Source organism: Streptomyces sp. NPDC006602, assembly GCF_042870385.1.
Lineage (GTDB): Bacteria > Actinomycetota > Actinomycetes > Streptomycetales > Streptomycetaceae > Streptomyces.
Window position 1 is genome coordinate 1 of record NZ_JBIAHG010000049.1, and the last position, 40,560, is coordinate 40,560.

A 40,560-nucleotide genomic window follows, 5' to 3' on the forward strand; every position below is an offset into this window, starting at 1 on the left:
CCCCCCCCCCCCCCCCCCCCCCCCCCCCCCCCCCCCCCCCCCCCCCCCCCCCCCCCCCCCCCCCCCCCCCCCCCCCCCCCCCCCCCCCCCGACCCACCCCCACCCGCAGGCGAAACCCGCACCCCACCGAAGCTGTCAGCCCCGTCTCGTACTCTTGGGCGCGTGCAGGAACTCCACGATGCCCCCCTCGCCCCGTTGACCACCTTCCGGCTGGGCGGTCCCGCGACCCGCCTGGTCATCGCGACGACCGACGCCGAGGTGATCGCCGCCGTCCGTGAGGCCGACGACAGCGGCACGCCCCTGCTGGTCATCGGGGGCGGATCGAACCTGGTCATCGGAGACAAGGGCTTCGCGGGCACCGCGCTGGTCATCGCCACGAAGGGCTTCGCCCTCGACGGCACCAGGCTGGAGCTGGCCGCCGGCGAGGTGTGGACCGACGCCGTAGCCCGCACCGTGGCGGCTGGGCTCGCCGGCATCGAGTGCCTGGCCGGCATCCCCGGCTCCGTGGGCGCGACGCCCATCCAGAACGTGGGGGCGTACGGCCAGGAGGTCTCCTCGACGATCACCGAGGTGATCGCCTACGACCGGACCACCCGCGAGACGGTCACGATCCCGAACGCGGACTGCGCCTTCTCGTACCGCCACAGCCGCTTCAAGGCCGCCCCTGAGCGTTACGTCGTCCTGCGCGTCCGCTTCGAGCTGGAGGACGCCGACGGACTGTCCGGTCCGGTCAAGTACGCCGAGACGGCCCGCGCCCTCGGTGTGGAACCCGGCGACCGCGTTCCCCTCGCGGACGCCCGCGAGACCGTCCTGAAGCTGCGCTCCGGCAAGGGCATGGTCCTGGACCCCGATGACCACGACACCTGGTCGGCCGGGTCCTTCTTCACGAACCCGATCCTCACCCAGGAGGAGTTCGAAGCCTTCCACGCGCGCGTGCGCGAGCGCCTGGGCGACGGAGTGCAGCCACCCGCGTACCCGGCGGGGGAGGGCCGCACCAAGACCTCCGCCGCCTGGCTGATCGACAAGGCGGGCTTCACCAAGGGCTACGGCACCGGCCCGGCCCGCATCTCCACCAAGCACACCCTCGCCCTCACCAACCGGGGCACGGCGACCACCGAGGATCTCCTCACGCTGGCCCGCGAGGTGGTCACCGGCGTCCGGGACGCCTTCGGGATCACCCTGGTCAACGAACCAGTGACGGTCGGCGTCAGTTTGTAAGGGCCACGCCCCCTAGGCTGCCAGCCACGCGTCCACCCCCGCCAACAGCTTCCCCTTCGTGTCCGCAGGCGCCGCCGAGCCACGAATGGACTGACGGGCCAGTTCCGCCAGCTCCTCGTCCGTGAAGGCGTGGTGCCGACGAGCGATCTCGTACTGGGCGGCAAGACGAGAGCCGAAGAGCAGAGGATCGTCGGCACCCAGCGCCATCGGCACACCCGCCTCGAACAACGTCCGCAACGGCACGTCCTCAGGCTTCTCGTAGACGCCCAGGGCGACATTGGACGCCGGGCACACCTCACAGGTCACGCCCCGCTCCGCGAGACGCTTCAACAGGCGCGGATCCTCCGCCGCCCGAACACCGTGACCGAGCCGGTTCGCGTGCAGGTCGTCCAGACAGTCCCGCACCGAATACGGTCCCGTCAGCTCGCCCCCGTGCGGCGCCGACAGCAGACCGCCCTCCCGCGCGATGGCGAAGGCACGGTCGAAGTCCCTCGCCATGCCCCGGCGTTCGTCGTTGGACAGCCCGAAGCCGACCACCCCCCGGTCGGCGTACCGCACCGCGAGGCGGGCCAGCGTACGCGCGTCCAGCGGGTGCTTCATACGGTTCGCGGCGACCAGGACGCGCATGCCCAGCCCGGTCTCCCGCGAGGTGGTCTCGACGGCGTCCAGGATGACCTCGAGGGCCGGGATCAGTCCGCCCAACTTCGGGGCGTACGACGTCGGGTCGACCTGGATCTCCAGCCAACCCGAGCCGTCCTTGACGTCCTCCTCCGCGGCCTCCCGCACCAGGCGCCGGATGTCCTCGGGCTCTCTGAGGCACGAGCGGGCCGCGTCGTACAGGCGCTGGAAGCGGAACCAGCCCCGCTCGTCCGTCGCCCGCAGTTTGGGCGGCTCCCCGCTGGTCAGGGCCTCGCTCAGCGCCTCGGGCAGGCGCACGCCGTACTTGTCGGCCAGTTCCAGCACGGTACTGGGCCGCATCGAACCGGTGAAGTGCAGGTGCAGATGGGCTTTCGGCAGCTCAGAGACATCACGTACACGCTCCATCCCAGGATCCTGCCGTACGTCCCTGCCGTCCCGGTAGCGCTTTCCCCTTTAGTGGTCTTGCTCGCACAAACAAACAGGGCGGGCACCTCCGGAAATCCGGAGGTGCCCGCCCTGCGACGAACTCGGTAACTCAGTCCCGAGCCTCGGCCAGCAGCTTCTGGATCCGCGAGACGCCCTCGACGAGGTCCTCGTCACCCAGGGCGTACGACAGCCGCAGATAGCCCGGCGTGCCAAAGGCCTCGCCCGGCACGACCGCGACCTCGACCTCCTCCAGGATCAGCGCGGCCAGCTCGACCGTGTCCTGCGGGCGCCTGCCGCGGATCTCCTTGCCGAGCAGGCCCTTCACCGACGGGTAGGCGTAGAAGGCGCCCTCGGGCTCGGGGCAGACCACGCCGTCGATCTCGTTGAGCATCCGCACGATCGTCCTGCGACGGCGGTCGAATGCCTCCCGCATCGCCGCGACGGCGTCCAGTCCACCCGACACCGCGGCCAGCGCCGCGACCTGCGCCACGTTCGACACGTTCGACGTGGCGTGCGACTGGAGGTTCGTCGCCGCCTTCACGACGTCCTTCGGGCCGATGATCCAGCCGACCCGCCAGCCCGTCATGGCGTACGTCTTCGCAACACCGTTGACGACAATGCACTTGTCGCGCAGCTCCGGCAGGATCGCCGGCAGCGACGTGAACGTCGCGTCGCCGTAGACCAGGTGCTCGTAGATCTCGTCCGTCATCACCCACAGGCCGTGCTCGACGGCCCAGCGGCCGATCGCCTCGGCGTCCTCGGCGCTGTAGACCGCGCCGGTCGGGTTGGAAGGGGACACGAAGAGGACGACCTTCGTCCTCTCGGTGCGGGCCGCCTCCAACTGCTCCACACTGACGCGGTAGCCGGTCGTCTCGTCCGCGACGACGTCGACCGGGACACCGCCGGCCAGCCGGATCGACTCCGGGTACGTCGTCCAGTACGGCGCCGGGACGATGACCTCGTCGCCCGGGTCGAGGATCGCGGCGAAGGCCTCGTAGATGGCCTGCTTGCCACCGTTGGTGACGAGGATCTGCGACGGGTCGACCTCGTAGTTCGAGTCGCGCAGTGTCTTCGCGGCGATCGCGGCCTTCAGCTCGGGCAGACCACCGGCCGGCGTGTATCGGTGGTACTTCGGGTTCTTGCAGGCCTCGATGGCCGCCTCGACGATGTAGTCCGGGGTCGGGAAGTCGGGCTCACCGGCGCCGAAGCCGATCACCGGCCGCCCGGCGGCCTTCAGGGCCTTGGCCTTGGCGTCCACGGCGAGAGTGGCGGACTCGGAGATCGCGCCGACTCGGGCGGAGACCCGGCGCTCGGTGGGAGGGGTTGCAGGGCTCATGGGGCCCATCGTTTCAGACCGGAAACGACCCCGGCACGCGGGTTTCACAGACTGAACATGTGCGGGCAAACCCCTGAACACCCGTCCGGATCACAGCCACGGCCAGGGTGATCAGCAGCCGATCTTCCGCCGTTCTTCCGTCGGCAGGGCCCCCACGGGCACTTTCTGTTCGACGAGGGGCCACAGAACACGTACACTCTCACCTCGTTGGGCTTCAGCAGCCTGCGCTCAGCCGGTGCACACCGAGCACTCGGTCGGATGCGGTACGTTGGGGAACACGCAAAGGGTCGTAGCTCAATTGGTAGAGCACTGGTCTCCAAAACCAGCGGTTGGGGGTTCAAGTCCCTCCGGCCCTGCTACACACTCCTTCGCCAGGATGTGTGCGCATGTACGTACAGCAATGCACCGCCGTGCGGCTCAGACCGGGCGCGGCACGGCCACGACCCGGAATCAGGTGAGGACGAGTGACGGACGCCGTGGGCTCCATCGACATGCCTGATGCCGAGGACGAGGCGCCGGAGTCCAAGAAGAAGACTCGTAAGGGCGGCAAGCGTGCCAAGAAGGGCCCGCTGAAGCGCCTCGCTCTCTTCTATCGTCAGATTGTCGCTGAGCTTCGCAAGGTCGTATGGCCTACGCGCAACCAGCTGACGACGTACACGACCGTTGTGATCGTCTTCGTCGTCATCATGATCGGCCTGGTCACCGTGATTGACTATGGGCTCGACCACGCCGCCAAGTACGTCTTTGGCTGAGCCAAGAGCGAAGGGCGCCGTCACCGGCGCCCCTTTCGCGTGTTCCACCCCCATGTATCCAGGAAGAAGCAGCCACCGTGTCTGACCCGAACCTGAACGAGGCCGTCGAGCCGGACGAGTCCGTGGAAGACGAACTCGACATCGTCGAGGGCGCGGACGAGGATCTGGACGAGGTCGAGGCTGCCGACGCCGACGCTGGTGAGCCCGCCGAGGAAGCCGCCGTACACGTCGAGGACGAGGACGAGACCGTCACGGACGAGTCCGCCGCCGAAGAGTCCTCCGACGAGGCCGTCGCCGAAGAGGAAGAGGACGTCGAGGAGGAGCCGGCCGAGCCGGTCGACCCCGTCGCCGCCCTGCGCGAGGAACTGCGCACCCTCCCCGGCGAGTGGTACGTCATCCACACGTACGCCGGTTACGAGAACCGCGTGAAGACCAACCTCGAGCAGCGAGCCGTCTCGCTGAACGTCGAGGACTTCATCTTCCAGGCCGAGGTGCCGCAGGAAGAGGTCGCGCAGATCAAGAACGGCGAGCGCAAGACCATCCGCCAGAACAAGCTTCCCGGCTATGTGCTGGTGCGCATGGACCTGACGAACGAGTCCTGGGGTGTCGTCCGCAACACACCCGGCGTCACCGGCTTCGTGGGCAACGCCTACGACCCGTACCCGCTGACCCTGGACGAGATCGTCAAGATGCTCGCCCCCGAGGCCGAGGAGAAGGCGGCCCGCGAGGCCGCCGAGGCCGAGGGCAAGCCGGCTCCGCAGCGCAAGGTCGAGGTCCAGGTGCTGGACTTCGAGGTCGGCGACTCGGTCACCGTCACCGACGGCCCGTTCGCCACGCTGCAGGCGACCATCAACGAGATCAACCCCGACTCGAAGAAGGTCAAGGGCCTCGTCGAGATCTTCGGCCGCGAGACGCCGGTCGAGCTCTCCTTCGACCAGATCCAGAAGAACTAACGCCTTCGGCGACAAAGCCACCGTTCAGGTCAGACGGCTTACGCAGCCTGTCTGACCTGCTCGGTTTTTAGCCGCGCAGAGATACCCGTTAGGGTTGTGCGGTTGCCCTCGGGCATCAGGAAACTGACAGAAAAGACAGAGGACCCGGAATGCCTCCCAAGAAGAAGAAGGTCACGGGGCTCATCAAGCTCCAGATCCAGGCCGGTGCCGCCAACCCGGCTCCGCCGGTCGGCCCCGCGCTGGGTCAGCACGGCGTCAACATCATGGAGTTCTGCAAGGCGTACAACGCCGCGACCGAGTCGCAGCGTGGCTGGGTGATCCCGGTGGAGATCACGGTCTACGAGGACCGCTCCTTCACCTTCATCACCAAGACGCCGCCGGCCGCCAAGATGATCCTCAAGGCCGCGGGCATCGAGAAGGGCTCCGGCGAGCCGCACAAGACCAAGGTCGCCAAGATCACCCAGGCGCAGGTCCGCGAGATCGCCACGACCAAGCTTCCCGACCTCAACGCCAACGACCTGGACGCCGCCGCGAAGATCATCGCCGGTACCGCGCGTTCCATGGGCGTCACGGTCGAGGGCTGAGCCCCCATCTCCCAGCAGTAGTGGCAGGGCCTGCTCGGCCCGCACCACGACTCCTCAAGAACACTCAGGAGCAGTAGTGAGCAAGCGCAGCAAGTCTCTCCGCGCTGCGGACGCCAAGATCGACCGGGACAAGTTCTACGCCCCGCTCGAGGCCGTCCGTCTCGCCAAGGAGACCTCCACCAGCAAGTTCGACGGCACCGTCGAGGTCGCCTTCCGTCTGGGTGTCGACCCGCGCAAGGCCGACCAGATGGTCCGTGGCACCGTGAACCTCCCGCACGGCACCGGTAAGACCGCCCGGGTCCTGGTCTTCGCGACCGGTGACCGTGCCGAGGCCGCACTCGCCGCGGGCGCCGACATCGTCGGCTCCGACGAGCTGATCGACGAGGTGTCGAAGGGCCGTCTGGACTTCGATGCCGTCGTCGCCACCCCGGACCTCATGGGCAAGGTCGGCCGCCTCGGCCGCGTGCTCGGTCCCCGTGGTCTCATGCCGAACCCCAAGACCGGCACCGTCACGCCGGACGTGGTCAAGGCCGTCAACGAGATCAAGGGCGGCAAGATCGAGTTCCGCGTCGACAAGCACTCGAACCTGCACTTCATCATCGGCAAGGTGTCCTTCGACGACACCAAGCTGGTGGAGAACTACGGCGCGGCCCTGGACGAGATCCTTCGTCTGAAGCCGTCCGCCGCCAAGGGTCGCTACATCAAGAAGGCCGCGATCAGCACCACGATCGGCCCCGGCGTTCCGCTCGACCCGAACCGCACTCGCAACCTCCTCGTCGAGGAGGACCCGGCTGCTGTCTGATCAGGCCGAGCCTGCCGGATCGCCCAGTCGGCGACGGGCCCCGCACCTTCACGGTGCGGGGCCCGTTCCTGTGTGAGGGGGTCGTGCCCTGGGTTAGCGTGCGCACAGGGCAACGGCACAGGGGGACCGTATGAAGTGCAGGACGGGGCGTCGCGGCGCCTGCTCGGTCGCGGTGGCGGCCGCGCTGACGGTGCTGACCGCCTGCACCTCCTCGAAGCCGGAGAGGGACCGCGCGGCGACCTCCGCGTTCCTCCCGGCCCTGCGCCTGGCCGAGCGGTCCACCGACCGGGCCGAGTCGGCCAGGGTGCGCTCCACGACGGTCATGGGCACCCAGCTGTCCGTGGCGGCCGAGGGAGCCCTCGACTGGGGCAGCGTGCTCACCGGCACCCTGACCATCACCTACACGGGCGGCACGACGGCCGACACGATGCGGGGCCTCGGCATCACGTCGATGGAGGCCCGCTATCTGTCCGACGCCTACTACGCGCGGATGGGCGACCCGTTCGCCGAGAAGGCCGGCGGCAAGCACTGGCTCAAGTACGTCTACGAGGATCTCGAGGCCCTCGGCGGCGGTGGCGCGAACTTCGCGGACCAGATACGCAACACCACGCCGAACCAGTCGGTGAAGCTGCTCCTCGACTCCCAGGACGTGCGCAAGGTCGGTATGGAGAGGGTGAGCGGACAGGCCACCACGCACTACTCCGGCACGGTCGAGGTGAGCGACGTCGCCGACGCGGAGCTGAGACAGCAGCTCGAAGGGGCCGGGGTGACCAGGCAGACCGTCGACATCTGGGTCGACGACCAGGACCTGCTTGTCAAGAAGGTGGAGAAGGGCCGGATGGCCACCGGCGAGCTCACCCAGACCGCGTACTACAGCGACTACGGCGTGCGGGTCTCCGTACGGAAGCCTCCGGCCGGCGACACCGAGGACTTCAAGGAGCTCCTGAAGAAGCAGGGCGGGGCCGCAGGCACCCCCTGAACTCGGGATCCCGGGGACATTGATGACGCTGCGAGCCGAGCCCCGTACGACCGGATTTGCTCGACGGCGATCCGGTCGCGTACTCTCCTGAAGAAGCCAAAGACCGCTGGTCGTTGCCGTGTGCTCGTAAGAGGGTGCGGTGGCCGAAGGATCCGCTGAACTGCGGACGACCCGCGCAGGTGAATGTGGATGTGCTCCCGGACTTCGCTGCTCGCGTTGCGAATGTCGGTCGAGCTACGCCCCGTGCGCCTGCGCCGGGGCGTTTCGTTTGTCCCAGCCCCTTCTGAGCGGTCGTCATCACCCGGAAGGAGGCCGACGCTCTATGGCAAGGCCCGACAAGGCTGCCGCGGTGGCCGAGCTCGCGGAGCAGTTCCGCAGCTCGAACGCCGCCGTGCTGACCGAGTACCGGGGTCTCACCGTGGCGCAGCTCAAGACGCTGCGTCGTTCGCTCGGTGAGAACGCCCAGTACGCCGTGGTGAAGAACACGCTGACCAAGATTGCGGCCAACGAGGCCGGGATCTCGACGCTCGACGACCTGTTCAACGGTCCGACGGCAGTTGCCTTCGTCACCGGTGACCCGGTGGAGTCGGCGAAGGGTCTTCGTGACTTCGCCAAGGACAACCCGAACCTCGTCATCAAGGGCGGTGTCCTTGACGGCAAGGCGCTGTCCGCCGACGAGATCAAGAAGCTTGCGGACCTCGAGTCCCGCGAGGTTCTGCTCTCCAAGCTGGCGGGTGCCTTCAAGGGCAAGCAGTCTCAGGCTGCGCAGCTCTTCCAGGCGCTTCCGTCGAAGCTCGTCCGCACCGTGGACGCTCTTCGCGCCAAGCAGGACGAGCAGGGCGGTGCCGAGTAATTCGGCTCGCGAAATGACCGCCGCCTGAAGGCACGCCTGAAGCAGCGGTCGTAGCGGGCCGAACGTACGCCCGCCAGACATGTACATCCCGGCACCAGCCGAAAAAGTGGAAGGATCGCCCATCATGGCGAAGCTCAGCCAGGAAGACCTGCTCGCGCAGTTCGAGGAGATGACCCTCATCGAGCTCTCCGAGTTCGTGAAGGCCTTCGAGGAGAAGTTCGACGTCACCGCCGCCGCCGCGGTCGCCGTTGCCGGCCCCGCCGCCCCCGGCGCCCCGGTCGAGGCCGCTGAGGAGCAGGACGAGTTCGACGTCATCCTCACCGGCGCCGGCGAGAAGAAGATCCAGGTCATCAAGGTCGTGCGTGAGCTGACCTCCCTGGGCCTCAAGGAGGCCAAGGACCTCGTGGACGGCGCCCCGAAGCCCGTTCTCGAGAAGGTCGCCAAGGAGGCCGCGGAGAAGGCCGCCGAGTCCCTCAAGGGCGCCGGCGCCTCCGTCGAGGTCAAGTGACCCACGGAGTCCTCGGACTCACCTGCTAGCTGACACAGCGCCTCTGAGAGGGCTGTAACGCTGACGCACCGAAGAGCGATCATCCATCTGGGTGGTCGCTCTTCGGCGTTCGGGGAGCCGGGCGGCGGCTGCCTTGCACCGGTGTTCGTGCGGAGTATGGTGATCTTCGTCGTGCCTCCGAGCGCCCCCGGTGCAGGCAGCACGTGACGAGCGCGGCACCCGGTTCGGGCAAGGAGGGCCTTGACGAACCGCACGCAGCGCGCAATTCTCAGGACGCGTCGTCACAAGGATCCGAATCCGAGGCATGGATCGGCGACGAAGAGGGCAGTATCAACGTGCGTTGAGGACGTGGGCTTGCCGAAGGTGTTGAGAACAACGAGGGTCTTCAAAAACCCGGACTGGACATCAGTGTGCCAAATGGCTACACTGACCCTTTGCGCTGCCTGTTAGCTGCCTCCTGCCCGTCACCAGGGGCATACCCTCGCTTGAGCACCGACGATCAGACCGAATCTGACCTGGCCCCATTGAGCCGGAGAAGGAACCGTCTGTCTCTGTGTCCGGGAGAGGGACCGGTACGCGCGTAGTGAGTCCGAGCCCTCGGAAGGACCCCCTCTTGGCCGCCTCGCGCACTGCCTCGACCGCGAATACGAACAACGGCGCCAGCACCGCCCCGCTGCGCATCTCCTTTGCAAAGATCAAGGAGCCCCTCGAGGTTCCGAACCTTCTTGCGCTGCAAACCGAGAGCTTCGACTGGCTGCTCGGCAACGACGCGTGGAAGGCTCGTGTCGAGGCGGCTCTGGAGTCCGGTCAGGACGTCCCCACCAAGTCCGGTCTGGAGGAGATCTTCGAGGAGATCTCTCCGATCGAGGACTTCTCCGGGTCGATGTCGCTGACGTTCCGCGACCACCGTTTCGAGCCGCCTAAGAACAGCATCGACGAGTGCAAGGACCGCGACTTCACGTACGCGGCCCCGCTCTTCGTCACCGCCGAGTTCACCAACAACGAGACCGGCGAGATCAAGTCCCAGACCGTCTTCATGGGCGACTTCCCGCTCATGACCGGCAAGGGCACCTTCGTCATCAACGGCACCGAGCGTGTCGTGGTGTCGCAGCTGGTCCGCTCGCCCGGCGTCTACTTCGACTCCTCGATCGACAAGACGTCCGACAAGGACATCTTCTCCGCCAAGATCATCCCGTCCCGGGGTGCCTGGCTGGAGATGGAGATCGACAAGCGCGACATGGTCGGTGTGCGCATCGACCGCAAGCGCAAGCAGTCCGTCACCGTCCTGCTCAAGGCTCTCGGCTGGACCACCGAGCAGATCCTCGAGGAGTTCGGCGAGTACGAGTCCATGCGCGCCACCCTGGAGAAGGACCACACCCAGGGCCAGGACGACGCGCTGCTGGACATCTACCGCAAGCTGCGTCCGGGCGAGCCCCCGACGCGTGAGGCCGCGCAGACCCTGCTCGAGAACCTCTACTTCAACCCCAAGCGCTACGACCTGGCCAAGGTCGGCCGCTACAAGGTCAACAAGAAGCTGGGTGGGGACGCTCCGCTGAACGCGGGTGTCCTGACCGTCGAGGACGTCATCTCGACGATCAAGTACCTGGTGAAGCTGCACGCCGGCGAGACCGAGACGGCCGCTGACAACGGCACGACGATCGTCGTCGAGACCGACGACATCGACCACTTCGGCAACCGTCGTCTGCGTAGCGTCGGCGAGCTCATCCAGAACCAGGTCCGTACGGGTCTGGCGCGTATGGAGCGAGTCGTCCGCGAGCGCATGACGACTCAGGACGTCGAGGCGATCACGCCGCAGACCCTGATCAACATCCGGCCGGTCGTCGCCTCCATCAAGGAGTTCTTCGGCACCAGCCAGCTGTCGCAGTTCATGGACCAGAACAACCCGCTGTCGGGTCTCACCCACAAGCGCCGTCTGTCGGCGCTCGGCCCGGGTGGTCTCTCCCGTGAGCGGGCCGGCTTCGAGGTCCGTGACGTGCACCCGTCCCACTACGGCCGCATGTGCCCGATCGAGACCCCTGAAGGCCCGAACATCGGTCTGATCGGCTCGCTCGCCTCCTACGGCCGCGTCAACGCGTTCGGTTTCGTGGAGACGCCGTACCGCAAGGTCACCGGCGGTGTCGTCACCGACGACGTCGACTACCTCACGGCCGACGAAGAGGACCGATTCGTCATCGCGCAGGCCAACGCCACGCTCAATGACGACATGCGCTTCACCGAGAACCGCGTCCTGGTCCGCCGCCGTGGCGGCGAGGTCGACTACGTCCCCGGTGACGACGTGGACTACATGGACGTCTCGCCGCGCCAGATGGTGTCGGTCGCGACCGCCATGATCCCGTTCCTCGAGCACGACGACGCCAACCGTGCCCTCATGGGCGCGAACATGATGCGTCAGGCCGTGCCGCTCATCAAGTCCGAGTCCCCGCTCGTCGGCACCGGCATGGAGTACCGCTCCGCGGTCGACGCCGGCGACGTGGTCAAGGCCGAGAAGGCGGGTGTGGTCCAGGAGGTCTCCGCGGACTACATCACCACCGCCAACGACGACGGCACGTACATCACGTACCGCCTGGCCAAGTTCGCCCGCTCCAACCAGGGCACCTCGGTCAACCAGAAGGTCATCGTCAACGAGGGCGACCGGATCATCGACGGCCAGGTCCTGGCCGACGGTCCGGCCACCGAGAACGGCGAGATGGCGCTGGGCAAGAACCTGCTCGTGGCGTTCATGCCGTGGGAGGGTCACAACTACGAGGACGCGATCATCCTGTCGCAGCGCCTCGTGCAGGACGACGTCCTCTCCTCGATCCACATCGAGGAGCACGAGGTCGACGCCCGTGACACCAAGCTCGGCCCCGAGGAGATCACCCGGGACATCCCGAACGTCTCCGAGGAGGTCCTCGCCGACCTCGACGAGCGCGGCATCATCCGCATCGGTGCCGAGGTCGTCGCCGGCGACATCCTGGTCGGCAAGGTCACGCCCAAGGGTGAGACCGAGCTGACCCCTGAGGAGCGCCTGCTCCGCGCGATCTTCGGTGAGAAGGCGCGCGAGGTGCGCGACACCTCGCTGAAGGTGCCGCACGGCGAGATCGGCAAGGTCATCGGCGTCCGCGTCTTCGACCGTGAAGAGGGCGACGAGCTGCCGCCGGGTGTGAACCAGCTGGTTCGCGTCTACGTGGCGCAGAAGCGCAAGATCACGGACGGTGACAAGCTCGCCGGCCGACACGGCAACAAGGGTGTCATCTCCAAGATCCTGCCCATCGAGGACATGCCGTTCCTCGAGGACGGGACGCCGGTCGACATCATCCTGAACCCGCTGGGTGTGCCGTCCCGAATGAACCCGGGACAGGTGCTGGAGATCCACCTCGGCTGGCTCGCCAGCCGCGGCTGGGACGTCTCCGGCCTCGCGGAGGACTGGGCGCAGCGGCTCCAGGTGATCGGCGCCGACCAGGTCGACCCCGGCACGAACGTCGCGACCCCGGTGTTCGACGGCGCCCGCGAGGACGAACTGACCGGTCTGCTCCAGCACACCATCCCGAACCGTGACGGGGACCGTCTGGTCCTCCCGTCCGGCAAGGCGAGGATGTTCGACGGCCGCTCCGGCGAGCCGTTCCCGGAGCCGATCTCGGTCGGCTACATGTACATCCTCAAGCTCCACCACCTGGTCGACGACAAGCTGCACGCCCGGTCGACCGGTCCGTACTCGATGATCACCCAGCAGCCGCTGGGTGGTAAGGCCCAGTTCGGTGGCCAGCGCTTCGGTGAGATGGAGGTGTGGGCGCTGGAGGCTTATGGCGCCGCGTACGCCCTCCAGGAGCTGCTGACCATCAAGTCCGACGACGTCACCGGCCGTGTGAAGGTCTACGAGGCCATCGTCAAGGGCGAGAACATTCCCGAGCCCGGCATCCCCGAGTCCTTCAAGGTGCTCATCAAGGAGATGCAGTCCCTGTGCCTCAACGTGGAGGTGCTGTCCTCGGACGGCATGTCCATCGAGATGCGCGACACCGATGAGGACGTCTTCCGCGCTGCGGAGGAGCTTGGCATCGACCTGTCCCGGCGTGAGCCGAGCAGCGTCGAAGAGGTCTGACGGGAGTTCGGAGGCCTTCACCATGAAGGCCTCCGGCCCCAGGACCCCCGTATCAGACCCCATGACTTACAACCCTGAGAGGGATTGACGCATAGTGCTCGACGTCAACTTCTTCGACGAGCTCCGGATCGGTCTGGCCACCGCTGACGACATCCGTCAGTGGAGCCACGGCGAGGTCAAGAAGCCCGAGACCATCAACTACCGCACGCTCAAGCCCGAGAAGGACGGACTCTTCTGCGAGAAGATCTTCGGTCCGACCCGGGACTGGGAGTGCTACTGCGGCAAGTACAAGCGCGTCCGCTTCAAGGGCATCATCTGTGAGCGCTGTGGCGTGGAGGTCACGCGCGCCAAGGTGCGTCGTGAGCGGATGGGCCACATCGAGCTCGCCGCGCCCGTCACGCACATCTGGTACTTCAAGGGTGTTCCGTCGCGCCTCGGCTACCTGCTCGACCTCGCCCCGAAGGACCTGGAGAAGGTCATCTACTTCGCGGCGTACATGATCACGTTCGTCGACGAGGAGCGCCGCACCCGCGACCTGCCCTCCCTGGAGGCGCACGTCTCCGTCGAGCGGCAGCAGATCGAGAACCGCCGGGACGCCGACCTGGAGGCCCGCGCCAAGAAGCTCGAGACCGACCTGGCCGAGCTCGAGGCCGAGGGTGCCAAGGCCGACGTGCGCCGCAAGGTGCGCGAAGGTGCCGAGCGGGAGATGAAGCAGCTGCGTGACCGTGCGCAGCGCGAGATCGACCGTCTCGACGAGGTGTGGACCCGGTTCAAGAACCTCAAGGTCCAGGACCTCGAGGGTGACGAGCTGCTCTACCGCGAGCTGCGTGACCGCTTCGGCACGTACTTCGACGGTTCGATGGGTGCCGCGGCGCTGCAGAAGCGCCTGGAGTCCTTCGACCTGGACGAAGAGGCCGAGCGGCTTCGCGAGATCATCCGTACCGGCAAGGGCCAGAAGAAGACCCGTGCCCTGAAGCGGCTGAAGGTCGTGTCTGCCTTCCTGCAGACCTCCAACAGCCCCAAGGGCATGGTCCTCGACTGCGTCCCGGTCATTCCGCCGGACCTTCGCCCGATGGTGCAGCTGGACGGTGGCCGCTTCGCGACCTCCGACCTGAACGACCTGTACCGCCGTGTGATCAACCGCAACAACCGCCTGAAGCGGCTTCTCGACCTCGGCGCGCCCGAGATCATCGTGAACAACGAGAAGCGCATGCTTCAGGAGGCCGTCGACGCGCTCTTCGACAACGGCCGTCGTGGTCGCCCGGTCACGGGCCCCGGCAACCGTCCGCTGAAGTCGCTGTCCGACATGCTCAAGGGCAAGCAGGGCCGCTTCCGTCAGAACCTGCTCGGCAAGCGAGTCGACTACTCCGCGCGTTCCGTGATCGTCGTCGGTCCGCAGCTGAAGCTGCACCAGTGCGGTCTGCCGAAGGCGATGGCGCTGGAACTCTTCAAGCCGTTCGTGATGAAGCGCCTGGTCGACCTGAACCACGCGCAGAACATCAAGAGCGCCAAGCGGATGGTCGAGCGCGGCCGCACGGTCGTGTACGACGTCCTCGAAGAGGTCATCGCCGAGCACCCGGTTCTGCTGAACCGTGCGCCCACCCTGCACCGCCTCGGCATCCAGGCCTTCGAGCCGCAGCTGGTCGAGGGCAAGGCCATCCAGATCCACCCGCTCGTCTGCACCGCGTTCAACGCGGACTTCGACGGTGACCAGATGGCCGTGCACCTTCCGCTGTCCGCGGAGGCGCAGGCCGAGGCCCGCATCCTGATGCTGTCCTCGAACAACATCCTCAAGCCCGCCGACGGCCGTCCGGTGACGATGCCGACCCAGGACATGGTCCTCGGTCTGTTCTTCCTCACCACCGACGGCGAACTGCGTGACACCAAGGGCGAGGGCCGGTCCTTCGGCTCCACGGCCGAGGCGATCATGGCGTTCGACGCCGGCGAGCTCGCGCTCCAGTCGCCGATCGACATCCGCTTCCCGGTGGGCACCATCCCGCCGCGTGGCTGGACGCCGCCGGTGCGCGAGGAGGGCGAGCCCGAGTGGCAGCAGGGTGACTCGTTCCGGCTGCGGACGACCCTGGGCCGCGCGCTCTTCAACGAGCTGCTGCCCGAGGACTACCCGTTCGTCGACTACTCGGTGGGCAAGAAGCAGCTCTCCGAGATCGTCAACGACCTCGCCGAGCGCTACCCCAAGGTCATCGTGGCGGCGACGCTCGACAACCTGAAGGCGGCCGGCTTCTTCTGGGCGACCCGTTCCGGTGTCACCGTGGCCATCTCCGACGTCGTCGTTCCCGAGGCGAAGAAGGAGATCGTCAAGGGCTACGAGGCGCTGGACGAGAAGGTCCAGAAGCAGTACGAGCGCGGTCTGATCACCAAGGAAGAGCGCACGCAGGAGCTCATCGCGATCTGGACCAAGGCGACCAACGAGGTCGCCGAGGCGATGAACGCGAACTTCCCCAAGACGAACCCCATCTTCATGATGGTTGACTCGGGTGCCCGAGGAAACATGATGCAGATGCGGCAGATCGCCGGTATGCGCGGTCTGGTGTCGAACGCGAAGAACGAGACCATCCCGCGTCCGATCAAGGCGTCCTTCCGTGAGGGCCTGTCCGTGCTGGAGTACTTCATCTCCACGCACGGTGCCCGTAAGGGTCTGGCGGACACCGCCCTGCGTACCGCCGACTCGGGTTACCTGACCCGTCGTCTGGTGGACGTCTCGCAGGACGTCATCATCCGCGAGGAGGACTGCGGCACCGAGCGCGGTCTGAAGCTGCGGATCGCCAACCGCGACGCCGATGGTGTGCTGCGCAAGACGGAAGACGTCGAGACCAGCGTCTACGCCCGCATGCTCGCCGAGGACGTCGTCATCGACGGCAAGGTGATCGCGCCGGCCAACGTCGACCTCGGCGATGTCCTCATCGACCAGTTGGTGCGCCACGGTGTCGAGGAGGTCAAGACCCGTTCGATCCTGACCTGCGAGTCGCACGTCGGTACCTGCGCCATGTGCTACGGCCGTTCGCTGGCCACCGGCAAGCTGGTCGACATCGGTGAGGCGGTCGGCATCATCGCCGCCCAGTCCATCGGTGAGCCCGGTACCCAGCTGACGATGCGTACCTTCCACACCGGTGGTGTGGCCGGTGACGACATCACCCAGGGTCTGCCCCGTGTCGTCGAGCTCTTCGAGGCTCGTACGCCCAAGGGTGTCGCCCCGATCTCCGAGGCCCAGGGCCGCGTGCGGATCGAGGAGACCGAGAAGACCAAGAAGATCGTCGTCACCCCGGACGACGGCAGCGACGAGACGGCGTTCCCGATCTCCAAGCGTGCCCGACTCCTGGTCAGCGAGGGCGAGCACGTCGAGGTGGGCCAGAAGCTCACCGTGGGTGCCACCAACCCGCACGACGTGCTGCGCATCCTGGGCCAGCGCGCCGTCCAGGTCCACCTGGTCGGCGAGGTCCAGAAGGTCTACAACTCGCAGGGTGTGTCGATCCACGACAAGCACATCGAGATCATCATCCGGCAGATGCTGCGCCGTGTGACGATCATCGAGTCCGGCGACGCCGAGCTGCTGCCCGGCGAGCTGGTCGAGCGCTCGAAGTTCGAGACCGAGAACCGTCGTGTGGTCCAGGAGGGCGGTCACCCGGCCTCCGGTCGTCCGCAGCTGATGGGTATCACCAAGGCCTCGCTGGCGACCGAGTCGTGGCTGTCGGCGGCGTCCTTCCAGGAGACGACCAGGGTCCTGACGGACGCGGCGATCAACGCCAAGTCCGACTCCCTGATCGGCCTCAAGGAGAACGTCATCATCGGTAAGCTCATCCCGGCCGGTACGGGTCTGTCCCGCTACCGCAACATCCGGGTCGAGCCGACCGAGGAGGCCAAGGCCGCGATGTACTCGGCCGTCGGCTACGACGACATCGACTACTCGCCGTTCGGCACGGGCTCCGGCCAGGCCGTTCCGCTGGAGGACTACGACTACGGTCCGTACAACCAGTAAGCGAGCGTCCGCTTGAGTCGAAGGGCGGTCACCCTCTCGGGGGTGGCCGCCCTTCGGCGTGTCCGGCGACGCGTTCTGTGCTGGAAATGCCGGTTCGGCGCATCATGGAAGGACCTCGGGGTTCGGGAGGTGTTCGGTGTCGAATCCGTCGTGGCAACCCTGGCGGCCCGGAGAGGGCGTTCCGCAGCCCTGGCAGGGGCACCGGCCCGTCGATGCTCGCCTCGCACGCCGACCGGGAGCGGGCCGTGGACGTGCTCAGAGCGGGCTACGGCGAGGGGCGGCTGGAGAAGGCCGAGTTCGATCGGCGGGTGGCGCGTGCCTACGCGGCCCGTACGGTGGCGGAGCTGGCGTTGGTGGTCGCGGACCTGCCTCAGGGGCCGGTGCCGCAGTCGGCGGGCGCCCTGGCCGTGCCGGGGACGTTTCTGCCGCGTCCGCGGCCGCGGATGAACGGGAAGGCGGTCGGCTCGGCGCTGTGCGGGGTGCTCTGTCTGGCCACGTTCGGGCTCACGGGCATCCCGGCGGTGGTCCTGGGCCATGCGGCACGCGCGGAGATCCAGCGCACGGGAGAGGGCGGCGACGGACTCGCGTTGACCGGGCTGGTGTTCGGCTGGCTGTCCACCGCCGTCTGGGCCGTCGTAGTGGCACTGCTGTTCGCGGTGGCCCTCGCGACCGGCTGAGGCGCGGAGAGCGGCGTGTACGGCTTCTGTGAAGCCGCGTTTCGAAGATCGGGAATTGCCTTCGGGGAATACCGCGGATCGACGATTCGAAGATCACGGACGGTGCACGGGTATGACATGCATCGCTTGGGTATGCGGGTGGACCCCATTTGTTTTGACCGCAGCGTATGAGCTAGGTACGCTCAGACCTTGTGCCTGGGGTGTGCCCTGGCTCTCGTGCGTGCCTTGAACCGCACATAGGGAGCCGTCACTGGCCACCGTAATCTGCGCTCTTTCTGCCTCGCGGCGGGGGTCTGCAGCATTCGACACACCCGACCGCGTGGGTCGGCGACGTTCCAGGTTAGCTTCACCATTCGGCACACAGAAACCGGAGAAGTAGTGCCTACGATCCAGCAGCTGGTCCGCAAGGGCCGGCAGGACAAGGTCGAGAAGAACAAGACGCCCGCACTCGAGGGTTCTCCTCAGCGTCGTGGCGTCTGCACGCGTGTGTTCACGACCACCCCGAAGAAGCCGAACTCGGCCCTGCGTAAGGTCGCGCGTGTGCGTCTGACCAGCGGGATCGAGGTCACCGCTTACATTCCGGGTGAGGGACACAACCTGCAGGAGCACTCCATCGTGCTCGTGCGTGGCGGTCGTGTGAAGGACCTGCCCGGTGTTCGCTACAAGATCATCCGCGGTTCGCTCGACACCCAGGGTGTCAAGAACCGCAAGCAGGCCCGCAGCCGCTACGGCGCCAAGAAGGAGAAGTAGAAATGCCTCGTAAGGGCCCCGCCCCGAAGCGCCCGGTCATCATCGACCCGGTCTACGGTTCTCCTCTGGTGACCTCCCTCATCAACAAGGTGCTGCTGAACGGCAAGCGCTCCACCGCCGAGCGCATCGTGTACGGCGCCATGGAGGGCCTGCGCGAGAAGACCAGCAATGACCCGGTCATCACGCTGAAGCGCGCACTGGAGAACATCAAGCCGACCCTCGAGGTCAAGTCCCGCCGTGTCGGTGGTGCGACGTACCAGGTTCCGATCGAGGTCAAGCCCGGTCGCGCCAACACGCTCGCGCTGCGCTGGCTGGTCGGTTACTCCCGCGCCCGTCGCGAGAAGACCATGACCGAGCGTCTGCTCAACGAACTTCTCGACGCGTCCAACGGCCTTGGTGCCGCTGTGAAGAAGCGCGAGGACACCCACAAGATGGCCGAGTCCAACAAGGCCTTCGCGCACTACCGCTGGTAGTCGCTACCCACATCGAGACCGAGAGAAGACGAAAGCCTTATGGCTACCACTTCACTTGACCTGGCCAGGGTCCGAAACATCGGGATCATGGCCCACATCGACGCGGGCAAGACGACCACCACCGAGCGGATCCTGTTCTACACCGGCGTTTCGTACAAGATCGGTGAGGTCCACGACGGCGCCGCCACGATGGACTGGATGGAGCAGGAGCAGGAGCGTGGCATCACGATCACGTCTGCTGCGACCACCTGTCACTGGCCGCTTGAGGACAACGACTACACCATCAACATCATCGACACCCCGGGTCACGTCGACTTCACCGTCGAGGTAGAGCGTTCCCTGCGTGTGCTCGACGGTGCCGTGACGGTGTTCGACGGTGTCGCCGGTGTCGAGCCGCAGTCCGAGACGGTGTGGCGTCAGGCCGACCGATACGGCGTGCCCCGCATCTGCTTCGTGAACAAGCTGGACCGTACCGGCGCCGAGTTCCACCGCTGCGTGGACATGATCTCGGACCGCCTGGGCGCCCAGCCGCTCGTCATGCAGCTTCCGATCGGTGCCGAGGCCGACTTCAAGGGCGTCGTGGACCTGGTCCGCATGAAGGCGCTCGTGTGGTCCGCCGAGGCCGCCAAGGGCGAGATGTACGACGTCGTCGACATCCCGGCCACGCACACCGAGGCTGCCGAGGAGTACCGCGGCAAGCTGATCGAGGGCGTCGCCGAGAACGACGAAGAGATCATGGAGCTGTACCTGGAGGGCGTGGAGCCCACCGAGGAGCAGCTGTACGCCGCGATCCGTCGCATCACCATCGCGTCCGGCAAGTCCAACGACATCACGGTCACCCCGGTGTTCTGTGGCACCGCGTTCAAGAACAAGGGCGTCCAGCCCCTGCTCGACGCGGTCGTGCGCTACCTGCCGACCCCGCTCGACGTCGAGGCCATCGAGGGCCACGACGTGAAGGACCCCGAGCTGGTCGTCAAGCGCAAGCCGTCCGAGGACGAGCCGCTGTCCGCGCTCGCGTTCAAGATCATGAGCGACCCGCACCTGGGCAAGCTCACCTTCGTCCGGGTCTACTCGGGCCGCCTGGAGACTGGCACCGCCGTGCTGAACTCCGTCAAGGGCAAGAAGGAGCGCATCGGCAAGATCTACCGCATGCACGCGAACAAGCGTGAGGAGATCGCGGCGGTGGGCGCCGGCGACATCGTCGCCGTGATGGGTCTGAAGCAGACCACGACCGGTGAGACGCTGTGCGACGACAAGCAGCCGGTGATCCTGGAGTCCATGGACTTCCCGGCGCCGGTCATCCAGGTCGCCATCGAGCCCAAGTCGAAGGGTGACCAGGAGAAGCTGGGCGTCGCGATCCAGCGCCTGGCCGAGGAGGACCCGTCCTTCCAGGTCCACACCAACGAAGAGACCGGCCAGACCATCATCGGTGGCATGGGCGAGCTGCACCTCGAGGTGCTGGTCGACCGTATGCGCCGTGAGTTCAAGGTCGAGGCCAACGTTGGTAAGCCGCAGGTCGCCTACCGTGAGACGATCCGCAAGGCCGTCGAGCGCGTGGACTACACCCACAAGAAGCAGACCGGTGGTACCGGTCAGTTCGCCAAGGTGCAGATCGCGATCGAGCCGCTCGAGGGTGGCGACACCTCGTACGAGTTCGTGAACAAGGTGACCGGTGGTCGCATCCCGAAGGAGTACATCCCTTCGGTCGACGCCGGTGCGCAGGAGGCCATGCAGTTCGGCATCCTCGCCGGGTACGAGATGACGGGCGTTCGCGTCACGCTTCTCGACGGTGCCTACCACGAGGTGGACTCCTCCGAGCTCGCGTTCAAGATCGCCGGTTCGCAGGCGTTCAAGGAGGCCGCGCGGAAGGCCAGCCCCGTGCTGCTCGAGCCGATGATGGCCGTCGAGGTCACCACGCCCGAGGACTACATGGGTGACGTCATCGGCGACATCAACTCCCGCCGTGGTCAGATCCAGGCCATGGAGGAGCGGGCCGGTGCCCGTGTCGTGAAGGGCCTCGTGCCCCTCTCGGAGATGTTCGGCTACGTCGGAGACCTCCGCAGCAAGACCTCGGGTCGCGCAAGCTACTCGATGCAGTTCGACTCCTACGCCGAGGTTCCGCGGAACGTCGCCGAGGAGATCATCGCGAAGGCCAAGGGCGAGTAACGCACTCCGTTCACACGCCGTAGGCTTGACTCCGGAGCCTCGCGGGGCATTCCGCCGCAATGCGGAGGGAATGCCCCGGGGATCCGGGCCATCCAGCAAAGATCACCTGGCGCCGATGAAGTAAGGCGTACCAGAACCACTCCACAGGAGGACCCCAGTGGCGAAGGCGAAGTTCGAGCGGACTAAGCCGCACGTCAACATCGGCACCATCGGTCACATCGACCACGGTAAGACGACCCTCACGGCCGCCATTACCAAGGTGCTGCACGACGCGTACCCGGACCTGAACGAGGCCTCGGCCTTCGACCAGATCGACAAGGCTCCTGAGGAGCGCCAGCGCGGTATCACCATCTCGATCGCGCACGTCGAGTACCAGACCGAGACGCGTCACTACGCCCACGTCGACTGCCCCGGTCACGCGGACTACATCAAGAACATGATCACGGGTGCTGCCCAGATGGACGGCGCCATCCTCGTGGTCGCCGCCACCGACGGCCCGATGCCGCAGACCAAGGAGCACGTGCTCCTGGCCCGCCAGGTCGGCGTCCCGTACATCGTCGTCGCGCTGAACAAGGCCGACATGGTGGACGACGAGGAGATCATGGAGCTCGTCGAGCTCGAGGTCCGTGAGCTCCTCTCCGAGTACGAGTTCCCGGGCGACGACCTGCCGGTCGTCAAGGTCTCGGCGCTCAAGGCGCTCGAGGGCGACAAGGAGTGGGGCCAGTCGGTCCTGGACCTGATGGCCGCCGTCGACGAGTCGATCCCGACTCCCGAGCGTGACGTCGACAAGCCGTTCCTGATGCCGATCGAGGACGTCTTCACGATCACCGGCCGCGGTACGGTCGTCACCGGCCGTATCGAGCGCGGTGTCCTGAAGGTCAACGAGACCGTGGACATCATCGGTATCAAGCAGGAGAAGACCACCACCACGGTCACCGGCATCGAGATGTTCCGGAAGCTGCTCGACGAGGGCCAGGCCGGTGAGAACGTCGGTCTGCTGCTTCGTGGCATCAAGCGCGAGGACGTCGAGCGCGGCCAGGTCATCATCAAGCCGGGCTCGGTCACCCCGCACACCGAGTTCGAGGCGCAGGCCTACATCCTCTCCAAGGACGAGGGTGGCCGCCACACGCCGTTCTTCAACAACTACCGTCCGCAGTTCTACTTCCGTACGACGGACGTGACCGGCGTCGTGACCCTCCCCGAGGGCACCGAGATGGTCATGCCGGGTGACAACACCGAGATGAAGGTGGAGCTCATCCAGCCCGTCGCCATGGAAGAGGGCCTGAAGTTCGCCATCCGTGAGGGTGGCCGGACCGTGGGCGCCGGCCAGGTCACCAAGATCACGAAGTGATCTTGGGCTTGACCGGGTAGCTCCAGCTTGGGCTGAGCTCCTCAAGAGGCCCGTACGACTTCGGTCGTGCGGGCCTCTTCGCTGTGTTCGGGGCCCCTACGAGGCTTCTGTTGGGCCTTTATGAGACTTCTGGCACCGGTTGCGGGCCGAGTGCCAGGCATACGAGGACGGTCGCCCGGACGATGACGCCGCCGAGCAGGGCGGCCAGGAAGCCGTCGACGTGGATGCCGTAATCCATCCACGAGCCGATCCATGAGACGAGGATCCAGATCAGCGTGTCCTGGAGGACGCCGATCGCGCCGAGGGTCAGCAGGGCGATCGGGGGAGCGCCTCGGACGCTGCTGGGATAGGCGTGGATCAGCTGGTTCACGATGAGGAAGACCGCGACGGGGAGGAGCAGCTCCAGGAGCGGCGAGCCGAGGACCAGGGAGATGCCCGGGAGCAGGGCGGTGGCCAGGGCTGCTCCGAGAGTGGTGCCGAGTATGCGCCTTCGCTTGTACATGGGCGCGATCATGAAGTCGGGTCGGGGAGTGTGACAAGGGGGCGGGGCGACCGGTGTGCGGGGGAGGGCCGGAACGCCTTGCGGTGCGGGGGAGCCGGCCATGGGCGTCAAGTGAAGTGTTCCCGAACGCTGCGGGACGCCTCGGCGAGGTTTCGGGCAACTCCGTGTCGCGGTGGCACGGAATGTTCTTGTCTGTTCTCTGTGGGGTGGTGGGGTGGTCGTAGCGTGAGCCGCGGCCGGGGGCCGCCCGGCCGGAGTCTGACGAGTTTCCCCATGAGGACGGACTGACAGGTGCCGATGCGTGGTGCGGACGGCAGAACGACGATCCCGACGACGCGCGTGGTGGGCCTGGTCGGCGGCGGGTCGCAGCAGCCGCTCCCCCCGCTTGCCGCGCCCGGGGGGCGACGGCCGCAGCCGGTCGGAGTGGGCCGCCAGGACGCCGCACGGGAGCGAGTGGGCCGTCGGCTGTACGCCATCGACGGCATCCGTCTGCTCGCCGCCCTGATGGTCGCCGTGCACCACTTCGCCGGCACGGGCCGCGTCGATCAGCCGGGCAACGCGATCTGGGACCGCCCGGTGTCCGACATCATGCCCACAGTGTTCCGCTTCGCCTCCTACGGCTGGATCGGCGTCGAGATCTTCTTCGTGATCAGCGGGTTCGTGATCTGCATGTCCTGCTGGGGGCGCACGCCGCGGCAGTTCTTCGTGTCGCGGGTGATCCGCCTGTACCCGGCGTACTGGTTCGCGGTTCTGTTCACGACGGGCGTGCTGGTGGCCGTACCGGGGGTGTGGGAGCGGCTGCGCATGCGCGAGGTCCTGCTCAACCTCACGATGCTGCAGTCCGGTTCGGGTGTCGCGAACGTGGACGGCGTGTACTGGACGCTCTGGTCCGAGCTCCGCTTCTACCTGCTGTTCCTGGCGGTGGTCGCCACCGGGCTGACGTACCGAAAGGTCGTGCTCTTCTGCTGCGTGTGGGGTGCGGCGGCGATGCTCGCGCCGGCGTCCGGCTTTCGTCTGCTGGAGCTGGCCGCCAACGCGGAGGGCGCCTGGTACTTCATCGCGGGGCTCGCCCTGTACCTCATGCACCGCTTCGGCCAGGACCTGCTGCTGTGGGGCATCCTCGCCATGGCCTGGCTGATGGGCCAGCTGGAACTCGGGCACCGGATCGACGAGGTCGAGCACGTGTCCGGATGGCGGGGGAGCGTGCTGATCTTCACCGTGTTCCTGCTGGCGATGGTGGCGATCGCCCTCGGGGCGACGGACCGGGTGCGGTGGAAGTGGCTGGTGACGGCAGGTGCTCTGACGTATCCGCTCTACCTGGTGCACTACGCGGCCGGTACGACGCTGATCAATCGGTTGCGGGACACGATGGACGCGCGGTTGCTGGTCGTCGTGGTGCTTGCCGGGTTCATGGGGCTGAGCTGGGTGGTGCACCGGGTTGTGGAGCGGCCGGTTTCCCGGCTGCTGAAGACGGGGTTGACAACTGCTCGATGTCCACCAGCGTGATGGTTCAGGGCCTCCCCGTCGCCTCCGGCTGCATCCACATGGCAAGGTCGTAAGGGACTCCGCCCTTCCGGGATCGGACCACGGACAGGATCCGTGTCGCCACCCGGAGGCGAAAGCGGACGACCTGGGGGTGCCCCCTCTGGGGGAGCGCCCAAGACCGTTCGGACGTGCCAGTGCGTGGACTCACTCCCGCTCACTGTCCAGGAACGGCAGGCGGGACAGGGCCAAACCCGTTGGCGGCGATCTCCGCTCGTCCCTCCCCCGCGGGCGCGGAGGACGCCGGTCCGCCCGGCGTCCTCCGGACGCCGACGTCAGACCGCCGGGCTCAGTGGCTCCGGCTGCCGGGCGGGCAGGGGCGGCTCGGGGCTCGACGGCCGTTGCCGGTCGCGTGCCGTGATCGCCTGGCGCAGCGGCGCCAGCAAGTCCCCCACCTCAGCGCGTCCCCACGCGCTCCGTGCATATCAGGTGGCACAGCGTTAAGGAGGGCCGGAAGGAAAACGTCCGGTGGCCGCGACTTTCGTGCCGAGGGACCTGTGTTTGACCTGCGCCACTCCCGGGGTATTGTCTCCGGCTCGATTGGCCAGGCACCTGCCCCATATGGCAGACTGTCCGAGTTGCTCGGTCGAGTGTTGATGCTGCGCGCCTCCCGCCGGGAGGACCGGAAGCGAGTCCCACAGTACTCGTCGCCCCAACTGCCACATGGCAGCGCTGAGGCGGACGTACGGGAATCTTTCGGGAAGTGTCAGTGCGGCGCCGGCCAGGCACCCGGTGGGTCTTCACCCCCGGCCGTGCTTTCCCAGCAGGGAAGTTCCAGAGATGGGACATCCGTGTCAGTGAGAGTGCGACACGCCCGACCGCGTGGGTCGGAGGTGAAGTGTTCGGAACACCGGGTTCCAGAGCGTTAAACGAGAGACAGGACTACTAGTAGCCATGGCGGGACAGAAGATCCGCATCCGGCTCAAGGCCTACGACCACGAGGTCATCGATTCCTCGGCGAAGAAGATCGTCGAGACGGTGACGCGTACTGGTGCGTCGGTCGCGGGCCCGGTGCCGCTGCCCACTGAGAAGAACGTGTACTGCGTCATCAAGTCGCCGCACAAGTACAAGGACTCGCGCGAGCACTTCGAGATGCGCACGCACAAGCGCCTGATCGACATCCTCGACCCGACGCCCAAGACCGTTGACTCTCTGATGCGACTCGACCTCCCGGCCGGTGTCGACATCGAGATCAAGCTCTAGGGGTCGGTGATCTGAGAATGGCTAAGCAGATCAAGGGCATCCTGGGCGAGAAGCTCGGCATGACGCAGGTGTGGGACGAGAACAACCGTGTTGTTCCCGTCACCGTCGTCAAGGCCGGACCCAACGTCGTGACCCAGGTCCGTACGAATGACTCCGACGGCTACGAGTCGGTCCAGATCGCCTTCGGCGAGATCGACCCTCGCAAGGTGAACAAGCCCCTCAAGGGTCACTTCGCCAAGGCCGAGGTCACTCCCCGCCGCCACCTCGTCGAGATCCGTACCGCTGACGCCAGCGAGTACACCCTCGGCCAGGAGATCACCGCCGAGGTGTTCGAGGCCGGCATCAAGGTCGACGTGACCGGCAAGAGCAAGGGCAAGGGCTTCGCCGGTGTCATGAAGCGTCACAACTTCAAGGGCCTCGGCGCCGGACACGGCACCCAGCGCAAGCACCGCTCTCCCGGTTCCATCGGTGGCTGCGCCACCCCGGGCCGCGTGTTCAAGGGCCTCCGCATGGCGGGTCGCATGGGCAATGAGCGTGTCACCACCCAGAACCTGACCGTCCACGCCGTTGACGCGGAGAAGGGTCTGCTGCTCATCAAGGGCGCGGTTCCCGGTCCGAACGGCGGCCTCGTCCTGGTCCGCACCGCGGCCAAGGGGGCCTGAGGTAACCGATGAGCACTGTTGACATCCTTTCGCCTGCAGGCGAGAAGACCGGAAGCGTCGAGCTCCCCGCGGAGATCTTCGGCGTGGAGAAGATCAGCATCCCGCTGATCCACCAGGTCGTCGTCGCGCAGAACGCCGCTGCCCGCCAGGGCACGCACAAGACCAAGCGTCGCGGTGAAGTCCGCGGTGGCGGCAAGAAGCCGTACCGCCAGAAGGGCACCGGTCGTGCCCGTCAGGGCTCGACCCGCGCGCCGCAGTTCGCAGGCGGTGGCGTCGTCCACGGCCCGCAGCCGCGTGACTACTCGCAGCGGACCCCGAAGAAGATGAAGGCTGCCGCTCTGCGTCACGCCCTCACCGACCGGGCCCGCCACAACCGCATCCACGTCGTCACCGGCGTGATCGAGGGCGAGAACCCCTCCACGAAGGCCGCCAGGACGCTGTTCGGCAAGATCTCGGAGCGCAAGAACGTGCTCCTGGTCATCGACCGCGCCGACGAGGCCGCGTGGCTCTCCGCCCGCAACCTGCCCCAGGTCCACATCCTGGAGCCGGGCCAGCTGAACACGTACGACGTGATCGTCTCCGACGACGTGGTCTTCACCCAGGCCGCTTTCGAGTCCTTCGTGTCCGGCCCGCAGGCCACCGACACCGAAGGGAGCGAGGCCTGATGGCTACGCGTCACCCGAGCATCGCCTCGAAGGCCGCCAAGGCCAAGAAGGTCGCGCGCGTCGCCAAGGCGCGTCGCCACGAGACCGAGGGCAAGAACACCGTCGTCACCCCGGTGAGCAAGTCGTTCACGGACCACCGTGACATCCTGCTCAAGCCGGTCGTGTCCGAGAAGAGCTACGCGCTTCTCGACGAGGGCAAGTACACGTTCATCGTGGCCCCGGGCGCCAACAAGACCCAGATCAAGCAGGCCGTCCAGGCGGTCTTCTCGGTCAAGGTCACCGGGGTCAACACGATCAACCGCCAGGGCAAGCGCAAGCGCACCAAGACCGGTTTCGGTCAGCGTGCCGGCTCCAAGCGCGCGATTGTGACCCTCGCTGAGGGCGACCGTATCGACATCTTCGGCGGTCCGACCGCCTGACGGCGGTCCGGATCGTCCGATATCGGACGAGGACTGAGAAATGGGAATCCGCAAGTACAAGCCGACTACGCCGGGCCGTCGTGGCTCCAGCGTCGCCGACTTCGTCGAGGTCACGCGGTCCACGCCGGAGAAGTCGCTGGTTCGCCCGCTGCACAGCAAGGGCGGCCGTAACAATTCCGGTCGTGTGACCGTTCGCCACCAGGGTGGCGGACACAAGCGCGCCTACCGAGTGATCGACTTCCGTCGTCACGACAAGGACGGCGTGCCGGCGAAGGTCGCGCACATCGAGTACGACCCCAACCGCACCGCGCGCATCGCGCTGCTGCACTACGCCGACGGCGAGAAGCGCTACATCCTCGCCCCGCGCAACCTGCAGCAGGGTGACCGCGTCGAGAACGGTCCCGGGGCCGACATCAAGCCGGGCAACAACCTGGCGCTCCGCAACATCCCGGTCGGTACCACGATCCACGCGATCGAGATCCGTCCCGGTGGCGGCGCCAAGTTCGCCCGCTCCGCCGGTGCCTCCGTGCAGCTGCTGGCGAAGGAGGGCACGATGGCCCACCTTCGTATGCCGTCCGGTGAGATCCGGCTGGTCGACCAGCGCTGCCGCGCCACGGTCGGCGAGGTCGGCAACGCCGAGCAGAGCAACATCAACTGGGGCAAGGCCGGCCGCAAGCGCTGGCTGGGCGTCCGCCCGACCGTTCGTGGCGTGGCGATGAACCCGGTTGACCACCCCCACGGTGGTGGTGAGGGCAAGACCTCCGGTGGTCGCCACCCGGTCAGCCCCTGGGGTCAGAAGGAGGGTCGTACTCGTTCGCCGAAGAAGGCTTCGAACAAGTACATCGTCCGCCGCCGCAAGACGAACAAGAAGCGCTAGGAGCGGGTTTAGATGCCGCGCAGTCTCAAGAAGGGGCCCTTCGTCGACGACCACCTGATCAAGAAGGTGGACGTACAGAACGAGGCAGGCACCAAGAACGTCATCAAGACCTGGTCCCGTCGCTCGATGATCGTCCCGGCCATGCTGGGCCACACGATCGCGGTGCACAACGGCAAGACCCACATTCCGGTGTTTGTCACCGAGTCGATGGTCGGCCACAAGCTCGGCGAGTTCTCGCCGACGCGCACCTTCCGGGGTCACGTCAAGGACGACCGGAAGTCGAAGCGCCGCTAAGCGCGGGGTGGAATGACCATGACAGACACTGGAAGGACAACCATGGAAGCCAGGGCCCAGGCGCGGTACATCCGCGTCACGCCCATGAAGGCCCGCCGCGTGGTGGACCTTATCCGTGGCATGGACGCCACGGAGGCTCAGGCGGTCCTGCGTTTCGCCCCGCAGGCCGCGAGCGTGCCGGTCGGCAAGGTGCTTGACAGCGCCATCGCCAACGCCGCGCACAACTACGACCACACCGATGTCGACAGCCTTGTCATCTCCGAGGCGTACGTCGACGAGGGCCCGACCCTGAAGCGGTTCCGTCCGCGTGCCCAGGGCCGTGCCTACCGGATCCGCAAGCGGACCAGCCACATCACCGTGGTCGTCAGCAGCAAGGAAGGAACCCGGTAATGGGCCAGAAGGTTAACCCGCATGGGTTCCGGCTCGGCATCACCACGGACTTCAAGTCCCGTTGGTACGCCGACAAGCTGTACAAGGACTACGTCAAGGAAGACGTCGCCATCCGTCGGATGATGACGTCCGGCATGGAGCGCGCCGGCATCTCGAAGGTGGAGATCGAGCGCACCCGTGACCGCGTCCGTGTGGACATCCACACGGCCCGTCCGGGCATCGTCATCGGCCGCCGTGGCGCCGAGGCCGACCGCATCCGCGGTGACCTCGAGAAGCTCACGGGCAAGCAGGTCCAGCTGAACATCCTCGAGGTCAAGAGCCCCGAGACCGACGCTCAGCTGGTTGCCCAGGCCGTTGCCGAGCAGCTCTCCTCCCGCGTCTCCTTCCGTCGCGCCATGCGTAAGAGCATGCAGGGCACGATGAAGGCCGGCGCCAAGGGCATCAAGATCCAGTGCGGTGGCCGCCTCGGTGGCGCCGAGATGTCCCGCTCGGAGTTCTACCGCGAGGGCCGTGTGCCCCTGCACACGCTCCGCGCGAACGTGGACTACGGCTTCTTCGAGGCCAAGACGACCTTCGGCCGCATCGGTGTGAAGGTCTGGATCTACAAGGGCGACGTCAAGAACATCGCCGAGGTCCGCGCTGAGAACGCTGCCGCCCGTGCGGGTAACCGCCCGGCCCGCGGTGGCGGCGGCGCCGACCGCCCGGCCCGTGGTGGCCGTGGTGGCGGTGGCGAGCGGCGCGGTCGCAAGCCGCAGCAGGCTGCAGGCGCCGAGGCCCCCAAGGCCGAGGCTCCCGCTGCCGCCGCTCCGGCTGAGAGCACCGGAACGGAGGCCTGACCGACATGCTGATCCCCCGTAGGGTCAAGCACCGCAAGCAGCACCACCCGAAGCGCCGTGGTCAGGCCAAGGGCGGTACGACGGTCGCGTTCGGCGAGTACGGCATTCAGGCCCTCACGCCGGCGTACGTGACCAACCGCCAGATCGAGGCGGCCCGTATCGCGATGACCCGCCACATCAAGCGTGGCGGCAAGGTCTGGATCAACATCTACCCGGACCGCCCGCTCACGAAGAAGCCTGCCGAGACCCGCATGGGTTCCGGTAAGGGTTCGCCGGAGTGGTGGATCGCGAACGTGCACCCGGGCCGGGTCATGTTCGAACTGTCCTACCCCAACGAGAAGATCGCCCGTGAGGCCCTGACTCGCGCAGCCCACAAGCTGCCGATGAAGTGCCGGATCGTCAAGCGCGAGGCAGGTGAAGCGTGATGTCGGCCGGTACCAAGGCGTCCGAGCTGCGCGAACTGGGTGACGAGGAGCTTCTGGCGAAGCTTCGCGAAGCCAAGGAAGAGCTGTTCAACCTCCGCTTCCAGGCGGCGACGGGCCAGCTCGAGAACCACGGTCGGCTCAAGGCCGTCCGTAAGGACATCGCGCGGATCTACACCCTGATGCGTGAGCGCGAGCTGGGCATCGAGACGGTGGAGAGCGCCTGATGAGTGAGAGCAACGTGACTGAGCAGACTGCAGAGGCCCGCGGCTTCCGCAAGACCCGTGAGGGTCTCGTCGTCAGCGACAAGATGGACAAGACCGTCGTCGTCGCCGTCGAGGACCGCGTCAAGCACGCGCTGTACGGCAAGGTCATCCGCCGTACGAACAAGCTCAAGGCGCACGACGAGCAGAACGCTGCGGGCGTCGGCGACCGCGTCCTCCTCATGGAGACGCGTCCGCTGTCCGCCACGAAGCGCTGGCGCGTCGTCGAGATCCTCGAGAAGGCCAAGTAAATCTCCTGCGGGCATCCCCGCAGGACAGTTCCGCCAGGCTCGGCAGGGGCTCCTCCTCGTAACGAGGAAGCCCCTGCCGGGAACCGGCAGACAAACAGGAGATAGACGTGATCCAGCAGGAGTCGCGACTGCGTGTCGCCGACAACACTGGTGCGAAGGAGATCCTTTGCATCCGTGTGCTCGGTGGCTCCGGTCGCCGCTACGCGGGCATCGGTGACGTCATCGTCGCCACCGTCAAGGACGCGATCCCCGGTGGCAACGTGAAGAAGGGTGACGTCGTCAAGGCGGTCATCGTTCGCACCGTCAAGGAGCGCCGCCGTCCGGACGGCTCGTACATCCGCTTCGACGAGAACGCCGCCGTCATTCTGAAGAACGACGGCGACCCTCGCGGCACCCGTATCTTCGGCCCCGTCGGCCGTGAGCTGCGCGAGAAGAAGTTCATGAAGATCATCTCGCTCGCGCCGGAGGTGCTGTAAGCATGAAGATCAAGAAGGGCGACCTGGTCCAGGTCATCACCGGTAAGGACAAGGGCAAGCAGGGCAAGGTCATCGCGGCCTTCCCCCGTGAGGACCGCGTCCTGGTCGAGGGTGTCAACCGGGTCAAGAAGCACACCAAGGCCGGCCCCACCGCCAAGGGTTCGCAGGCCGGTGGCATCGTCACGACCGAGGCCCCGATTCACGTGAGCAACGTTCAGCTCGTCGTGGAGAAGGACGGCAACAAGGTCGTCACGCGTGTCGGTTACCGCTTCGACGACGAGGGCAACAAGGTTCGCGTTGCCAAGCGGACGGGTGAGGACATCTGATGGCTACCACCACCACTCCGCGTCTGAAGACGAGGTACCGCGAGGAGATCGCGGGCAAGCTGCGTGACGAGTTCAAGTACGAGAACGTCATGCAGATCCCCGGTCTCGTCAAGATCGTGGTCAACATGGGTGTGGGCGACGCCGCCCGCGACTCCAAGCTGATCGAGGGCGCCATCCGCGACCTCACCACGATCACCGGTCAGAAGCCGGCCGTCACCAAGGCCCGCAAGTCCATCGCGCAGTTCAAGCTGCGTGAGGGCCAGCCGATCGGCGCCCACGTCACGCTTCGTGGCGACCGCATGTGGGAGTTCCTGGACCGCACCCTGTCGCTCGCGCTCCCGCGCATCCGCGACTTCCGCGGCCTGTCCCCCAAGCAGTTCGACGGCCGTGGCAACTACACCTTCGGTCTCACCGAGCAGGTCATGTTCCACGAGATCGACCAGGACAAGATCGACCGCACCCGGGGTATGGACATCACCGTGGTGACCACGGCGACCAACGACGCTGAGGGCCGCGCGCTCCTTCGTCACCTCGGCTTCCCCTTCAAGGAGGCGTGAGCGAGATGGCGAAGAAGGCTCTTATTGCCAAGGCTGCTCGTAAGCCCAAGTTCGGAGTACGTGGCTACACGCGCTGCCAGCGCTGTGGTCGTCCGCACTCCGTGTACCGCAAGTTCGGCCTGTGCCGCGTGTGCCTTCGTGAGATGGCTCACCGTGGCGAGCTGCCGGGCGTGACCAAGAGCTCCTGGTAGTCCCGTACTTCGGGATTCAGGAACTCTCGGTAAGTAAAGGGCGGTGTCAGGTGCCCACCCCTTCGTGGCTTAGGCTGGGAGGGTTGGGCACCTGGACGCCCATACGACTTACTACGCCGTAGGTCCACCGCGCCGCACCCGCCCCGTCTCGGATCGGGGAGAGGGATGGCGCACCAGGAAACCCCGGCGAGAGAGGCCGAAGGCCAATTCATGACCATGACTGATCCGATCGCAGACATGCTTACGCGTCTGCGGAACGCGAACTCGGCATACCACGACTCCGTGACGATGCCGGCATCGAAGATCAAGTCTCACATCGCGGAGATCCTCCAGCAGGAGGGCTTCATCACGGGCTGGAAGATCGAGGACGCCGAGGTCGGCAAGAACCTCGTCCTCGAGCTGAAGTTCGGCCCGAACCGTGAGCGCTCCATCGCGGGCATCAAGCGGATCTCCAAGCCCGGTCTCCGGGTGTACGCGAAGTCCACCAACCTGCCGAAGGTGCTCGGCGGCCTCGGCGTGGCGATCATCTCCACGTCGCACGGGCTCCTCACCGACAAGCAGGCCGGCAAGAAGGGCGTGGGTGGGGAAGTCCTCGCCTACGTCTGGTAGCGGAAGGGAACGGAGGAAACAGCTATGTCGCGTATTGGCAAGCTCCCCATCACGGTTCCCGCCGGCGTGGACGTCACCATCGACGGCCGTACGGTTTCGGTCAAGGGCCCCAAGGGTGCCCTGAGCCACACCGTCGCAGCGCCGATCGACATCGCCAAGGGTGAGGATGGCGTACTCAACGTCACCCGCCCCAACGACGAGCGTCAGAACAAGGCCCTGCACGGCCTGTCCCGCACGCTGGTGGCGAACATGATCACCGGCGTGACCGAGGGTTACGTGAAGAAGCTCGAGATCAGCGGTGTCGGTTACCGCGTACAGGCCAAGGGATCGAACCTCGAGTTCGCTCTCGGCTACAGCCACCCGATCACCATCGAGGCGCCCGAGGGAATCACCTTCAAGGTGGAGACCCCGACCCGCTTCCAGGTCGAGGGCATCGACAAGCAGAAGGTCGGCGAGGTTGCGGCCAACATCCGCAAGCTGCGCAAGCCCGACCCGTACAAGGCCAAGGGCGTCAAGTACGAGGGCGAAGTCATCCGCCGCAAGGTCGGAAAGGCGGGTAAGTAAGCCATGGCATACGGACAGAAGATCCTCAAGGGCGACGCCTACAAGCGCGCCGCGATCAAGCGCCGCCACATCCGGATCCGTAAGTCGATCAACGGTACGGCGGAGCGTCCGCGTCTGGTCGTGACCCGCTCGAACCGCCACATCGTGGCCCAGGTGATCGACGACCTCAAGGGGCACACCCTTGCGTCGGCGTCCACCCTGGACACCTCGATCCGCGGTGGCGAGGGCGACAAGTCCGCGCAGGCCAAGCAGGTCGGCGCCCTGGTCGCCGAGCGCGCCAAGGCTGCCGGTGTCGAGGCTGTCGTATTCGACCGTGGTGGCAACCAGTACGCCGGGCGCATCGCCGCTCTGGCGGACGCCGCCCGCGAAGCCGGACTCAAGTTCTGAGTCGCCCGTCGCGCTAGCGACCAATGGTCGCTGCGTAGCTAGCGGAAAAAGAGAGAGGTAATCCAATGGCTGGACCCCAGCGCCGCGGAAGCGGTGCCGGTGGCGGCGAGCGGCGGGACCGGAAGGGCCGTGACGGTGGCGCTTCTGCTGCCGAGAAGACCGCGTACGTTGAGCGCGTCGTCGCGATCAACCGCGTCGCCAAGGTTGTGAAGGGTGGTCGTCGCTTCAGCTTCACCGCGCTGGTCGTGGTGGGCGACGGTGACGGCACCGTGGGTGTCGGTTACGGCAAGGCCAAGGAGGTGCCGGCCGCCATCGCCAAGGGTGTTGAGGAGGCCAAGAAGCACTTCTTCAAGGTCCCCCGTATCCAGGGCACCATCCCGCACCCGATCACGGGTGAGAAGGCTGCCGGCGTCGTGCTGCTCAAGCCCGCGTCCCCGGGTACCGGCGTTATCGCCGGTGGTCCGGTGCGTGCCGTGCTCGAGTGCGCCGGTATCCACGACATCCTGTCGAAGTCGCTCGGCTCGTCGAACGCGATCAACATCGTGCACGCGACCGTGGCGGCCCTGAAGGGCCTGCAGCGTCCCGAGGAGGTCGCGGCCCGCCGCGGTCTGCCGCTCGAGGACGTCGCTCCCGCGGCTCTGCTGCGTGCGCGTGCCGGGGCTGGTGCTGCGTAATGGCTCAGCTCAAGATCACGCAGACGAAGTCGTACATCGGCAGCAAGCAGAACCACCGTGACACCCTGCGCTCCCTTGGTCTCAAGGGGATCAACACGCAGGTCGTCAAGGAGGATCGTCCCGAGTTCCGCGGCATGGTGCACACCGTCCGCCACCTCGTGACGGTCGAGGAGGTCGACTGATCATGGCGGAGAACAACCCGCTCAAGATCCACAACCTCCGTCCCGCCCCGGGCGCCAAGACCGCCAAGACCCGTGTGGGTCGTGGTGAGGCGTCGAAGGGTAAGACGGCCGGTCGTGGTACCAAGGGCACGAAGGCGCGTTACCAGGTTCCGGCGCGCTTCGAGGGTGGCCAGATGCCCCTCCACATGCGTCTCCCGAAGCTCAAGGGCTTCAAGAACCCGTTCAAGACCGAGTTCCAGGTCGTGAACCTCGACAAGCTGGCCGAGCTCTACCCCGAGGGTGGCGAAGTCACCGTCGAGGGTCTGGTGGCCAAGGGTGCCGTTCGCAAGAACAGCCTCGTCAAGGTCCTCGGCCAGGGCGACGTCTCCGTGGCGCTGCAGGTGACGGTCGACGCCGTCTCCGGCTCCGCCAAGGAGAAGATCACCGCTGCCGGCGGTACCGTCACCGAGCTCGTCTGATTCCCTCGGACGTCTCGCTGACTTGAACGATCCCGACCGGGGATACCTCTTTTTGTGGGTATCCCCGGCCGAAAAAGGCCCGCCGATATTTCGGCGGGTCTTTTTCATATGAGGCGCGTCACCGCAGGTGGACCGCACATGTCACCGCACAGTTCGGCCGCTTTCGTCGAGGCGATTGCCATGAAATGCGGCGGTGTGTGTGGACGAGGCGAATCCCGGTCGTGGTGCGGAGCCGATCCCGGGTGGCCGCCGTCGGGTTCGTCCGCTTCTTGCAAGGGGGTCGGCACTGTTAGAGTCCTGTGGTCCATCCATAGCTAGTGGTGACAGGTGTCTGTCTCCCTCAGCACTGTTGGGCGACCGTCTACTGGCTTTCATGGCCTTGTCAACGACTAGCCTCCCTGCTCTGCGTGCGGGGGGCGCAGGAGGCTCCGTGCTCACCGCGTTCGCCCGGGCGTTCAGGACGCCCGACCTGCGCAAGAAGCTGCTCTTCACGCTCGGCATCATCGTGGTCTACCGCGTCGGCACGCATGTGCCGATCCCGGGTATCGACTACAAGAACGTACAGACCTGCATCGACCAGGCCAGCGCCAACCAGGGTCTGTTCGGGCTGGTCAACATGTTCAGTGGTGGCGCGCTGCTGCAGATCACGATCTTTGCGCTCGGCATCATGCCGTACATCACGGCGAGCATCATCCTGCAGCTGTTGACCGTCGTGATCCCGCGCCTGGAGGCCCTCAAGAAAGAGGGCCAGGCCGGTACGGCGAAGATCACGCAGTACACCCGCTATCTGACGGTGGCGCTCGCCGTCCTGCAGGGCACCGGCCTGGTGGCCACGGCCCGCAGCGGTGCGCTGTTCAGCGGTTGCCCGGTCGCCACCTCGATCGTGCCCGACCGTTCGATCTTCTCCACGATCGTCATGGTCGTCACCATGACCGCCGGCACGGGTGTGGTCATGTGGCTCGGTGAGCTCATCACCGACCGCGGTATCGGCAACGGCATGTCGATCCTGATGTTCATCTCGATCGCCGCGACCTTCCCGTCCGCGCTGTGGGCCATCAAGCAGCAGGGCTCCCTGGCCGACGGCTGGATCGAGTTCGGCACGGTGATCCTCGTCGGCCTGGTGATGGTCGGCCTCGTGGTCTTCGTCGAGCAGGCCCAGCGCCGTGTTCCGGTGCAGTACGCGAAGCGGATGATCGGCCGCCGTTCCTACGGCGGTACGTCGACCTACATCCCGCTGAAGGTCAACCAGGCCGGTGTGATCCCCGTCATCTTCGCGTCGTCGCTGCTCTACATCCCGGCATTGGTCGTGCAGTTCTCCAACTCCACTGCGGGCTGGGCGAACTGGATCAAAGCCAACCTCGCGGACACGGCTGCCACACCGCACATCATTCTGTACTTCTTCCTCATCGTGTTCTTCGCCTTCTTCTACGTGGCCATCTCCTTCAACCCCGAGGAAGTCGCCGACAACATGAAGAAGTATGGTGGCTTCATCCCGGGCATCCGGGCTGGCCGACCGACCGCTGAGTACCTGTCCTACGTGCTCAACCGGATCACCTGGCCGGGTTCGCTGTACTTGGGGCTGATCGCTCTCGTGCCGACGATGGCGTTGGCTGGTTTCGGGGCAAACCAGAACTTCCCGTTCGGCGGGACCAGCATCCTGATCATCGTGGGTGTGGGTCTCGAGACGGTGAAGCAGATCGAGAGTCAGCTTCAGCAGCGCAATTACGAAGGGTTCCTCCGCTGATGCGTATCGTCCTCGTCGGGCCGCCGGGTGCCGGTAAGGGAACGCAGGCCGCGTTCCTCGCCCAGAACCTGTCGATCCCGCACATCTCCACGGGCGACCTGTTCCGGGCCAACATCAGCCAGCAGACGGAACTGGGCAAACTGGCGAAGTCCTACATGGACGCGGGCAATCTGGTCCCGGACGAGGTCACCATCGCGATGGCCAAGGACCGCATGGAGAAGCCGGACGCCGAGAACGGCTTCCTTCTGGACGGCTTCCCGCGCAACGTGTCGCAGGCCGAGGCGCTGGACGAGATGCTGCAGGCCGAGGGCATGAAGCTGGATGCCGTGCTGGACCTCGAGGTCCCCGAGGCGGAGGTCGTCAAGCGCATCGCCGGCCGTCGCATCTGCCGTAACGACTCGGCGCACGTCTTCCACGTGACGTACAAGGCGCCGAAGCGGGACGGCGTCTGTGACGTCTGCGGCGGCGAGCTGTACCAGCGCGACGACGACTCCGAGGAGACCGTCCGCAAGCGGCTGGAGGTCTACCACACGCAGACCGAGCCGATCATCGACTTCTACAAGGCGCAGGGCCTGGTCGTCACGATCTCGGCGCTCGGCAAGGTGGAGGACGTCACCGCGCGTGCCATGGAGGCACTCAAGCGCGAGGGCGACGCCGCCTAGTCGTTCTTCGCACGTCCTCTCGTACGTCGCCGTAGCCGCGGTTCCCTTCCAGGGGGCCGCGGCTGCTGCGTGGGTGCACGTATCGTTGAAGGCGCCCGCCACACCCCGGTCAGAGAAAGGCCCCCCGCTCCATGGTGCAGATCAAGACTCCCGAGCAGATCGCCAAGATGCGTGAGGCGGGGCTGGTCGTTGCCGCCATTCACGCGGCGACGCGTGAGGCCGCGGTGCCCGGGGCCACGACGAAGGACCTGGACCAGGTCGCGCGCAAGGTGCTCGCGGAGCACGACGCCAAGCCGAACTTCCTCGGGTACGGCGGTTTCCCCGCGACGATCTGCACCTCGGTGAACGAGGTCGTCGTCCACGGCATCCCGTCCGACGAGGTCGTCCTCAAGGACGGCGACATCATCTCCATCGACTGCGGCGCGATCATCGACGGCTGGCACGGCGACGCCGCGTACACCGCCTTCGTGGGCTCCGGGCACGCTCCGGAGCTCACCGAGCTCTCGCGGGTGACGGAGGAGTCGATGTGGGCCGGCATCGCGGCCATGAAGCAGGGCAACCGGCTCGTGGACATCTCCCGGGCCATCGAGACGTACATCCGCCGCCAGCCGAAGGCCGGTGGCGGCCGCTACGGCATCATCGAGGACTACGGCGGCCACGGCATCGGCACCGAGATGCACATGGACCCGCACCTGCTGAACTACGTCGACCGGCGCCGCGGCAAGGGTCCCAAGCTGGTCCCCGGCTTCTGCCTCGCCATCGAGCCGATGGTCTCGCTCGGCACCCCGAAGACCGAGGTCCTCCCGGACGACTGGACGGTCATCACCACCGACGGCACCTGGTCCTCCCACTGGGAGCACTCCGTCGCCCTCACGGAGCAGGGACCGCTGGTCCTGACGGCTCCGGACGGCGGCAAGGCGAAGCTCGCGGAGCACGGGATCACGGCAGCTCCGGACCCGCTCGCATGACGACATTCGCTTAAAGATCACCGCGATGGGGCACACTTCCTCGATTCGTCTTTCCGGGTGCGCTGACGTAGACTGACTCGTCGGCTCTCGTGCACCCGCATGTCCGCATGCGCCCGTAAGGGAAAGCAAAGGGAGTCGATCAAGGTAGTCGATTCGAAGGGCGAAGCGTGGCCAAGAAGCAAGGTGCCATCGAGATCGAGGGCACTGTCGTCGAGTCTCTTCCGAACGCCATGTTCAAGGTCGAGCTCCAGAACGGCCACCAGGTCCTGGCGCACATCAGCGGCAAGATGCGTATGCACTACATCCGTATCCTCCCTGACGACCGGGTCGTGGTGGAGCTGTCTCCGTACGACCTGACGCGTGGCCGGATCGTCTACCGGTACAAGTAGATCTTGCCTTTGCCCCGCTTCCCGCGGGGTGGTGGCACTGACCCGGAGAACCTCACCCCATGAAGGTCAAGCCGAGCGTCAAGAAGATCTGCGACAAGTGCAGGGTGATCCGCCGTCACGGTCGGGTCATGGTCATCTGCGAGAACCCGCGCCACAAGCAGCGCCAGGGCTGACGCACGACCCACCCTCTGCACTCCGCAGAACTTCGCGCGACGCGAGCTGAACATGTTCATACGCAGGGCCCAGGCATCGCGAGTGATCGCCTGATACCCCCGGTTCGGAGGCCGGGGACCCAGGCCGTACCTAATCTTCGCTGCGTTCATCGAACAGCGTGAAGAGGCCGGCGGCTGGGATTCGGTTCTGTGGAAGACCTCCGAAGATCAACTGGAGCCATTGAATGGCACGCGTTTCCGGTGTTGACATCCCGCGCGAAAAGCGTGTGGAGGTCGCCCTGACCTACGTGTTCGGCATCGGCCGGACCCTTTCCCAGCTCACGCTGGCCGAGACCGGCATCAACCCGAACACCCGGGTTCGCGACCTCTCCGAGGAGGAGCTGGTCGCGATCCGCGAGTACGTCGACAACAACATCAAGACCGAGGGTGACCTCCGTCGCGAGATCCAGGCCGACATCCGCCGCAAGGTGGAGATCGGCTGCTACCAGGGTCTCCGTCACCGTCGCGGTCTGCCTGTCCGCGGTCAGCGCACCAGCACGAACGCTCGCACCCGCAAGGGCCCGCGTCGCGCCATCGCCGGTAAGAAGAAGCCGGGCAAGAAGTAGTCCTCAGCGGACGCTTGACCAAGCGGTCTTCGCTGTAGGACCGACCACCTCCCTGTAGGAGAAATAGATGCCCCCCAAGGGTCGTCAGGGCGCTGCCAAGAAGGTGCGCCGCAAGGAAAAGAAGAACGTCGCTCACGGCCACGCGCACATCAAGAGCACGTTCAACAACACGATCGTCTCGATCACGGACCCCTCGGGCAACGTGATCTCCTGGGCCTCCGCCGGCCACGTCGGCTTCAAGGGCTCGCGCAAGTCGACCCCCTTCGCCGCGCAGATGGCCGCCGAGTCGGCCGCCCGCCGCGCGCAGGAGCACGGCATGCGCAAGGTTGACGTCTTCGTGAAGGGCCCGGGCTCCGGTCGCGAGACCGCGATCCGCTCCCTCCAGGCCACTGGTCTCGAGGTCGGCTCCATCCAGGACGTCACCCCCACCCCGCACAACGGCTGCCGTCCGCCCAAGCGCCGCCGCGTCTGAGGCTCGGTTGTCTTGAGGTTGCGGGCGGTACGGCTCTTCGGAGGCGTGCCGCCCGTACCCTTGCAGAAGTAACGACATCGGGCTAACGCCTGGTGAGCAAGGGCGTCAAATAGCGGGCGCCCCTGACTGAAGGATCGCAACATGCTGATTGCTCAGCGTCCCTCGTTGACCGAAGAGGTCGTCGACGAATTCCGCTCCCGGTTCGTGATCGAGCCGCTGGAGCCGGGCTTCGGCTAC

47 protein-coding genes and 1 tRNA gene are annotated in these 40,560 nt (G+C 66.4%); 45 read left to right on the plus strand and 3 right to left on the minus strand.

Features of this window, described 5'->3' with window-relative positions; genetic code table 11:
- Positions 1-162 precede the first annotated feature (162 nt).
- Positions 163-1,218, plus strand: coding sequence for a UDP-N-acetylmuramate dehydrogenase (locus ACFYO2_RS45460; protein ID WP_388362279.1), 1,056 nt, complete (start codon positions 163-165; stop codon positions 1,216-1,218).
- Positions 1,219-1,230: 12 nt separating this feature from the next.
- Here ACFYO2_RS45460 and ACFYO2_RS45465 read toward each other — a convergent pair whose 3' ends face one another.
- Positions 1,231-2,262 (minus strand): adenosine deaminase, encoded by a 1,032-nt coding sequence (locus ACFYO2_RS45465; protein WP_388362281.1) that lies wholly within the window; start codon positions 2,260-2,262, stop codon positions 1,231-1,233.
- Between the two features lie 130 nt (positions 2,263-2,392).
- Positions 2,393-3,619, minus strand: coding sequence for a pyridoxal phosphate-dependent aminotransferase (locus tag ACFYO2_RS45470; protein ID WP_388362284.1), 1,227 nt, complete (start codon positions 3,617-3,619; stop codon positions 2,393-2,395).
- Between the two features lie 283 nt (positions 3,620-3,902).
- Between ACFYO2_RS45470 and ACFYO2_RS45475 the strand changes: the two genes are divergently transcribed.
- From ACFYO2_RS45475 to tuf, 15 genes are all read left to right on the plus strand, one after another.
- Positions 3,903-3,975 (plus strand) — tRNA-Trp (locus tag ACFYO2_RS45475).
- Between the two features lie 108 nt (positions 3,976-4,083).
- Positions 4,084-4,371, plus strand: a complete 288-nt coding sequence (gene secE, locus ACFYO2_RS45480) for a preprotein translocase subunit SecE (RefSeq protein ID WP_388362287.1) — start codon at positions 4,084-4,086, stop codon at positions 4,369-4,371.
- Positions 4,372-4,448: 77 nt separating this feature from the next.
- On the plus strand, positions 4,449-5,324 hold the full coding sequence (nusG, locus tag ACFYO2_RS45485) for a transcription termination/antitermination protein NusG (RefSeq protein WP_388362290.1): 876 nt from the start codon (positions 4,449-4,451) through the stop codon (positions 5,322-5,324).
- 149 nt (positions 5,325-5,473) lie between these two features.
- Entirely contained in the window at positions 5,474-5,908 is a 435-nt protein-coding gene (gene rplK / locus ACFYO2_RS45490) for a 50S ribosomal protein L11 (protein ID WP_020135826.1), read from the plus strand.
- A gap of 76 nt (positions 5,909-5,984) precedes the next feature.
- Positions 5,985-6,710 (plus strand): 50S ribosomal protein L1, encoded by a 726-nt coding sequence (rplA, locus tag ACFYO2_RS45495; RefSeq protein WP_388362295.1) that lies wholly within the window; start codon positions 5,985-5,987, stop codon positions 6,708-6,710.
- A gap of 130 nt (positions 6,711-6,840) precedes the next feature.
- The gene (locus tag ACFYO2_RS45500; RefSeq protein WP_388362298.1) at positions 6,841-7,689 is read left to right on the plus strand and encodes a hypothetical protein; all 849 of its coding nucleotides are present in this window, start codon (positions 6,841-6,843) and stop codon (positions 7,687-7,689) included.
- Positions 7,690-8,011: 322 nt separating this feature from the next.
- Positions 8,012-8,542, plus strand: coding sequence for a 50S ribosomal protein L10 (rplJ, locus tag ACFYO2_RS45505; protein WP_388362300.1), 531 nt, complete (start codon positions 8,012-8,014; stop codon positions 8,540-8,542).
- A gap of 124 nt (positions 8,543-8,666) precedes the next feature.
- Positions 8,667-9,050 carry a 50S ribosomal protein L7/L12 gene (rplL, locus tag ACFYO2_RS45510; protein WP_388362303.1) on the plus strand — a complete coding sequence of 128 codons (384 nt, stop codon included), beginning with the start codon at positions 8,667-8,669 and terminating at the stop codon, positions 9,048-9,050.
- Positions 9,051-9,663: 613 nt separating this feature from the next.
- Complete coding sequence (rpoB, locus tag ACFYO2_RS45515; protein ID WP_388362306.1) at positions 9,664-13,149, plus strand: DNA-directed RNA polymerase subunit beta; 3,486 nt, start codon at positions 9,664-9,666, stop codon at positions 13,147-13,149.
- Between the two features lie 94 nt (positions 13,150-13,243).
- Positions 13,244-17,143: a DNA-directed RNA polymerase subunit beta' gene (locus ACFYO2_RS45520; RefSeq protein WP_388362308.1), complete on the plus strand. Its 3,900-nt coding sequence runs from the start codon at positions 13,244-13,246 to the stop codon at positions 17,141-17,143.
- 212 nt (positions 17,144-17,355) lie between these two features.
- Positions 17,356-17,820 (plus strand): DUF1707 and DUF4190 domain-containing protein, encoded by a 465-nt coding sequence (locus tag ACFYO2_RS45525; protein WP_388362311.1) that lies wholly within the window; start codon positions 17,356-17,358, stop codon positions 17,818-17,820.
- Between the two features lie 378 nt (positions 17,821-18,198).
- Positions 18,199-18,570 (plus strand): 30S ribosomal protein S12, encoded by a 372-nt coding sequence (gene rpsL, locus ACFYO2_RS45530; RefSeq protein ID WP_003948652.1) that lies wholly within the window; start codon positions 18,199-18,201, stop codon positions 18,568-18,570.
- A 2-nt stretch (positions 18,571-18,572) separates the two neighbouring features.
- The gene (gene rpsG / locus ACFYO2_RS45535) at positions 18,573-19,043 is read left to right on the plus strand and encodes a 30S ribosomal protein S7 (protein WP_005481264.1); all 471 of its coding nucleotides are present in this window, start codon (positions 18,573-18,575) and stop codon (positions 19,041-19,043) included.
- A gap of 39 nt (positions 19,044-19,082) precedes the next feature.
- Entirely contained in the window at positions 19,083-21,209 is a 2,127-nt protein-coding gene (fusA, locus tag ACFYO2_RS45540; protein ID WP_388362315.1) for an elongation factor G, read from the plus strand.
- Positions 21,210-21,366: 157 nt separating this feature from the next.
- Positions 21,367-22,560, plus strand: a complete 1,194-nt coding sequence (tuf, locus tag ACFYO2_RS45545; protein ID WP_388362317.1) for an elongation factor Tu — start codon at positions 21,367-21,369, stop codon at positions 22,558-22,560.
- Between the two features lie 118 nt (positions 22,561-22,678).
- Here tuf and ACFYO2_RS45550 read toward each other — a convergent pair whose 3' ends face one another.
- A complete protein-coding gene (locus ACFYO2_RS45550) occupies positions 22,679-23,062 on the minus strand; it encodes a hypothetical protein (RefSeq protein ID WP_388362320.1) in 384 nt (127 codons plus the stop codon).
- 297 nt (positions 23,063-23,359) lie between these two features.
- Between ACFYO2_RS45550 and ACFYO2_RS45555 the strand changes: the two genes are divergently transcribed.
- The 29 genes from ACFYO2_RS45555 (at position 23,360) to rpsK (ending at position 40,323) form a co-directional block, all read left to right on the plus strand.
- On the plus strand, positions 23,360-24,568 hold the full coding sequence (locus ACFYO2_RS45555) for an acyltransferase family protein (protein WP_388362351.1): 1,209 nt from the start codon (positions 23,360-23,362) through the stop codon (positions 24,566-24,568).
- 930 nt (positions 24,569-25,498) lie between these two features.
- Positions 25,499-25,807, plus strand: a complete 309-nt coding sequence (rpsJ, locus tag ACFYO2_RS45560; protein WP_003948644.1) for a 30S ribosomal protein S10 — start codon at positions 25,499-25,501, stop codon at positions 25,805-25,807.
- Between the two features lie 17 nt (positions 25,808-25,824).
- Entirely contained in the window at positions 25,825-26,469 is a 645-nt protein-coding gene (rplC, locus tag ACFYO2_RS45565; protein WP_388362323.1) for a 50S ribosomal protein L3, read from the plus strand.
- Between the two features lie 8 nt (positions 26,470-26,477).
- Entirely contained in the window at positions 26,478-27,134 is a 657-nt protein-coding gene (rplD, locus tag ACFYO2_RS45570) for a 50S ribosomal protein L4 (RefSeq protein WP_307676743.1), read from the plus strand.
- Positions 27,134-27,553, plus strand: a complete 420-nt coding sequence (rplW, locus tag ACFYO2_RS45575) for a 50S ribosomal protein L23 (RefSeq protein WP_217237698.1) — start codon at positions 27,134-27,136, stop codon at positions 27,551-27,553. Before rplD ends, rplW begins: the two co-directional genes overlap by 1 nt.
- A 40-nt stretch (positions 27,554-27,593) precedes the next feature.
- Positions 27,594-28,430 carry a 50S ribosomal protein L2 gene (gene rplB / locus ACFYO2_RS45580; RefSeq protein WP_097285858.1) on the plus strand — a complete coding sequence of 279 codons (837 nt, stop codon included), beginning with the start codon at positions 27,594-27,596 and terminating at the stop codon, positions 28,428-28,430.
- 12 nt (positions 28,431-28,442) lie between these two features.
- Positions 28,443-28,724 carry a 30S ribosomal protein S19 gene (gene rpsS, locus ACFYO2_RS45585; protein WP_003948639.1) on the plus strand — a complete coding sequence of 94 codons (282 nt, stop codon included), beginning with the start codon at positions 28,443-28,445 and terminating at the stop codon, positions 28,722-28,724.
- A 42-nt stretch (positions 28,725-28,766) separates the two neighbouring features.
- On the plus strand, positions 28,767-29,114 hold the full coding sequence (rplV, locus tag ACFYO2_RS45590; protein ID WP_026252021.1) for a 50S ribosomal protein L22: 348 nt from the start codon (positions 28,767-28,769) through the stop codon (positions 29,112-29,114).
- Positions 29,114-29,950, plus strand: coding sequence for a 30S ribosomal protein S3 (gene rpsC / locus ACFYO2_RS45595; protein ID WP_388362328.1), 837 nt, complete (start codon positions 29,114-29,116; stop codon positions 29,948-29,950). Before rplV ends, rpsC begins: the two co-directional genes overlap by 1 nt.
- 5 nt (positions 29,951-29,955) lie before the next feature.
- Positions 29,956-30,375, plus strand: coding sequence for a 50S ribosomal protein L16 (rplP, locus tag ACFYO2_RS45600; protein WP_004927269.1), 420 nt, complete (start codon positions 29,956-29,958; stop codon positions 30,373-30,375).
- Positions 30,375-30,599 (plus strand): 50S ribosomal protein L29, encoded by a 225-nt coding sequence (gene rpmC, locus ACFYO2_RS45605; RefSeq protein WP_003998824.1) that lies wholly within the window; start codon positions 30,375-30,377, stop codon positions 30,597-30,599. Before rplP ends, rpmC begins: the two co-directional genes overlap by 1 nt.
- Entirely contained in the window at positions 30,599-30,886 is a 288-nt protein-coding gene (rpsQ, locus tag ACFYO2_RS45610; protein ID WP_003992363.1) for a 30S ribosomal protein S17, read from the plus strand. The genes rpmC and rpsQ overlap by 1 nt, the downstream gene beginning before the upstream one ends.
- Positions 30,887-30,993: 107 nt before the next feature.
- Positions 30,994-31,362, plus strand: coding sequence for a 50S ribosomal protein L14 (rplN, locus tag ACFYO2_RS45615; protein ID WP_003998823.1), 369 nt, complete (start codon positions 30,994-30,996; stop codon positions 31,360-31,362).
- A 2-nt stretch (positions 31,363-31,364) separates the two neighbouring features.
- The gene (gene rplX, locus ACFYO2_RS45620; RefSeq protein ID WP_053753926.1) at positions 31,365-31,688 is read left to right on the plus strand and encodes a 50S ribosomal protein L24; all 324 of its coding nucleotides are present in this window, start codon (positions 31,365-31,367) and stop codon (positions 31,686-31,688) included.
- Complete coding sequence (gene rplE / locus ACFYO2_RS45625; RefSeq protein ID WP_388362333.1) at positions 31,688-32,245, plus strand: 50S ribosomal protein L5; 558 nt, start codon at positions 31,688-31,690, stop codon at positions 32,243-32,245. Before rplX ends, rplE begins: the two co-directional genes overlap by 1 nt.
- 5 nt (positions 32,246-32,250) lie before the next feature.
- Positions 32,251-32,436 carry a type Z 30S ribosomal protein S14 gene (locus ACFYO2_RS45630; protein WP_003948630.1) on the plus strand — a complete coding sequence of 62 codons (186 nt, stop codon included), beginning with the start codon at positions 32,251-32,253 and terminating at the stop codon, positions 32,434-32,436.
- A gap of 210 nt (positions 32,437-32,646) precedes the next feature.
- Entirely contained in the window at positions 32,647-33,045 is a 399-nt protein-coding gene (gene rpsH, locus ACFYO2_RS45635) for a 30S ribosomal protein S8 (RefSeq protein WP_007494756.1), read from the plus strand.
- Between the two features lie 24 nt (positions 33,046-33,069).
- Complete coding sequence (gene rplF, locus ACFYO2_RS45640; protein WP_388362337.1) at positions 33,070-33,609, plus strand: 50S ribosomal protein L6; 540 nt, start codon at positions 33,070-33,072, stop codon at positions 33,607-33,609.
- Between the two features lie 3 nt (positions 33,610-33,612).
- Positions 33,613-33,996, plus strand: a complete 384-nt coding sequence (gene rplR, locus ACFYO2_RS45645) for a 50S ribosomal protein L18 (protein ID WP_030039763.1) — start codon at positions 33,613-33,615, stop codon at positions 33,994-33,996.
- 65 nt (positions 33,997-34,061) lie between these two features.
- The gene (gene rpsE / locus ACFYO2_RS45650) at positions 34,062-34,670 is read left to right on the plus strand and encodes a 30S ribosomal protein S5 (protein ID WP_266435019.1); all 609 of its coding nucleotides are present in this window, start codon (positions 34,062-34,064) and stop codon (positions 34,668-34,670) included.
- Entirely contained in the window at positions 34,670-34,852 is a 183-nt protein-coding gene (gene rpmD / locus ACFYO2_RS45655) for a 50S ribosomal protein L30 (RefSeq protein ID WP_005481207.1), read from the plus strand. The genes rpsE and rpmD overlap by 1 nt, the downstream gene beginning before the upstream one ends.
- A gap of 2 nt (positions 34,853-34,854) precedes the next feature.
- Positions 34,855-35,310 (plus strand): 50S ribosomal protein L15, encoded by a 456-nt coding sequence (gene rplO / locus ACFYO2_RS45660; protein ID WP_388362341.1) that lies wholly within the window; start codon positions 34,855-34,857, stop codon positions 35,308-35,310.
- 430 nt (positions 35,311-35,740) lie between these two features.
- Positions 35,741-37,054, plus strand: coding sequence for a preprotein translocase subunit SecY (secY, locus tag ACFYO2_RS45665; protein ID WP_388362354.1), 1,314 nt, complete (start codon positions 35,741-35,743; stop codon positions 37,052-37,054).
- Positions 37,054-37,716 carry an adenylate kinase gene (locus tag ACFYO2_RS45670; RefSeq protein WP_388362343.1) on the plus strand — a complete coding sequence of 221 codons (663 nt, stop codon included), beginning with the start codon at positions 37,054-37,056 and terminating at the stop codon, positions 37,714-37,716. The genes secY and ACFYO2_RS45670 overlap by 1 nt, the downstream gene beginning before the upstream one ends.
- Positions 37,717-37,847: 131 nt before the next feature.
- Positions 37,848-38,684 (plus strand): type I methionyl aminopeptidase, encoded by an 837-nt coding sequence (gene map / locus ACFYO2_RS45675; RefSeq protein ID WP_388362346.1) that lies wholly within the window; start codon positions 37,848-37,850, stop codon positions 38,682-38,684.
- A gap of 167 nt (positions 38,685-38,851) precedes the next feature.
- Positions 38,852-39,073, plus strand: a complete 222-nt coding sequence (gene infA / locus ACFYO2_RS45680) for a translation initiation factor IF-1 (RefSeq protein WP_003948620.1) — start codon at positions 38,852-38,854, stop codon at positions 39,071-39,073.
- 59 nt (positions 39,074-39,132) lie between these two features.
- Entirely contained in the window at positions 39,133-39,246 is a 114-nt protein-coding gene (rpmJ, locus tag ACFYO2_RS45685; protein WP_003998809.1) for a 50S ribosomal protein L36, read from the plus strand.
- 224 nt (positions 39,247-39,470) lie between these two features.
- Positions 39,471-39,851: a 30S ribosomal protein S13 gene (gene rpsM, locus ACFYO2_RS45690; protein ID WP_030619172.1), complete on the plus strand. Its 381-nt coding sequence runs from the start codon at positions 39,471-39,473 to the stop codon at positions 39,849-39,851.
- A gap of 67 nt (positions 39,852-39,918) precedes the next feature.
- Positions 39,919-40,323: a 30S ribosomal protein S11 gene (gene rpsK / locus ACFYO2_RS45695; protein ID WP_003956432.1), complete on the plus strand. Its 405-nt coding sequence runs from the start codon at positions 39,919-39,921 to the stop codon at positions 40,321-40,323.
- The last annotated feature ends 237 nt before the right edge of the window (positions 40,324-40,560 follow it).

Bases quoted from the DNA above. Each gene is read 5' to 3' on its own strand.
- ACFYO2_RS45465 (WP_388362281.1), bottom strand. From the start codon at position 2,262: ATGGAGCGTGTACGTGATGTCTCTGAGCTGCCGAAAGCCCATCTGCAC.
- ACFYO2_RS45470 (WP_388362284.1), bottom strand. From the start codon at position 3,619: ATGAGCCCTGCAACCCCTCCCACCGAGCGCCGGGTCTCCGCCCGAGTC.
- rplK (WP_020135826.1), top strand. From the start codon at position 5,474: ATGCCTCCCAAGAAGAAGAAGGTCACGGGGCTCATCAAGCTCCAGATC.
- ACFYO2_RS45500 (WP_388362298.1), top strand. From the start codon at position 6,841: ATGAAGTGCAGGACGGGGCGTCGCGGCGCCTGCTCGGTCGCGGTGGCG.
- rplJ (WP_388362300.1), top strand. From the start codon at position 8,012: ATGGCAAGGCCCGACAAGGCTGCCGCGGTGGCCGAGCTCGCGGAGCAG.
- rplL (WP_388362303.1), top strand. From the start codon at position 8,667: ATGGCGAAGCTCAGCCAGGAAGACCTGCTCGCGCAGTTCGAGGAGATG.
- ACFYO2_RS45525 (WP_388362311.1), top strand. From the start codon at position 17,356: ATGCTCGCCTCGCACGCCGACCGGGAGCGGGCCGTGGACGTGCTCAGA.
- rpsG (WP_005481264.1), top strand. From the start codon at position 18,573: ATGCCTCGTAAGGGCCCCGCCCCGAAGCGCCCGGTCATCATCGACCCG.
- fusA (WP_388362315.1), top strand. From the start codon at position 19,083: ATGGCTACCACTTCACTTGACCTGGCCAGGGTCCGAAACATCGGGATC.
- ACFYO2_RS45550 (WP_388362320.1), bottom strand. From the start codon at position 23,062: ATGTACAAGCGAAGGCGCATACTCGGCACCACTCTCGGAGCAGCCCTG.
- ACFYO2_RS45555 (WP_388362351.1), top strand. From the start codon at position 23,360: ATGCGTGGTGCGGACGGCAGAACGACGATCCCGACGACGCGCGTGGTG.
- rpsJ (WP_003948644.1), top strand. From the start codon at position 25,499: ATGGCGGGACAGAAGATCCGCATCCGGCTCAAGGCCTACGACCACGAG.
- rplC (WP_388362323.1), top strand. From the start codon at position 25,825: ATGGCTAAGCAGATCAAGGGCATCCTGGGCGAGAAGCTCGGCATGACG.
- rplD (WP_307676743.1), top strand. From the start codon at position 26,478: ATGAGCACTGTTGACATCCTTTCGCCTGCAGGCGAGAAGACCGGAAGC.
- rplW (WP_217237698.1), top strand. From the start codon at position 27,134: ATGGCTACGCGTCACCCGAGCATCGCCTCGAAGGCCGCCAAGGCCAAG.
- rplB (WP_097285858.1), top strand. From the start codon at position 27,594: ATGGGAATCCGCAAGTACAAGCCGACTACGCCGGGCCGTCGTGGCTCC.
- rpsS (WP_003948639.1), top strand. From the start codon at position 28,443: ATGCCGCGCAGTCTCAAGAAGGGGCCCTTCGTCGACGACCACCTGATC.
- rplV (WP_026252021.1), top strand. From the start codon at position 28,767: ATGGAAGCCAGGGCCCAGGCGCGGTACATCCGCGTCACGCCCATGAAG.
- rpsC (WP_388362328.1), top strand. From the start codon at position 29,114: ATGGGCCAGAAGGTTAACCCGCATGGGTTCCGGCTCGGCATCACCACG.
- rplP (WP_004927269.1), top strand. From the start codon at position 29,956: ATGCTGATCCCCCGTAGGGTCAAGCACCGCAAGCAGCACCACCCGAAG.
- rpmC (WP_003998824.1), top strand. From the start codon at position 30,375: ATGTCGGCCGGTACCAAGGCGTCCGAGCTGCGCGAACTGGGTGACGAG.
- rpsQ (WP_003992363.1), top strand. From the start codon at position 30,599: ATGAGTGAGAGCAACGTGACTGAGCAGACTGCAGAGGCCCGCGGCTTC.
- rplX (WP_053753926.1), top strand. From the start codon at position 31,365: ATGAAGATCAAGAAGGGCGACCTGGTCCAGGTCATCACCGGTAAGGAC.
- rplE (WP_388362333.1), top strand. From the start codon at position 31,688: ATGGCTACCACCACCACTCCGCGTCTGAAGACGAGGTACCGCGAGGAG.
- ACFYO2_RS45630 (WP_003948630.1), top strand. From the start codon at position 32,251: ATGGCGAAGAAGGCTCTTATTGCCAAGGCTGCTCGTAAGCCCAAGTTC.
- rpsH (WP_007494756.1), top strand. From the start codon at position 32,647: ATGACCATGACTGATCCGATCGCAGACATGCTTACGCGTCTGCGGAAC.
- rplF (WP_388362337.1), top strand. From the start codon at position 33,070: ATGTCGCGTATTGGCAAGCTCCCCATCACGGTTCCCGCCGGCGTGGAC.
- rplR (WP_030039763.1), top strand. From the start codon at position 33,613: ATGGCATACGGACAGAAGATCCTCAAGGGCGACGCCTACAAGCGCGCC.
- rpsE (WP_266435019.1), top strand. From the start codon at position 34,062: ATGGCTGGACCCCAGCGCCGCGGAAGCGGTGCCGGTGGCGGCGAGCGG.
- rpmD (WP_005481207.1), top strand. From the start codon at position 34,670: ATGGCTCAGCTCAAGATCACGCAGACGAAGTCGTACATCGGCAGCAAG.
- rplO (WP_388362341.1), top strand. From the start codon at position 34,855: ATGGCGGAGAACAACCCGCTCAAGATCCACAACCTCCGTCCCGCCCCG.
- ACFYO2_RS45670 (WP_388362343.1), top strand. From the start codon at position 37,054: ATGCGTATCGTCCTCGTCGGGCCGCCGGGTGCCGGTAAGGGAACGCAG.
- map (WP_388362346.1), top strand. From the start codon at position 37,848: ATGGTGCAGATCAAGACTCCCGAGCAGATCGCCAAGATGCGTGAGGCG.
- rpmJ (WP_003998809.1), top strand. From the start codon at position 39,133: ATGAAGGTCAAGCCGAGCGTCAAGAAGATCTGCGACAAGTGCAGGGTG.
- rpsM (WP_030619172.1), top strand. From the start codon at position 39,471: ATGGCACGCGTTTCCGGTGTTGACATCCCGCGCGAAAAGCGTGTGGAG.
- rpsK (WP_003956432.1), top strand. From the start codon at position 39,919: ATGCCCCCCAAGGGTCGTCAGGGCGCTGCCAAGAAGGTGCGCCGCAAG.